Origin of the sequence: Streptomyces sp. NPDC058758 (genome assembly GCF_042746075.1) — a bacterium.
Lineage (GTDB): Bacteria > Actinomycetota > Actinomycetes > Streptomycetales > Streptomycetaceae > Streptomyces.
Map to the genome: position 1 here is coordinate 1 of NZ_JBHYPS010000015.1, position 54,145 is coordinate 54,145.

The 54,145-nt window shown below is 72.8% G+C and carries 58 protein-coding genes and 1 rRNA gene (1 of these 59 cut by a window edge); 27 read left to right on the forward strand and 32 right to left on the reverse strand.

Features of this window, described 5'->3' with window-relative positions; genetic code table 11:
• Nucleotides 1–135 precede the first annotated feature (135 nt).
• A 5S ribosomal RNA gene (rrf, locus tag ACFW6A_RS19420) occupies nt 136–252 on the forward strand.
• 91 nt (nt 253–343) lie between these two features.
• Here the strand turns inward: rrf and ACFW6A_RS19425 are convergent.
• From ACFW6A_RS19425 to ACFW6A_RS19440, 4 genes are read right to left on the reverse strand one after another with little or no spacing between them, the layout of a single operon-like run.
• Complete coding sequence (locus tag ACFW6A_RS19425; protein ID WP_386641615.1) at nt 344–1,018, reverse strand: response regulator; 675 nt, start codon at nt 1,016–1,018, stop codon at nt 344–346.
• A complete protein-coding gene (locus tag ACFW6A_RS19430) occupies nt 1,015–2,265 on the reverse strand; it encodes a sensor histidine kinase (RefSeq protein ID WP_386641618.1) in 1,251 nt (416 codons plus the stop codon). The genes ACFW6A_RS19425 and ACFW6A_RS19430 overlap by 4 nt, the downstream gene beginning before the upstream one ends.
• A gap of 13 nt (nt 2,266–2,278) precedes the next feature.
• The gene (locus tag ACFW6A_RS19435) at nt 2,279–3,061 is read right to left on the reverse strand and encodes an ABC transporter permease (protein ID WP_351844216.1); all 783 of its coding nucleotides are present in this window, start codon (nt 3,059–3,061) and stop codon (nt 2,279–2,281) included.
• Entirely contained in the window at nt 3,058–3,963 is a 906-nt protein-coding gene (locus ACFW6A_RS19440) for an ATP-binding cassette domain-containing protein (protein WP_386482492.1), read from the reverse strand. Before ACFW6A_RS19440 ends, ACFW6A_RS19435 begins: the two co-directional genes overlap by 4 nt.
• Nucleotides 3,964–4,108: 145 nt before the next feature.
• Between ACFW6A_RS19440 and ACFW6A_RS19445 the strand changes: the two genes are divergently transcribed.
• Entirely contained in the window at nt 4,109–4,669 is a 561-nt protein-coding gene (locus ACFW6A_RS19445; protein ID WP_351844212.1) for a GNAT family N-acetyltransferase, read from the forward strand.
• A 73-nt stretch (nt 4,670–4,742) separates the two neighbouring features.
• On the opposite strand, the gene ACFW6A_RS19450 is transcribed toward ACFW6A_RS19445, so the two are convergent.
• Genes ACFW6A_RS19450 through ACFW6A_RS19475 form a run of 6 tightly spaced genes read right to left on the reverse strand, consistent with a single transcriptional unit; the run spans nt 4,743 to nt 11,745 of the window.
• On the reverse strand, nt 4,743–6,236 hold the full coding sequence (locus ACFW6A_RS19450; protein WP_351844210.1) for a type VI secretion protein: 1,494 nt from the start codon (nt 6,234–6,236) through the stop codon (nt 4,743–4,745).
• 1 nt (nt 6,237) lies between these two features.
• Nucleotides 6,238–7,635 carry an ATP-binding protein gene (locus ACFW6A_RS19455; protein WP_351844208.1) on the reverse strand — a complete coding sequence of 466 codons (1,398 nt, stop codon included), beginning with the start codon at nt 7,633–7,635 and terminating at the stop codon, nt 6,238–6,240.
• Nucleotides 7,636–7,655: 20 nt separating this feature from the next.
• Nucleotides 7,656–9,209: an SCO6880 family protein gene (locus ACFW6A_RS19460; protein WP_351844206.1), complete on the reverse strand. Its 1,554-nt coding sequence runs from the start codon at nt 9,207–9,209 to the stop codon at nt 7,656–7,658.
• The gene (locus ACFW6A_RS19465) at nt 9,206–10,570 is read right to left on the reverse strand and encodes a hypothetical protein (RefSeq protein WP_386482498.1); all 1,365 of its coding nucleotides are present in this window, start codon (nt 10,568–10,570) and stop codon (nt 9,206–9,208) included. The genes ACFW6A_RS19460 and ACFW6A_RS19465 overlap by 4 nt, the downstream gene beginning before the upstream one ends.
• A complete protein-coding gene (locus ACFW6A_RS19470) occupies nt 10,560–11,384 on the reverse strand; it encodes a hypothetical protein (protein WP_386641623.1) in 825 nt (274 codons plus the stop codon). Before ACFW6A_RS19470 ends, ACFW6A_RS19465 begins: the two co-directional genes overlap by 11 nt.
• Before the next feature lie 52 nt (nt 11,385–11,436).
• Nucleotides 11,437–11,745 (reverse strand): hypothetical protein, encoded by a 309-nt coding sequence (locus ACFW6A_RS19475; protein ID WP_351844234.1) that lies wholly within the window; start codon nt 11,743–11,745, stop codon nt 11,437–11,439.
• A 339-nt stretch (nt 11,746–12,084) separates the two neighbouring features.
• Between ACFW6A_RS19475 and ACFW6A_RS19480 the strand changes: the two genes are divergently transcribed.
• On the forward strand, nt 12,085–13,125 hold the full coding sequence (locus tag ACFW6A_RS19480) for an NlpC/P60 family protein (RefSeq protein WP_386482504.1): 1,041 nt from the start codon (nt 12,085–12,087) through the stop codon (nt 13,123–13,125).
• Between the two features lie 203 nt (nt 13,126–13,328).
• The gene (locus ACFW6A_RS19485) at nt 13,329–14,057 is read left to right on the forward strand and encodes a phosphatase PAP2 family protein (RefSeq protein ID WP_351844198.1); all 729 of its coding nucleotides are present in this window, start codon (nt 13,329–13,331) and stop codon (nt 14,055–14,057) included.
• On the opposite strand, the gene ACFW6A_RS19490 is transcribed toward ACFW6A_RS19485, so the two are convergent.
• Nucleotides 14,054–14,239: a hypothetical protein gene (locus ACFW6A_RS19490; protein ID WP_351844196.1), complete on the reverse strand. Its 186-nt coding sequence runs from the start codon at nt 14,237–14,239 to the stop codon at nt 14,054–14,056. The genes ACFW6A_RS19485 and ACFW6A_RS19490 overlap by 4 nt on opposite strands.
• 86 nt (nt 14,240–14,325) lie before the next feature.
• On the opposite strand from ACFW6A_RS19490, the gene ACFW6A_RS19495 reads away from it, so the two are divergent.
• Complete coding sequence (locus ACFW6A_RS19495; RefSeq protein ID WP_386482519.1) at nt 14,326–15,150, forward strand: hypothetical protein; 825 nt, start codon at nt 14,326–14,328, stop codon at nt 15,148–15,150.
• 121 nt (nt 15,151–15,271) lie between these two features.
• Nucleotides 15,272–15,439: a hypothetical protein gene (locus ACFW6A_RS19500; RefSeq protein WP_190225799.1), complete on the forward strand. Its 168-nt coding sequence runs from the start codon at nt 15,272–15,274 to the stop codon at nt 15,437–15,439.
• A gap of 9 nt (nt 15,440–15,448) precedes the next feature.
• Here the strand turns inward: ACFW6A_RS19500 and ACFW6A_RS19505 are convergent, their stop codons facing one another.
• Complete coding sequence (locus ACFW6A_RS19505) at nt 15,449–15,802, reverse strand: metal-sensitive transcriptional regulator (RefSeq protein ID WP_229883913.1); 354 nt, start codon at nt 15,800–15,802, stop codon at nt 15,449–15,451.
• A gap of 196 nt (nt 15,803–15,998) precedes the next feature.
• Here ACFW6A_RS19505 and ACFW6A_RS19510 point away from each other — a divergent pair, with 196 nt between their 5' ends.
• A complete protein-coding gene (locus ACFW6A_RS19510; RefSeq protein WP_030495503.1) occupies nt 15,999–16,619 on the forward strand; it encodes a DUF47 domain-containing protein in 621 nt (206 codons plus the stop codon).
• Between the two features lie 6 nt (nt 16,620–16,625).
• Nucleotides 16,626–17,624 (forward strand): inorganic phosphate transporter, encoded by a 999-nt coding sequence (locus ACFW6A_RS19515; RefSeq protein ID WP_351844191.1) that lies wholly within the window; start codon nt 16,626–16,628, stop codon nt 17,622–17,624.
• Between the two features lie 229 nt (nt 17,625–17,853).
• Here the strand turns inward: ACFW6A_RS19515 and pstB are convergent, their stop codons facing one another.
• From pstB to mshD, 11 genes are all read right to left on the reverse strand, one after another.
• Nucleotides 17,854–18,630: a phosphate ABC transporter ATP-binding protein PstB gene (gene pstB / locus ACFW6A_RS19520; protein WP_043229752.1), complete on the reverse strand. Its 777-nt coding sequence runs from the start codon at nt 18,628–18,630 to the stop codon at nt 17,854–17,856.
• Nucleotides 18,631–18,655: 25 nt separating this feature from the next.
• On the reverse strand, nt 18,656–19,729 hold the full coding sequence (gene pstA / locus ACFW6A_RS19525) for a phosphate ABC transporter permease PstA (RefSeq protein ID WP_351844189.1): 1,074 nt from the start codon (nt 19,727–19,729) through the stop codon (nt 18,656–18,658).
• Nucleotides 19,726–20,709, reverse strand: a complete 984-nt coding sequence (pstC, locus tag ACFW6A_RS19530) for a phosphate ABC transporter permease subunit PstC (protein ID WP_351844187.1) — start codon at nt 20,707–20,709, stop codon at nt 19,726–19,728. Before pstC ends, pstA begins: the two co-directional genes overlap by 4 nt.
• Before the next feature lie 111 nt (nt 20,710–20,820).
• Nucleotides 20,821–21,957 (reverse strand): phosphate ABC transporter substrate-binding protein PstS, encoded by a 1,137-nt coding sequence (gene pstS / locus ACFW6A_RS19535; protein ID WP_351844185.1) that lies wholly within the window; start codon nt 21,955–21,957, stop codon nt 20,821–20,823.
• Between the two features lie 280 nt (nt 21,958–22,237).
• Nucleotides 22,238–22,678 carry an NUDIX hydrolase gene (locus ACFW6A_RS19540; RefSeq protein WP_386477704.1) on the reverse strand — a complete coding sequence of 147 codons (441 nt, stop codon included), beginning with the start codon at nt 22,676–22,678 and terminating at the stop codon, nt 22,238–22,240.
• Nucleotides 22,675–23,676 carry a CHAD domain-containing protein gene (locus ACFW6A_RS19545; protein WP_351844181.1) on the reverse strand — a complete coding sequence of 334 codons (1,002 nt, stop codon included), beginning with the start codon at nt 23,674–23,676 and terminating at the stop codon, nt 22,675–22,677. Before ACFW6A_RS19545 ends, ACFW6A_RS19540 begins: the two co-directional genes overlap by 4 nt.
• Nucleotides 23,663–25,906 (reverse strand): RNA degradosome polyphosphate kinase, encoded by a 2,244-nt coding sequence (locus ACFW6A_RS19550; protein WP_351844179.1) that lies wholly within the window; start codon nt 25,904–25,906, stop codon nt 23,663–23,665. The genes ACFW6A_RS19545 and ACFW6A_RS19550 overlap by 14 nt, the downstream gene beginning before the upstream one ends.
• A 257-nt stretch (nt 25,907–26,163) precedes the next feature.
• On the reverse strand, nt 26,164–27,147 hold the full coding sequence (locus ACFW6A_RS19555; protein WP_351844177.1) for an ABC transporter permease: 984 nt from the start codon (nt 27,145–27,147) through the stop codon (nt 26,164–26,166).
• The gene (locus ACFW6A_RS19560) at nt 27,144–27,986 is read right to left on the reverse strand and encodes an ATP-binding cassette domain-containing protein (protein WP_386641626.1); all 843 of its coding nucleotides are present in this window, start codon (nt 27,984–27,986) and stop codon (nt 27,144–27,146) included. Before ACFW6A_RS19560 ends, ACFW6A_RS19555 begins: the two co-directional genes overlap by 4 nt.
• Nucleotides 27,983–28,375: a GntR family transcriptional regulator gene (locus ACFW6A_RS19565; RefSeq protein WP_386477693.1), complete on the reverse strand. Its 393-nt coding sequence runs from the start codon at nt 28,373–28,375 to the stop codon at nt 27,983–27,985. The genes ACFW6A_RS19560 and ACFW6A_RS19565 overlap by 4 nt, the downstream gene beginning before the upstream one ends.
• A gap of 106 nt (nt 28,376–28,481) precedes the next feature.
• Nucleotides 28,482–29,411, reverse strand: coding sequence for a mycothiol synthase (gene mshD / locus ACFW6A_RS19570; RefSeq protein ID WP_351844171.1), 930 nt, complete (start codon nt 29,409–29,411; stop codon nt 28,482–28,484).
• A 161-nt stretch (nt 29,412–29,572) separates the two neighbouring features.
• On the opposite strand from mshD, the gene ACFW6A_RS19575 reads away from it, so the two are divergent.
• From ACFW6A_RS19575 to ACFW6A_RS19585, 3 genes are all read left to right on the forward strand, one after another.
• Nucleotides 29,573–31,390 (forward strand): bifunctional metallophosphatase/5'-nucleotidase, encoded by a 1,818-nt coding sequence (locus ACFW6A_RS19575; protein WP_386477689.1) that lies wholly within the window; start codon nt 29,573–29,575, stop codon nt 31,388–31,390.
• A 134-nt stretch (nt 31,391–31,524) separates the two neighbouring features.
• Nucleotides 31,525–32,385 (forward strand): phosphatidylinositol-specific phospholipase C, encoded by an 861-nt coding sequence (locus ACFW6A_RS19580; RefSeq protein WP_386641629.1) that lies wholly within the window; start codon nt 31,525–31,527, stop codon nt 32,383–32,385.
• A gap of 53 nt (nt 32,386–32,438) precedes the next feature.
• Nucleotides 32,439–33,008: a DUF664 domain-containing protein gene (locus tag ACFW6A_RS19585; protein ID WP_351844165.1), complete on the forward strand. Its 570-nt coding sequence runs from the start codon at nt 32,439–32,441 to the stop codon at nt 33,006–33,008.
• Nucleotides 33,009–33,026: 18 nt separating this feature from the next.
• On the opposite strand, the gene ACFW6A_RS19590 is transcribed toward ACFW6A_RS19585, so the two are convergent.
• From ACFW6A_RS19590 to ACFW6A_RS19610, 5 genes are all read right to left on the reverse strand, one after another.
• Nucleotides 33,027–34,433 (reverse strand): HAMP domain-containing sensor histidine kinase, encoded by a 1,407-nt coding sequence (locus ACFW6A_RS19590; protein ID WP_351844163.1) that lies wholly within the window; start codon nt 34,431–34,433, stop codon nt 33,027–33,029.
• Nucleotides 34,430–35,164 carry a response regulator transcription factor gene (locus ACFW6A_RS19595; RefSeq protein ID WP_351844161.1) on the reverse strand — a complete coding sequence of 245 codons (735 nt, stop codon included), beginning with the start codon at nt 35,162–35,164 and terminating at the stop codon, nt 34,430–34,432. Before ACFW6A_RS19595 ends, ACFW6A_RS19590 begins: the two co-directional genes overlap by 4 nt.
• 20 nt (nt 35,165–35,184) lie before the next feature.
• Nucleotides 35,185–36,273, reverse strand: coding sequence for a trypsin-like peptidase domain-containing protein (locus ACFW6A_RS19600; protein ID WP_351844159.1), 1,089 nt, complete (start codon nt 36,271–36,273; stop codon nt 35,185–35,187).
• A gap of 254 nt (nt 36,274–36,527) precedes the next feature.
• Nucleotides 36,528–37,550, reverse strand: coding sequence for a LacI family DNA-binding transcriptional regulator (locus tag ACFW6A_RS19605; protein ID WP_351844157.1), 1,023 nt, complete (start codon nt 37,548–37,550; stop codon nt 36,528–36,530).
• 72 nt (nt 37,551–37,622) lie between these two features.
• Complete coding sequence (locus tag ACFW6A_RS19610; protein ID WP_351844155.1) at nt 37,623–38,450, reverse strand: response regulator transcription factor; 828 nt, start codon at nt 38,448–38,450, stop codon at nt 37,623–37,625.
• A gap of 245 nt (nt 38,451–38,695) precedes the next feature.
• On the opposite strand from ACFW6A_RS19610, the gene ACFW6A_RS19615 reads away from it, so the two are divergent.
• The 7 genes from ACFW6A_RS19615 to ACFW6A_RS19645 all read left to right on the forward strand — a co-directional run bounded on the left by ACFW6A_RS19615 (nt 38,696) and on the right by ACFW6A_RS19645 (nt 43,913).
• The gene (locus tag ACFW6A_RS19615; protein WP_351844153.1) at nt 38,696–39,514 is read left to right on the forward strand and encodes an alpha/beta fold hydrolase; all 819 of its coding nucleotides are present in this window, start codon (nt 38,696–38,698) and stop codon (nt 39,512–39,514) included.
• A 45-nt stretch (nt 39,515–39,559) separates the two neighbouring features.
• On the forward strand, nt 39,560–39,814 hold the full coding sequence (locus ACFW6A_RS19620; RefSeq protein ID WP_169087723.1) for a MoaD/ThiS family protein: 255 nt from the start codon (nt 39,560–39,562) through the stop codon (nt 39,812–39,814).
• A gap of 10 nt (nt 39,815–39,824) precedes the next feature.
• Nucleotides 39,825–41,057, forward strand: coding sequence for a hypothetical protein (locus ACFW6A_RS19625; RefSeq protein ID WP_386641634.1), 1,233 nt, complete (start codon nt 39,825–39,827; stop codon nt 41,055–41,057).
• A 124-nt stretch (nt 41,058–41,181) separates the two neighbouring features.
• On the forward strand, nt 41,182–41,868 hold the full coding sequence (locus ACFW6A_RS19630) for a DUF2993 domain-containing protein (protein ID WP_351844149.1): 687 nt from the start codon (nt 41,182–41,184) through the stop codon (nt 41,866–41,868).
• Nucleotides 41,869–42,319: 451 nt separating this feature from the next.
• The gene (locus ACFW6A_RS19635) at nt 42,320–43,165 is read left to right on the forward strand and encodes a sulfurtransferase (RefSeq protein WP_351844147.1); all 846 of its coding nucleotides are present in this window, start codon (nt 42,320–42,322) and stop codon (nt 43,163–43,165) included.
• 32 nt (nt 43,166–43,197) lie between these two features.
• A complete protein-coding gene (locus tag ACFW6A_RS19640; protein WP_043226222.1) occupies nt 43,198–43,488 on the forward strand; it encodes a DUF1416 domain-containing protein in 291 nt (96 codons plus the stop codon).
• A gap of 158 nt (nt 43,489–43,646) precedes the next feature.
• Nucleotides 43,647–43,913, forward strand: a complete 267-nt coding sequence (locus ACFW6A_RS19645; RefSeq protein ID WP_043226221.1) for a DUF3099 domain-containing protein — start codon at nt 43,647–43,649, stop codon at nt 43,911–43,913.
• An 11-nt stretch (nt 43,914–43,924) separates the two neighbouring features.
• On the opposite strand, the gene ACFW6A_RS19650 is transcribed toward ACFW6A_RS19645, so the two are convergent.
• Nucleotides 43,925–44,287, reverse strand: coding sequence for a DsrE family protein (locus ACFW6A_RS19650; RefSeq protein ID WP_351844144.1), 363 nt, complete (start codon nt 44,285–44,287; stop codon nt 43,925–43,927).
• 123 nt (nt 44,288–44,410) lie between these two features.
• On the opposite strand from ACFW6A_RS19650, the gene ACFW6A_RS19655 reads away from it, so the two are divergent.
• From ACFW6A_RS19655 to ACFW6A_RS19680, 6 genes are all read left to right on the forward strand, one after another.
• Complete coding sequence (locus ACFW6A_RS19655) at nt 44,411–45,214, forward strand: hypothetical protein (RefSeq protein WP_351844142.1); 804 nt, start codon at nt 44,411–44,413, stop codon at nt 45,212–45,214.
• Nucleotides 45,215–45,231: 17 nt separating this feature from the next.
• Nucleotides 45,232–46,065: a hypothetical protein gene (locus ACFW6A_RS19660; protein WP_386641639.1), complete on the forward strand. Its 834-nt coding sequence runs from the start codon at nt 45,232–45,234 to the stop codon at nt 46,063–46,065.
• Nucleotides 46,062–47,042: a hypothetical protein gene (locus ACFW6A_RS19665; RefSeq protein ID WP_386641642.1), complete on the forward strand. Its 981-nt coding sequence runs from the start codon at nt 46,062–46,064 to the stop codon at nt 47,040–47,042. The genes ACFW6A_RS19660 and ACFW6A_RS19665 overlap by 4 nt, the downstream gene beginning before the upstream one ends.
• Nucleotides 47,043–47,327: 285 nt before the next feature.
• On the forward strand, nt 47,328–47,900 hold the full coding sequence (locus ACFW6A_RS19670) for an FABP family protein (RefSeq protein ID WP_351844136.1): 573 nt from the start codon (nt 47,328–47,330) through the stop codon (nt 47,898–47,900).
• Between the two features lie 39 nt (nt 47,901–47,939).
• Entirely contained in the window at nt 47,940–48,377 is a 438-nt protein-coding gene (locus tag ACFW6A_RS19675; protein ID WP_386641645.1) for a Fur family transcriptional regulator, read from the forward strand.
• A gap of 9 nt (nt 48,378–48,386) precedes the next feature.
• Entirely contained in the window at nt 48,387–49,352 is a 966-nt protein-coding gene (locus ACFW6A_RS19680; RefSeq protein ID WP_351844132.1) for a folate-binding protein, read from the forward strand.
• A gap of 38 nt (nt 49,353–49,390) precedes the next feature.
• Here the strand turns inward: ACFW6A_RS19680 and dtd are convergent, their stop codons facing one another.
• A complete protein-coding gene (gene dtd / locus ACFW6A_RS19685) occupies nt 49,391–49,816 on the reverse strand; it encodes a D-aminoacyl-tRNA deacylase (protein WP_386477656.1) in 426 nt (141 codons plus the stop codon).
• A gap of 128 nt (nt 49,817–49,944) precedes the next feature.
• Between dtd and ACFW6A_RS19690 the strand changes: the two genes are divergently transcribed.
• Both ACFW6A_RS19690 and ACFW6A_RS19695 read left to right on the forward strand, forming a co-directional pair.
• Complete coding sequence (locus tag ACFW6A_RS19690) at nt 49,945–50,556, forward strand: ABC transporter substrate-binding protein (protein WP_351844128.1); 612 nt, start codon at nt 49,945–49,947, stop codon at nt 50,554–50,556.
• A gap of 63 nt (nt 50,557–50,619) precedes the next feature.
• The gene (locus ACFW6A_RS19695; RefSeq protein ID WP_351844126.1) at nt 50,620–51,864 is read left to right on the forward strand and encodes a GNAT family N-acetyltransferase; all 1,245 of its coding nucleotides are present in this window, start codon (nt 50,620–50,622) and stop codon (nt 51,862–51,864) included.
• Nucleotides 51,865–51,938: 74 nt separating this feature from the next.
• Here the strand turns inward: ACFW6A_RS19695 and ACFW6A_RS19700 are convergent, their stop codons facing one another.
• Both ACFW6A_RS19700 and ACFW6A_RS19705 read right to left on the reverse strand, forming a co-directional pair.
• Nucleotides 51,939–52,709, reverse strand: a complete 771-nt coding sequence (locus tag ACFW6A_RS19700; protein ID WP_351844124.1) for an ABC transporter permease — start codon at nt 52,707–52,709, stop codon at nt 51,939–51,941.
• Complete coding sequence (locus ACFW6A_RS19705) at nt 52,702–53,643, reverse strand: ATP-binding cassette domain-containing protein (protein WP_351844122.1); 942 nt, start codon at nt 53,641–53,643, stop codon at nt 52,702–52,704. The genes ACFW6A_RS19700 and ACFW6A_RS19705 overlap by 8 nt, the downstream gene beginning before the upstream one ends.
• Nucleotides 53,644–53,758: 115 nt before the next feature.
• Between ACFW6A_RS19705 and ACFW6A_RS19710 the strand changes: the two genes are divergently transcribed.
• Nucleotides 53,759–54,145 carry the start of a TetR/AcrR family transcriptional regulator gene (locus ACFW6A_RS19710; protein WP_351844120.1) on the forward strand. It continues 393 nt past the right edge of the window, so the window shows 387 of its 780 coding nt (coding positions 1–387); the start codon lies at nt 53,759–53,761; its stop codon lies beyond the right edge, outside the window.

Sequence of the window (54,145 nt, forward strand, 5' to 3'; positions counted from 1 at the left end):
CGGATGTGGAAGCCCAGTAATGGGTGGAGCTGACCGGTACTAATAGGCCGAGGGCTTGTCCTCAGTTGCTCGCGTCCACTGTGTTAGTTCTGAAGTAACGAACTCCCATGCCGGTTGAGTTCAACTTCATAGTGTTTCGGTGGTCATAGCGTTAGGGAAACGCCCGGTTACATTCCGAACCCGGAAGCTAAGCCTTTCAGCGCCGATGGTACTGCAGGGGGGACCCTGTGGGAGAGTAGGACACCGCCGAACAATCATTGTGGGAAAGCCCCGCACCCTTGTGGTGCGGGGCTTTCCTGCGTTCCAGGGCATTTCCGTGCCGGGGAAATTCCCCGGGCGCCTTTTACGCCGGCTTCACCAGCTGGGCGTCGTAGGCCAGGATGACCGCCTGCACGCGGTCCCTCGCCCCCGTCTTCGCGAGGATGCGGCCCACGTGGGTCTTCACGGTGGATTCGGCGAGGTGGAGGCGTTCGGCGATCTCCGTGTTCGTCCAGCCCTGGCCGATGACCGTGAGGATCTCGCGCTCCCGCTCCGTCAGCGACGCCAGGCGGGGGTCGTCCCGCCGGACCGGGGCGGGGGCCGTGGGGCCGGCGGGCAGGTGGTGGACGTACGTGTCCAGGAGGCGGCGGGTCAGGCTCGGGGCCACCACCGCGTCGCCGGCCGCGACCGCGCGGACGCCCGCGAGGAGCTCCTCCGGCTGGGCGTCCTTCACCAGGAAGCCGCTCGCGCCCGCGCGCAGGCCGTCGTACGCGTACTCGTCCAGGTCGAACGTGGTGATGATGAGGACGCGGGTGCGGGCGCCCACCGCGATGATGCGGCGGGTCGCCTCGATGCCGTCCAGGCCCGGCATGCGGATGTCCATCAGGGCCACGTCCGGATGGAGTTCGGCGACCTGGCGGACGGCCTCGGCGCCGTTCGCCGCCTCCCCGACGACCGTCATGTCGTCCTGGCTCTCCAGGAGCATGCGGAAACCGAAGCGCTGCATCGGCTGGTCGTCGGCGATCAGAACCGTCGTCACGGGCGGGAATCCTCCGGAGCGGAAGCAGGTACGGAAGCCGTGGGGATGCGGAGGCGGACCTGCCAGCCGGCACCCGACGGCAGGGGGCCGCAGTCGAGTGTGCCGTCGTAGAGGGCCGCGCGCTCGCGCATTCCGGCGAGACCCTGCCCCTGCCCGGCGGGAACGGCGGCGGACGGCGTGCCCGTGTCGGTGACGGTGACCCGTACCGCGTCCTCCTCCGCCACCAGACGGACGGTGGCCGTGGCGCCGGGGCCCGCGTGCTTGAGCGTGTTCGTCAGGGACTCCTGGACCACCCGGTAGACCGTCAGCTGGGCGCCCGGCGGCAGTGGCGGCAGCGGCGCGGGCAGGTCCGACACGACCGGCAGGCCCGCCTCGCGCACGCCCGCCAGGAGGGAGCCCAGGTCCTCCAGGGTCGGCTGCGGAGCCCGCGCGGCGGCCGGGGCGTCGTCGGGGGCGGACAGGACGCCCAGGAGGCGGCGGAGCTCGTCCAGGGCCTGGCGGCTCGTCGTACCGATGGCGTCCAGGGCCTGCGCGGCCCGCTCGGGGCTCTTCGCCGCCGCGTACCGGCCGCCGTCCGCGAGGCCCGTGATGACCGACAGGTTGTGGCCGATGATGTCGTGCATCTCCCGCGCGATCCGGGCCCGTTCGGCCGCCGCGGCCAGCCGGACCTCCTGGTCGCGCTCGACCTCCAGGCGCCGGGCCCGCTCCACCAGACTCGCCGTGTGGTCGCGGCGGGAACGGACCGTGATGCCGGCCAGGGCGATGAAGACGTACGCCCACAGGGCCGAGGTGACGTGGATGTGCCACGACCCGCCGTCGAAGCGGAGCGCGCCCGTGACCACCGGGACCACCAGCAGGGCGAAGGCCCACAGCAGCCGGCGCGGCGGACGGGCCAGGGCGATGTGGAACAGCGGGAAGACCTGGAGGTACGCCGCCTGGAGGAACGCGCCGGACGCCTCGCTCACGAACGCCGCCACCGCCATCACGGCGAGGACCGTCGTCGGACGGCGGCGGCGCGCGTACAGGGGGAGCGAGAGGGCGAGGCTGAGGACGACCACCAGGCCGGTGGGGACGGACGGGTCCCGGGCCACGTTCCGCCAGCCGCCCGAGGCGTCCACCAGGGCCGCGACCGTCCAGAAGGACGTGAGCGCGCCGTCCCAGAGCCACGGGCGGGCCGCGTCGGCCGCCCGGACCCGGGTGAAGAGCTGGTGCGTCCACCGGCTGGGGGCCGTCGTCTCCGTCGTCATCCGGCCATCATCCTCATACGTCCCGGCGGCGGAGCAACACCGCGGGCACCGCGAGCGCCGCCGCGGCCCACAGGACCAGGGCCAGGAGCGCCGCCCCCGCCGAAGGGGCCCCGGGCAGCGGTGACGCGGAGCCGAGGACCCCGGCGGCCTGGGTGGGGAAGTACCGCAGCGCGGTGTCGACGGCGTCGTACGGGAGCATCCCGGCGACCTCCGGGAGGACGAGGACGCCGCCGATGAACGCGCCGAGCGCGCCGGGCACGGAGCGCAGGGCGGCGCCGAGCCCCAGGGCGAGCAGCGCGAGCAGGGCGAGGCCGGCGGCGTTCCCGGCGAGGGCCGCGAGGACGCCGTCGTCGGTGAGGGAGGCGGCCTGGTCGGTGTCGTCGAGGAAGACCTGGGCCGTGAGGAAGGCCGCCAGGTTGGTGAGGAGGCCCAGGACGAGGACGGTGGCGCCGAGGACCGCGGCCTTCGCCCCCAGCACCGGCAGCCGGGCGGGGACGGCGGTGAAGGTGGCGCGGGCGAGGCCGGAGGAGTACTCGCCGGCGGTGACGAGGATGCCGAGGACCGCGAGGCAGACGCCTCCCAACCGCGAGCCGTACAGCGTCAGCACGACGACGTCCACGTCGGAGTCCCCGCCGCCCGAGGTGTACGTGCCGCCCATCAGGAGCGCGACGCCGAGGACGAGCACGACCGCCGCCAGGACCGTGATCCAGGTGGAGCGGACCGTCCACAGCTTGTGCCACTCGGAGCGCAGCACGCCCGACGGCGTGACCCGGTGGGGGAAGGTCGCGGTGGTCATGCGGCTGCTCCCTGGTACTCGACGGAGTCGTGGGTGAGGTCCATGAACGCCTGCTCCAGGGACGCGGTCTCGGGGGTGAGGGCGTGGAGTTCGACGGCGTGGACGGCGGCGATCCGGCCGATCGCCGGGGCGTCCAGGCCGGTGACCCGGAGGGCGTCCGGGGCCTCGGCGGTGGCGCGGGCGTGCGCCGGGAGGAGGGTGCGCAGGCGGTCGGCGTCGGGGGTGACGACGAGGACGGAGGCCGCGCCGGCGTCCCGTACGAGCTCCGCGACGGTGGTGTCGGCGAGCAGCCGGCCCCGGCCGATGACGACGAGCCGGTCGGCGGTCAGCGCCATCTCGCCCATCAGGTGGGAGGAGACGAGGACCGTACGGCCTTCGGCGGCGAGGGAGGTGAGGAGGGTGCGGACCCAGCGGACGCCCTCCGGGTCCAGGCCGTTGACGGGCTCGTCGAGGACGACGGCGGCCGGGTCGCCGAGGAGGGCGGCGGCGATGCCGAGGCGCTGGCCCATGCCGAGGGAGAAGCCCTTCACCCGGCGGCCCGCGACGTCCGCGAGGCCCGTGACGCCGAGGACGTGCTCGACGCGGGACCGGGGGATGCCGTGGGTGTGCGCCAGTGCCATCAGGTGGTGGAAGGCGGTGCGGCCCGGGTGGAACGAGCGGGCGTCGAGGAGCGCGCCGACCTGGGTGAGGGGCGCCGGATGGGACGCGTAGGAGCGGCCGCCGACGGTGGCGGCGCCGCGGGTGGGGGCGTCGAGGCCGAGGATCATGCGCAGGGTGGTGGACTTGCCGGCGCCGTTGGGGCCGAGGAAGCCGGTGACGGTCCCCGGCCGGACGGTGAAGGAGAGGTCCCGGACGACGGTCCGCTCGCCGTACCGCTTGGTGAGTCGCTCTGCTCGGATCATGGCTCCGACGCTACGGAGCGGGCGGGGCGCGGGCGTCCGACCGTGGTCGGCAACGGGCCGGGCGGCGTCGTACCGGGGTACGACGGGGCGGCGCTGAGCTGGGAATTCCCTTGTGGCGCGGGGCGGTGGCGGGTGAGGATGCCGCATGAACTTCGAGATCCGCACCGTCCTGGCCGACGAGTGGGAGCAGGTGCGCGAGCTGCGGCTCGCCGCGCTGCTCGACCCCGTCGCGCACCTCGCCTTCCTGGAGACCCACGAGGACGCCGTCGCGCGTCCGGACGACTTCTGGAAGGAGCGGACGGCGAACGGTTCGACGACCGGCGGCGGGCGGGTGCGGCAGTTCGTCGCCGAGGCGCCGGACGGGCGCTGGCTGGGCAGCGTGACGGTGCTGGTCGAACGGCCCACGGACGAGGTGCGGTTCGGGAATCCGGCGAAGGTCGACCAGACCCACCTGGTGGGCGTCTACGTGCGGCCCGAGGCGCGGGGGACCGGTGTGATCGACGCGCTGTTCCGGGCGGCCGTGGAGTGGTCGTGGACCGTGGAGGGGATCGAGCGCGTCCGGCTGTACGTGCACGAGGAGAACGCCCGGGCCGCCGCCTTCTACCGGCGGTACGGCTTCGTCGCCTCGGGCGAGCGGGTGCCGGTGCCCGGTGGCACGGGCGCGTACGAGGACGAGTACGAGCTGCTGAGGCCGGCGGGGGCGTAGGGACCGTCCGGCCGCGGTACGCCGTCCGGCTGCGGTACGCGGGCGGGCCCGGGGTTCGGCGCCGGTGCCCCGCTCACGGGCTGAGGGAGTGGTCCGGCCAGCGGGCGCGGGACTGCTCGGGGGAGCGCATCAGGGCGAGGCCGGGGAGGCCCAGGCGGGGGCCGTCGGCGAGGAGGCGGGGGAGCTCCGGGATCGGGGCCACCGCGGCGACGTCGTCGAGCACCAGGGTGAGTGGTGGGTCGAGCCGACCGTCGGATGACCGTGCGGCCATGCGGCGGCCGTGCTCGACCACGTGCGACGCGAGCGCGGTGAGGAGGGGCATCGCGCCCGGGTGGGTGCGCGGATCCTCGATCGGTTCACCCACCACGTAGAGGGTGCCCCCTTCGGCGAGGAAAGATGCCAGGGCCAGCGAATCCGTTCGATTCGGGGTGCAGGCCTCGCGGATGTGGACCGAGGAGAATGCCGAGAAGGCACGGGCCGTCAGTTCCTGGGCCAGGCGCCTGGTGTCGGGGTGGGCGGTGAGCGCCGCTTCGAGCAGGCCGGCCAGTCCGGAGGCGGCCTTCGGGTGGCCGCGCAGGACGCGTACCGGCTCGTGGGCGTCGGTGCCCTGGGCCCAGCGGTGGACCTGGCGGAAGGGGCGGCCGTCCACGGCGGCGGCGTGCAGCCAGCAGCGCAGGAGCGTTTCCGCCGTGGTGGCGGTGGCCGCGTCGAGCCGGGCGTGCGGGCGGACCGGTGCGAGCAGGGCGGCGGCGCGGGCCTGGGCGGTGTCCGGGTCGGCGCAGCCTTCCGCGGGGGACCAGTGGAGGCGGGCCGGGGTGTCGCAGAGGTGGCCGGGGTCGTAGACGAGGACCGGGCCGAGCTTGCCGCGCACGTCCTTGGTGTCGGCCCAGACGGTGGGGTCGGAGGTGACGACCAGGACCGGTCCCTCGGCGTCGGCGATCGCCTGGACGGCCAGCGGGCGGCGGGTGTCCGGCGGGCCGTAGACGGTGCCGGGGGGCTGGGCGGGAACCGGGAGCGGGGCGGGGCCGGGGGCCGGGTCCGGCTGCCGCTGCGGTGCCGTGGGGGTGGTCTTCCGTATCGGTGCGGGGGCGGGCTCGGGGGCGGGCCCCTGTGCCGGAATCGGGGCCGGGTCGCGCACCGGCGTCGGTGTCGGCGTCGCAGCCGGCTCCGGGGCCGGTGCCGGCGCGGGCTCGGCGTACGCGCCCGCCCTGCGGTGGGCGCGGACCGCGCGCCAGCGGGCGAAGGTGCCGAGGAGGAAGACGGCGAGGACGGTGAGGACCATCGCCTGGCCGATCACCAGGCCCCAGAAGAGGCCGTAGCCGGACAGCTGGCCGGGCGGGGTGGCCGGCCAGGCGGCCGGCAGGTCGGTGGGCGCGGTCGCGAGGGCGCGGAGGGCCGGCGGGGTGCTGGTGAGCGTCACCCCGTCCGGCCAGGCGCCGTGCGCGAGGAACGCGGACAGTCCGGTCGCGGACCAGACGAGCAGGGCCAGGCCGAGGACCAGGGCGAAGAGCCCGACCAGGAACCCGTCCGAGACGCCGCCGCCCTGCCTCTGCCGTGCCTCCGTCACGTCACGCCACCGTCGACTGCGAGCTGTCGTCCAACTGGCGCTCCCTCAGCAGCGCCCGCTGCTCGGTCTCCCACTCCAGGTCCGGGTCGACGGAGCCCGAGGACTCGGTCATGGCGCGGTCGGTGTAGACGAGCGGGCGTTCGCGTTCGGTGATGAGGTGCTTGACCACCTGCACGTTGCCGTTGACGTCCCAGACGGCGATGCCGGGGGTGAGGGTCGGGATGATCTCGACGGCCCAGCGGGGCAGGCCGAGGACGCTCCCGGTGTGGCGGGCCTCGTCGGCCTTCTGGGCGTAGACGGTCCGGGTGGAGGCCATCTTGAGGATCGCGGCGGCCTCCTTGGCGGCCGCGCCGTCGACGACGTCGGAGAGGTGGTGGACGACCGCGACGAAGGACAGGCCGAGGCGGCGGCCGAACTTGAGCAGGCGCTGGAACAGCTGGGCCACGAAGGGGCTGTTGATGATGTGCCAGGCCTCCTCGACGAGGAAGATGCGCTTCTTCCGGTCGGGGCGGATCCAGGTGTGCTCCAGCCACACGCCGACGATCGCCATGAGGATGGGCATGGCGATGGAGTTGCGGTCGATGTGGGAGAGGTCGAAGACGATCAGGGGCGCGTCGAGGTCGATGCCGACGGTGGTCGGGCCGTCGAACATGCCGCGCAGGTCGCCGTCGACGAGCCGGTCGAGCACCAGGGCGACGTCCAGGCCCCAGGCCCGTACGTCGTCTATGTCGACGTTCATCGCCTCCGCCGACTCGGCCTCCGGGTGGCGCAGCCGCTCGACGATGTCGGTGAGGATCGGCTGGCGTGCGGTGACGTGCTCGTTGACGTGGGCGTGGGCGACCTTGAGGGCGAAGCCGGAGCGCTCGTCGAGGCCGTGGCCCATCGCCACCTCGATGATGGTGCGCAGCAGGGCGAGCTGGCCGGTGGTGGTGATGGCGGGGTCGAGCGGGTTGAGGCGGATCCCGGCGTCGTTGGCGACCATGGGGTCCAGGCGGATGGGGGTTATCCCCAGCTCCTGGGCGATGAGGTTCCACTCGCCGACGCCGTCCTCGCCCTGGGCGTCGAGGACGACGACCTGCCGGTCGCGGAAGCGGAGCTGGCGGAGCACGTACGTCTTCTCCAGCGCCGACTTGCCGTTGCCGGACTCGCCGAGGACGAGCCAGTGGGGGGCGGGGAGCTGCTGTCCGTACAGCTGGAAGGGGTCGTAGACGTAGCCCTTGCCGCTGTAGACCTCGCGGCCGATGATCACGCCGGAGTCGCCCAGACCGGGGGCGGCGGTCGGCAGGTAGACGGCCTGGGCCTGGCCGGTGGAGGTGCGCACGGGCAGGCGGGTGGTCTCCACCCTGCCGAGGACGAAGGAGGTGAAGGCTTCGGTGAGGACGGACAGCGGATCTCGCATCGGTCGGTGCCCCTTCGGCCCTAGCGGCGGATGCCGGTCGCGAACGGCAGGGTGTTCACAAAGGCCCGGTGGTGCTCGCGGTCGCACCACTCCAGCTTGAGGTACGACTTGCCGGCGGAGGCCCTGATCGTGCGCTTGTCCCGGGCGAGGGCCTCGGGCGAGCGCGCCGATACGGTGATGTACCCGACGAGGTTGACGCCTGCCGCGCCGCTGGCGAGATCTTCACCCCGCTGGTCGAGCCGGCCGTGGGCGGCGATGTCGCGGGGGTCGACGGTGCGGTTCATCTTGGCCTGGCGGGAGGCCTCGGCCTCGTCGTTGGTCTTCTCGGTGAGCATGCGCTCGATCGCGACCTCGGTGGGCTCCAGGTCCATGGTGACGGCCACGGTGCGGATGACGTCGGGGGTGTGGACGAGGAGCGGGGCGAGGAAGTTCACGCCGACCGGGGTCATCGGCCACTCCTTGACCCAGGCGGTGGCGTGGCACCAGGGGGCGCGGGTGGAGGACTCGCGGGTCTTGGCCTGGAGGTAGGTGGCCTCCATGGCGTCGAGTTCGGCGGGCCAAGCGTTTCGTTTCGTCATGGCCTGGATGTGGTCGATCGGGTGGTCCGGGTCGTACATGGAGTGGACCAGGGAGGCGAGCCGGGACTGGCCGAGGGGCTGGCGGACCCGGATGTCGGCCTCGGTGAGGCGGGCGCAGATGTCGGTGAGCTCGCGGGCCATGACGACGGCGAGGCCGCCGTCGCGGTCGAGGCGGCGGGCGCCGGTGGCGTGCTTGGTGGCGTGGGCCATGGCGTTGGCCTCGGCGGCGAGGTCGCGGGTGTAGTGCATGCAGGCGACGAGGTAGGCGCGGTGCTGCTCGCTGGAGGTGGAGACCATCGACTGGAGCTGGTCGTAGGACTCCTGGAGCCAGGCGGGGGCCTGCGGGTCGCCGCGCTGGGCGACGTCCTTGGCGTGTGCGTCGGGGTCGGCGGGGAGGGTGCGGGCGAGCATCTGGAGGCGGGTGACGAAGCCGTCACCGTTGGCCACGTGCTTGAGGAGGGTGCCGAACCGGTCGACGAGGGCCTCCTGGTCCTCGGAGTCGCGCAGGCCGACGCCGGGGCCCTCGATCTCGATGGCGGCGGTGACGGTGCGGCGGTCGGCGTGCAGCAGGACGGCGATCTCGTCGGGGCCGAAGGGGGCGGCGAGCCAGCTGACGCGGCCGATGCCGGGGGGCGGGCCGACCTCGACCTCGCGGCCGTCGAGGCGGGTGCCGGCCTCGACGGCGGTGGAGCGGTAGGCGGTGCCGCGCTTGAGCATCCGCTTGTAGCTGCGGTTGATCTCGAACCACTTGTAGAACGTGCGCTGCTTGTACGGGAGGTACACGGCGGCGATCGCGAGCATGGGCAGGCCGGCGAGGAGCGCGATCCGCAGGGGGAGGAGGGGGACGAGGAGTCCGCTCATCATGCCGAGGAAGGCGCCGACGACGATCAGGGCGATCTCGCCGGTCTCGCGGTTCTTGCCGACGATCGCGTTCGGCCGGGCGCGGCCGATGAGATACGTGCGGCGGGGCGTGACCGGCTGGGACTGGGTCGTCAACGCCCTGCACCTCCTGCTCCTGTGTTCTTGCGGTTGCTGTGCGGGGTGCCCGCGGTGGGGCTGCTGTTGCGGGGCGGGGGCGTGGCGCCGCCGCCCTGGGGGGTGCGGCTGCTGTGGGCGGCGACGCCGCCGGAGAGCTGGTTCGCGGGGCGGGGGGCGGCGGAGGAGGACGGGCCGCCGCCGGAGCCGCTGTCGCGGGTGCTGTGGGTCTTGATGCCCTGGGAGACGAGGGAGGCGGGGGAGGAGATGACGGCGGCGGCCGCGTTCTCGCCGGCGCGGTGGAGGCGGTTGTTGCGGGAGGCGGCGATCTCGTCGCCGAAGCCGGGGACGAAGCGGTAGATCATCGCGGAGGAGAAGATGGCGAGCAGGATGATCGCGAGGCCGGAGACGACGGCCGAGAAGGAGTCGGGGCCGGTGCCGGAGGAGAGGGCGCCGGCGAGACCGAGGACGATCACGATGATCGGCTTGACCAGGATGACGGCGATCATGATGCCGGCCCAGCGGCGGACGTGGCCCCACATGTTCTTGTCGACGAGGCCGGAGTAGACGACGACGCCGAGGAGGGCGCCGACGTAGAGGAGCACGGCGCGGAGGAAGAGCTCCAGGTAGAGGACGCCGGCGGCGAGGACGGTGACCAGGCTGACGATGATCAGCATGATCGGTCCGCCGCTGATCGAGTCGCCCTTCTGGAGGGCCTCCTTGAAGGCGCCGAAGAACACGTCGGTCTGCTGGCCGGTGCCGGAGGCGATGACCTCGGTGATGGCGTCGGTGGCGTTGACGACGGTGTAGAGGATCAGCGGGGTGAAGGCGGAGGCGAGGACGGTCAGCCAGAGGAAGCCGACGGCCTCGGAGAGCGCGGTGGTGAGCGGCACGCCGCGCATGGCGCGCTTGGCGACGGCGAGCAGCCAGAGGAGGACGGTGAGGAAGGTGGCGGCGGCGAACACGACGGCGTAGCGGCCGAGGAACTCGGTGTTCGTGAAGTCGACCTCGGCGGTCTCCTTCACCGCCTTGGAGAGGTAGTCGATGACGGCCACGGCGGCGTCGGCGCAGCCACGGGCGAGGGAGGTGAGGGGGTCGAGGGCGGAGGCGGGGTCGTTGACCGTCCCGGACGGGGAGCCTCCGCCACCGGTGCCACCGGTGCCCTGGCCTTCGCAGTAGTCCCGGGCGGTGTCACTGAGCAGCTCGCACGGGTTGGAGCTGTTGCTCGGCGCGGGAGTGGCGGTGCCCGAGGGGCCGGTGGGAGGTGTGGGCGTGGGCGTGGGGTCGGCGAGGGCACGGCCCGCGAGGAGGACGACGGCCACCTGGGCGGAGCCCAGTACGGCGGCGGCGCGGGTGAGGAGGGCGGCGGGCCTACCGGGCATAGGTGAAGCCTCCGAACTGTTCGACGGCGTCTGCCATGTCCTGGGCCGAGGAGGCCCGCTGGTCGCGGCCGACCGGGACCGGGCCGTCCTTCTGGCGGAAGTCGGCGATCTTCCAGTCGCCGCCGGTCCAGAGGAGTTCGTACGTCTTGGTGTACCAGGCTTCGGAGACAGGGTTCTTCGACTGCTCCCCGGCGAGGCCGAACAGGTACGAGTGCCAGACGGACACCGTCGCCCGTTCCGGCGTGTACGTCTCCACCTTGGTCCCCACGGGGACGGTTCGGGCGACGAAGGTGAGGCCCTGGGGGGCGGTGCCGTTCTCCTGGAGGCCGATGCGGCCCAGGAGCGCCTTGTCGCCGTACCCCTTGTCGAGGTCGGCGACGCGGGCGTCGGCCACCTCGGGGGCGTACACCGCGCGTACCAGTGCCTCGCGGGGGCCCCGCTGGTACATGTCCGTGGAGCCCAGGGCCACCGCGTAGTTGGCGGCGGCGGACTGGGCGCCTTGTTCGTCGTGGGCGTAGCCGGTGGGGACGGTGCCGTTGGTGCCGGTGACCGGGCGGGTGCCGGTGGGGGCGGTGGCGGCGGACTTGCCGGGGGAGGTGGTGGAGGGGGAGGCGTCCGACGGGTCGCCGCCGCGGTTGGCGAGGGCGATGGCGGCGACGAGCAGCACGACGACGCCCACGCCCATGAGCAGGGAGCGGGAGCCGCGGGCGGGGCGTCGGGTGCCGCCGTGGACGTCACCGGTGTTGCCCTCGGGCAGGCGGGTACGGGTCTGGCCCGAGCCGCCGTAGCCGTCGTGCTCGTCGCCGGGACTCATGCCGGGTACGCCCCCTCGTTCGTTCGTGGATGGGACCGCGGGTGACGCGCGGTCAGATCGCCATTCCGTAGACGATGGTGAAGAGCGTCCCGAGGGATCCGATGATGAAGACGCCGGTGAGGCCGGCGACGATCAGGCCCTTGCCCTGTTCCGCGCTGAAGGTGTCGCGGAGCGCGGTCGCGCCGATGCGCTGTTTGGCCGCGCCCCAGATGGCGATGCCGAGGCAGAGCAGGATGGCAATGGCCATCACGACCTCGATCATGATCTTGGCTTCGGCGCCGAGGCTCCCGAAAGGACCCCAGTTCGGGGCGATTCCACCGATGATGGTGGTGATGTCGCCCTTCTCGGCCGCCAGGTACATATAACTCACCGCCCCTGTCGGGTCGTTGGTCACCCCTGCCGGACGGCATGGGGCATCACCACTATCTTCGCTGATGAAACCGCCCGCGTGTGACGGCTTGGCGGCTCTCTTTACCCGATTCCCGCACACGTGACCGGTCCGACCGTCTTGACCTGCGGTGGTACGGCCGGATTCCATGCGAAGAAGCGTATGGTCACTCTGTGTATCACGGAGGGTGACTCCGGGCAATGATTGTCGTTGTTGCACTCTTGGGGCCGCGTCGGGCGCGCGCCGTTTCCGGGCGGGGGCACCCCGCCTAGACTGGCGCTCCGGGGCGTACTGCCAGGAACCGAGGGGTGGTTGACGGTGCGTAGGGCGGGCAAGGCGTGGCTGCTGACCGGCGGGGCCTTCGGGCTCTGTGCCGGCTTCCTGGCCCTGCTCCTGGTCGGCACGTACGCGGCGGCGGCCGGCTTCCTCGGCGGCGCGGGTTCCGCGGCGACCGGGACGGTGGCGTTGGCCAAGGGTTCGGTGCCGACGATGTACCAGGGGCTCGTGCAGCGCTGGGGCAACCTCTGCCCGGCCATCAACCCGGCGCTCCTGGCGGCGCAGCTGTACCAGGAGAGCGGCTGGAACCCGCGGGCGGTGTCGCCGGCGAACGCCCGGGGCATCGCGCAGTTCATCCCGGGCACCTGGGCGAGCCACGGCGTCGACGGGGACGGGGACGGCGACCGGGACATCTGGGACCCGCAGGACGCGATCCCGTCCGCCGCCTCGTACGACTGCGCGCTGGCGGGGTACGTGAAGGACGTCCCGGGCGATCCGGCGAGCAACATGCTGGCCGCGTACAACGCCGGGGCCTACGCGGTCATCAAGTACCGGGGCGTCCCGCCGTACAGCGAGACGCGGAACTACGTGCGGATCATCCGGTCGCTGGAGAAGAGCTTCGCCCGGCCGCAGGGCCGGCTCGCCCCCTCGCAGCAGGCGGCGGGCGCCATCCACTACGCGCAGGGCAAGCTGGGCACCCCGTACCTGTGGGGCGGCACCGGCACGGCGGCGCAGGGCGGGCGGTTCGACTGCTCGGGGCTGACGCAGGCCGCGTACGACGCGGTGGGGATCGAGCTGCCGCGCGTGGCCAACGACCAGTACAACGCGGGGCCGCACCCGAGCCGGGACGAGCTGCTCCCCGGCGACCTGGTCTTCTTCTCCGACGACCTGACGAACTCGCGGGCGATCCGTCACGTCGGCATCTACGTGGGCGGCGGCTACATGATCGACGCGCCGCGGACCGGGGCGGTGATCCGCTTCGACCGGATCGACACACCGGACTACTTCGGGGCGACCCGGGTCACCGAGGACGGCGCCGCCGCCCTCCCGACCCGCCCGCCGGGAACGAGGGCGTGAACGGACGGTCCGTCCGGCCGGAACTCTCCGTCAGGCGTGGGCCCTGAGCTGCGGGGGCGCGTCACTCTTCGGTAACGTCGTCATGATCCACCGGAGACGGCGGAACGAGTGCCTCAGGAGGTTCGTTCCCCCCTCCGACGACTCTGACCACGTCTGAACCACGGGGGTTGGAAACCAGACACGAGAGCAAGGGGCCGCGGCAGATGGCTGAACTCGCATCGGACGGTTCGAGTCCCGATGTCGGCCTGCTGTACGACATCAACGGGCTGGCGAAGGACGCTCCCCCGTGGTTCGACCGGGTCATGGAGTTCACCGGCGAGTACGGGATCATGCTCGCGATGGTCCTCGTGGTGCTCTGGTGCTGGTGGAGCGTCCGCCGGCGCGGCACCCCGGAGGACTCCGTCTCGGCCGTCGCCGGGATCGTCTGGGCCCCGCTCGCCGCGGGCCTCGCCCTCCTCGTCAACATCCCCATCCGGGGCTTCGTCGAGCGGCCCCGCCCCTTCGAGGACCACGAGGGCCTGGAGGTCCTGGTCGAGGGGAAGACGGACTACTCCTTCGTCAGCGACCACGCCACGATGGCGATGGCCGTCGCCGTCGCCCTCTTCGTCGCCCACCGCCGCTTCGGCCTGCTCGCCATCGGGCTCGCCCTCGCCGAGGGCTTCGCCCGGGTCTACATGGGCGTCCACTACCCCACCGACGTCATCGGCGGCCTCGCCCTCGGCACCGCCGTGGCCCTGCTCCTCGCCCCGCTGACGCTGGCGCTGCTCACCCCGCTGGTCTCCGCCGTCGCCCGCTCGCGCCGCGGCGGGCGGCTGGTCCGCTCCCGCCGGGCCGAGCGCTCCGCCGGCCGCCCGGAGGCGGTCGGCATCCCCGAACCCCGCCTCGGCGGCTCCGCCGAGGACCCCCACGGCGAGAAGGGCCTCGCCGCCTAGGGCTGCGGTTCGCGGGTCTCCGCGGTGTCCGCGGCGGTCAGGTGGTCGCTGGCGTCGGTGCGGGCGCGGTCGCGGGAGCGGCGGGCCGGGCCGGTCCAGCCGCAGCTGCAGCGGGCCAGGGCGAAGGAGCCGCGCTCCGTCGTCGTCGTGTGGTGCGGGCCGGTCGCGCTCTGCTCATGCACGCCCCCACCGTACTGCGCGTGACGGCTCGCCCGTGCCGTCGTTATCCGCATCGGGAATCCAGTCTTCTGGGGGTTGGCGGGTGAGGGTGGTGCAGCGGTACGGGCGTCCGGGCGGACTCGGCGGCGGGGCGCTCGCCGTCACCGCGTCCCTGGTCGCCGCGGCGGTCACCGGGTGTGCCGCCGCCGAGGAGCCGGTCCCGCCGCCGGACCCGGCAGGCGCGGTGCGGGGCGCCGCCGACGCCCTGGTCAGGGCGGGGAGTTCCAAGGCGTCGACCGCGATGGAGATGGCCGCGGGCGGGACCCGGGTGACCATCCGGGGCGAGGGCGGCTACGACTTCCGCCGCCGCACCGGCCACCTCCAGGTGGTGCTCCCCAAGGACGCGGCCGGCACCAGCGAGCACCGGCCGATCACCGAACTCCTCACCCCCGGTGCCCTCTACATGAAGAACCGCGGCGCCGGCGTCCCCGCCGACAAGTGGGTGCGGGTCGACACCACCGCCCTCGACGACGGCAACCTGGTCACCGGCGGGGCCACCGACCCGGGGGCGGCGGCCGAGCTGCTGCGCGGGGCGCGGGACGTGACGTACGTGGGGGAGACCGAGCTGGCGGGCGTGAAGGTGCGGCACTACCGGGGCGTCGCCGACATCGGCGCGGCGGCGAAGGTCGCCGCGCCGCAGCTGCGGGGCTCGCTCGCCGCGGCGGCGAAAGGGTTCACCACCGACGCCGTGCCCTTCGACGCGTACCTCGACGGGGACGGCCGGCTGCGGAAGGTCCGTCACCAGTTCAGCTTCAGCAACCAGGGGCGCGCGGTCGCCGTCGCCTCGACGACGCTGCTGTACGGCTTCGGGGAGCGGGTCCGGGTGGCGCTGCCGGACGGGCGGGACATCTACGCGGGCAAGGTCGAGGTCTGAGGCGTCCGGCCGGGCCGCGCGGGGTTCGGACCATCGCCAAATGGTCCGTCCGTGTCATGCGCGGTCCGTGGCCCGATCCCTACGCTGGGACACCGACTCCGGCAGGAAGAGGTGAAGGCGCGTGGCTCCGCCCGGTACCGCAACCGCGACCGCTGACCCCGACGGCGTCGCCCTCGCCGAGATAGAGCTGTGCGGCGAGCTGATGATCGCCGCCTCGGCCGCGGACGGGGAACGGCTCAGCGCCGACCTGATCGACGAGGTGCTCCGGGTCGAACCGGCCGGGCGCTGATCCGCGGGCTCAGGTGCGGAGCATCCGGCCGATCGCCTTGGTGGCCTCCTCGACCTTGGCGTCGAGGTCGCCGCCGTGGGCCGCGGCGTCCGCCACGCAGTGCCGCAGGTGTTCCTCCAGGAGCTGGAGGGCGAAGGACTGCAGCGCCTTCGTGGAGGCCGAGACCTGGGTGAGTATGTCGATGCAGTAGACGTCCTCGTCGACCATCCGCTGCAGACCGCGGATCTGGCCCTCGATCCGTCGCAGCCGCTTGAGGTGCTCGTCCTTCTGCTTGTGGTAGCCGTGCACCCCGTGGGCGTGGTCGGCCGGCTCGACGGACTCGACGGCCTCGGGGGTGACCTGGTCCGCCTCGGTGGTCGTCATCGCGTCCTCCCGTTGTCCAGATAAGAGGGTGTATACCCCTCGTGGGTATATGGTACCGATCCCCGCCGATAGGGGACGGGGGTCTCGTGCAGATCACTGTGCCTGATGGGCGACACTGAGAGGACGCCGGTTAGCCGTGGCCGGATGATGCGCCTAGCATCAGCCTGACCGAAACCCAGCACCCCGAGGACCTCACGTGCGATTTCGTCTGACCCCCAGGGAGACGAGCTTCTACGACATGTTCGCCGCGTCCGCGGACAACATCGTCACGGGCTCGAAGCTCCTGATGGAACTGCTCGGAGCGGAGCCTTCCGCCCGGGCCGAGATCGCGGAGCGGATGCGGGCGGCGGAGCACGCAGGCGACGACGCCACCCATGCGATCTTCCACCAGCTGAACTCCTCGTTCATCACGCCGTTCGACCGTGAGGACATCTACTCCCTCGCCTCGTCCCTCGACGACATCATGGACTTCATGGAGGAGGCCGTCGACCTGGTCGTCCTCTACAACATCGAGGAACTGCCCAAGGGCGTCGAGCAGCAGATCGAGGTCCTCGCCCGGGCGGCGGAGCTGACCGCCGAGGCGATGCCGAACCTGCGGACGATGGACAACCTCACGGAGTACTGGATCGAGGTCAACCGTCTGGAGAACCAGGCCGACCAGATCCACCGCAAGCTGCTCGCCCACCTCTTCAACGGCAAGTACGACGCCATCGAGGTGCTCAAGCTGAAGCAGGTCGTGGATGTGCTGGAAGAGGCGGCCGACGCCTTCGAGCACGTGGCGAACACCGTGGAGACCATCGCGGTCAAGGAGTCCTGAGGCTTCGTGGACACCTTCGCCCTGATCGTGACCATCGGCGTCGCGCTCGGTTTCACGTATACGAACGGCTTCCACGACTCGGCCAACGCGATCGCCACCTCGGTGTCGACGCGGGCGCTGACCCCGCGGGCGGCCCTCGCGATGGCGGCGGTCATGAACCTCGCCGGTGCCTTCATGGGCAGCGGCGTCGCCAAGACGGTCAGCGAGGGCCTGATCGAGACGCCGCACGGCGACAAGGGGATGGGCATCCTCTTCGCCGCGCTGGTCGGAGCGATCATCTGGAACCTCGTCACCTGGTATTTCGGTCTTCCGTCGTCCTCCTCGCACGCCCTGTTCGGCGGCATGGTGGGCGCGGCGCTGGCCGGCGGCACCGAGGTGATCTGGGGCGGCGTCCTCGACAAGGTCGTCATCCCGATGTTCATCTCGCCGGTCGTCGGCCTCGTCGCCGGTTACCTGGTGATGTGCGCGATCCTGTGGATGTTCCGCCGGGCCAACCCGCACAAGGCCAAGCGCGGCTTCCGCATCGCGCAGACCGTGTCGGCGGCCGGCATGGCGCTCGGCCACGGCCTCCAGGACGCGCAGAAGACCATGGGCATCGTGGTGATGGCCCTGGTCATCGCCGACGTGCAGCAGCAGGGCGACGAGATCCCGGTCTGGGTCAAGATCGCCTGTGCCGTGATGCTCTCGCTCGGTACGTACGCGGGCGGCTGGCGCATCATGCGGACCCTCGGCCGCAAGATCATCGAGCTGGACCCGCCGCAGGGCTTCGCGGCGGAGACCACCGGCGCGTCGATCATGTTCGGCTCGGCGTTCCTGTTCCACGCGCCGATCTCCACCACCCACGTCATCACCTCGGCGATCATGGGCGTCGGCGCGACGAAGCGGGTGAACGCGGTCCGCTGGGGCGTCGCGAAGAACATCATCCTGGGCTGGTTCATCACGATGCCAGCGGCGGCGATCGTCGCGGCGCTGAGCTTCTACGTGGTGCAGCTCTTCTTCGGCTGACGGCCGCCTCCACCCCGGTCCCGCCGGGGGTCCGGGGGTCGTCCCCCGGGGGATGCGGTATCACGATGCCGGCGGCGGCGATCGTCGCGGCGCTGAGCTTCTACGTGGTGCAGCTCTTCTTCGGCTGACGGCCGGCGGTCGCGGGAAAGTGGTCGGGCCCGGCTCCCCTGGGGGGGAGCCGGGCCCTTCGTCTTGCGGTGGCACCGCCATGCAGCACCGCAGACGTTCTTTATCCGAAGCGGCCGGAGATGTAGTCCTCGGTCGCCTGGACGCTCGGGTTGGAGAAGATGCGCTCGGTGTCGTCCAGCTCGATGAGCTTGCCGGGCTGGCCGACCGCCGCCAGGTTGAAGAAGGCGGTGCGGTCCGAGACGCGGGCGGCCTGCTGCATGTTGTGCGTCACGATGACGATCGTGAAGCGCTCCTTCAGCTCGCCGATCAGGTCCTCGATCGCGAGGGTGGAGATCGGGTCGAGGGCCGAGCAGGGCTCGTCCATGAGCAGCACGTCCGGCTCGACCGCGATGGCGCGGGCGATGCACAGGCGCTGCTGCTGGCCGCCGGAGAGGCCGGAGCCCGGCTTGTTGAGGCGGTCCTTGACCTCGTTCCACAGGTTGGCGCCCTTGAGGGAGCGCTCCACGATCTCGGCCAGCTCGGCCTTCTTGTACGAGCCGTTCAGCCGCAGGCCCGCCGCCACGTTGTCGAAGATCGACATGGTGGGGAAGGGGTTGGGGCGCTGGAAGACCATGCCGACGGTGCGGCGGACGGCGACCGGGTCGACGCCGGAGCCGTACAGGTTCTCGTCGTCCAGCATCACCTTGCCCTCGACGCGGCCGCCGGGGGTGACCTCGTGCATGCGGTTCAGGGTGCGCAGGAAGGTGGACTTGCCGCAGCCGGAGGGGCCGATGAAGGCCGTCACCGAGCGGGGCTCGACGGTCATCGAGATGTCGTCGATCGCCTTGTGGTTGCCGTAGTAGGCGGAGAGGCCGCTGACGTCGATTCGCTTGGCCATATCAATTCACTTCCAGTCGCCGCGGTCAGCGGCCGGTCTTCGGGGCCTTCCAGCGGGCGATGCCGCGGGCCACCAGGTTGAGGATCATGACGAAGGCGATCAGGACGAGCGCGGCGGCCCAGGCGCGGGCCACGGCGGCGTCGGTGCCGACCGCGTACTGCTCGTACACGTAGAGCGGCAGGGAGGACTGGGCGCCTTCGAAGGGGTTCGGGTTGATGAGCTTCGTACCGAACACGAGGAGCAGCACGGGGGCCGTCTCACCGGTGATGCGGGCGACCGCGAGCATGACGCCCGTGGTGATGCCGCCGATCGCGGTGGGGAGGACCACCTTCAGGATCGTGCGCCACTTGGGGACGCCGAGGGCGAGGGAGGCCTCGCGGAGCTCGTTCGGGACGAGCTTGAGCATCTCCTCGGTGGAGCGGACGACGACCGGCATCATCAGGATGGCGAGGGCCATCGCGCCCGCGAAACCGGAGGGGCCGAAGCCCAGCATCAGGGTCCACGTGGAGAGGATGAAGAGGCCGGCGACGATCGACGGGATGCCCGTCATCACGTCGACGAAGAAGGTGACCGCCTTGGCGAGCTTCCCGGTGCCGTACTCGACCAGGTAGACCGCGGTGAGCAGGCCGATCGGGGCGGCGATCAGGGTCGCGATGCCGACCTGCTCGAGGGTGCCGAGGAGGGCGTGGTAGACGCCGCCGCCGGCCTCGGCGTCGAGGACGCCGTTCATCGAGTGGGTGAGGAAGTACCCGTCGAGCACTTCCAGGCCCTTGCTCACCGTGACCCAGGCCAGGGAGACCAGCGGGATCACGGCGAGGACGAAGCAGACCCAGACGAGGCTGGTGGCGACGCGGTCCTTGGCCTGGCGGGCGCCCTCCACCTTGGTGGTGACGGCGAAGGTGATCAGGACGAAGAGGAGCGCGGAGACCAGGCCCCACTGCACCTTGCTGTGCCAGCCGGCGGCGAGGCCGATGCCGACGCCGGCGGCGACGGAGCCGGCCGCGACGGCGAGCGGGCTCCAGCGCGGGAGGCGGGCGTGGGAGAGGGGGCCGCGGGGCTTGGTGAACGCGACCGGGCGTTCCTGGACGGCGTGGCTCATGCGTTGGCCCCCGAGTACTCCTTGCGGCGGGCGATGATCCACCGGGCCGCGCCGTTGACCAGCAGGGTGATGACGAAGAGGACGAGGCCGGAGGCGATCAGCGCGTCGCGGCCGAACTCGTCGGCCTCGTTGAACTTGGCGGCGATGTTCTGGGCGAAGGTGCCGCCGCCCGGGTCGAGCAGGTGGCCCGAGAGGACGAAGCTCGGCGAGAGGACGACCGCTACGGCCATGGTCTCACCGAGTGCGCGGCCGAGGCCCAGCATGGAGGCGGAGATGATGCCGGAGCGGCCGAAGGGCAGGACGGCCATGCGGATGACCTCCCAGCGCGTGGCGCCGAGGGCGAGGGCGGCCTCCTCGTGCATCTTCGGGGCCTGGAGGAAGACCTCGCGGGTCACGTTGGTGATGATCGGGAGGATCATGATCGCCAGCAGGATGCCCACGGTGAAGAGGTTGCGGGCGACGCCGTCGGCGGACTTGTCGAAGATGTACGTCCAGCCGAGGTACTGGTCGAGCCACTGGTTGAGGCCGTCCAGGTACGGGACGAGGAAGATCGCGCCCCAGAGGCCGTAGATGATGCTGGGCACGGCGGCGAGCAGGTCGACGACGTAGGCGAGCGGCTTGGCCAGCTTGCGCGGCGCGTAGTGCGAGATGAAGAGCGCGATGCCGATCGCGACCGGCACGGCGATGACCATGGCGATGACCGAGGAGACGATCGTGCCGAAGGCCAGGACGGCGATGCCGAAGACCGGCGGGCTGCCGGCCGGGTTCCACTCGAAGGTGGTGAAGAAGTTGGCCTCGTCCTTCGAGACGGCGAGGACGGTCCGGTAGGTCAGGAAGACCGCGATCGCGGCCATGATGACGAGCAGGGTGATGCCGGAGCCCTTGGAGAGGCCGCTGAAGATGCGGTCCCCGGGGCGGGCAGCGCTCCGGGCGCGCCTGCTCCTGTTCTTCTCTACGGCGGGTGGTGTGGTGGTAACCATCGGTTTCTCCGGTCTGCGGAGCCGTACGGCCGTACGGCTCCTGGCGGCGGTGCACCGGATGCCGGGGGCGGCCTCCTCCACGGGAGGTGGGGGGCCGCCCCCGGCCGGGGGTCAGGACAGGGTCGGGACGATCGCGCGGACCTTGGCCGCGATCTCGGCCGGGAGCGGGGCGTAGCCGGCGTCGGCGAGGACCTTCTGGCCCTCGTCGCTGACGGTGTAGTTGAGGAACGCCTTCAGGGTCGGCAGGGTCTCCGCCTTGTTGCCCTTGTCGCAGGCGATCTCGTAGGTGACGAGGGTGAGCGGGTAGGCGCCCTCGGCCTTGGTGGCGTAGTCGAGGGAGAGGGCCACGTCGTTGCCGGTGCCCTTGACCTTGGCGGCGGCGATGGCCTTGGAGGCGTTCTCCGAGGTGGCGGCGACCGGGGCGGAGGCGCCGGTGTTGAGGCTGACCGTGGAGATCTTGTTGGAGGTGGCGTACGAGAGCTCGAAGTAGCCGATGGAGCCCTCGGCGCCCTTGACGGCCTGGGCGACGCCGGAGGAGCCGTTGGCGGCCTGGCCGTCGGGGGCGGGCCACGACTTGCTCTTCGGGTCGTACTTCCAGTCGGCCGGGGCGGCGGTCGAGAGGTACTTGCCCAGGTTCTGGGTGGTGCCGGACTCGTCCGAGCGGTGGAAGGCCTGGATGGTGGAGTCGGGAAGCTTGGCGCCCGGGTTCAGCTTGGCGATCGCCGGGTCGTTCCACTTGGTGATCTTGACGTCGAAGATCTTGGCGAGGGTGGGGGCGTCCAGGACCAGGTTGTCCACGCCCTCCAGCTTGTAGCCGATGGCGATGGGGCCGCCGACCATGGGCAGGTTGATGCCCGTGCCGCCCTTGCAGATCTTCTTCGACTCGGCGACCTCTTCGTCCTTCAGGGCGGAGTCGGAGCCCGCGAAGGCGACCTGGCCCTGGTTGAACTTGGTGATGCCGCCGCCGGAGCCGATGGCCTGGTAGTTGACCTCGACGCCCTCACACGCGGCCTGGAAGTTCTTGACCCACAGGTCCATCGCGCCCTTCTGCGCGCTGGAGCCCGCGGCGAGCAGCTGGCCCTTGGCGCCGTCGCACTTGATGTTCGACGCGGCGGCCGACGTCTTCTCGCCGCCCTTGGTGGGCTCGTTGTTGTCGTCGGAGCCACACGCCGACAGGACGAGCGCACCGGAGACGACGAGGGCACCGATCGCGGAGGCGCGAAGCCCGTTCTTGCGCGAAAGCTTCACTTTCGGGGGTTCCTTCCAGAGGCCGCCGTGTTTCGGACCGGGTGTCCGTCGCTTCGAGGGCGGCGCGTGTCGGGTTGTCGGGTGCATCGTCAGGCTCCGTGCACCGCGTAAGGCCGAAATTAGGCAGATCAGGTGAAGCCGCCAGCCGTGGAGAGTGAACGCGAGGTGAACCGTGCCGTAAGCCACGGTGCGGCCCGGCACGGGGTGCCGTCACGGAGCGTCGCACCGTGCCCGGACGTCACCCGCCGGCCGGCGCCCGGGGGCACGGCCGGGTCGGGGCCTAGGAGGCGTCGCGCGGCCGTCGGGACGGGGGCGGGGCGGTCGCCAGGAAGTCGTCGAGCAGCTCGCGGTCGCGCGGCCGGGTCAGGCGGGTGCGGGCCGCCGCCGGCGGCAGCCAGAGGAGCCGGTCGATCTCCCGGCCGGGCACGAAGGTCCCGCCGAGGGCGCGGGCCGCCCAGTAGTCGACCTCCTTGGGGCGGCCCTCGACCTGATAGCGCACGGTGGGCAGCCGGGCCCCCAGCTCGCAGCGCTGCCCGGTCTCCTCCCTGACCTCGCGCAGCGCGCACGCCTCGGCGCCCTCGCCGCGCTTCCGCTTCCCCTTCGGGTGCGACCAGTCGTCCCATTTCGGCCGGTGGACCAGCGCGATCTCGATGCCGTGGCCGGACGGCGACGGGCGCCACAGGACGCAGCCCGCCGCCAGCACCGGTTCCGGGGAGCTCATGGGACGGGGACGGCGGCCGTGTGCCAGGCGCGCTGGAAGGCGAAGCGGGCGGCTTCGACCTCGTGGCGCTGGTCGGCGTGGAGGACGCCGAGGGCGTAGGCGGTGGCCGGCGCGATGCGGGGGGTGCGGGCCGCGCCCGCGGCGGCCGCGGCGGCCTCCGCGGCGTCGCGGTGGCGGTCGAGGGCCCGGGCCGCCTCGTACAGCGACGGGTCGGGGGCGGCGCCGAGGGCGGTCACCTCGGTGGCGTACCGGTGCAGCCGCAGCAGCAGCCGGGTGTGGTGCCAGGGGGCGTCCTGGTTCTCGCCGGCGGCCAGGGCCAGCGCCTCCGCGTTGTACGGGTGCGCGGCCCGGGTCAGCGGCAGCGCCTCGACCGCGTCGAGGAGGCGGCGGCGGGCGACCGAGGCGGAGGCGTCGAGGACCTCCGGGGCGGGGGCCGCGCCCGCTGGCCCGAGCGGCACCTCGGAGGCGAGCAGGGCGACCGAGTCGGCCAGCGCGTGGAAGCGCGAGGAGCCGAGGGCCTGGAGGGCGGCGGAGTGGGCGCGGGTCCTGGCGAGGGTGAGCTGCCGTTCCAGGAGGGCGCCGGCCCGGGCGGCGCCGACGGCGAGGCCGGCGCCCTCCGAGCCGCGGGCGGCCGGCACCGGGCCGCTGCCGCCGGCCAGCCGGTTCAGCGCGTCCATGAGCCGGACGAGCCGCGAGGTGCACGCCTGCTCCAGGGCGAGGGTGCCGGAGAGCCAGGCCAGCTCGGTCCTGAGCTGGTCGGCCCAGGCGGCGTCGAGCAGCGGCCGGTAGGTGTGCAGGCTTCCGCTGATGCGGCGGGCGGCGGCCCGCAGCGTGCCGGCGGCCTCCTCCGCTCCGGCCGTGTCCGCGCCGCTCTCGCCGTGCTGCCGCAGGCCGCGGAGGAAGTCCGCGGCCCGTGCGTGCAGGTAGGGGGCCAGCACCTCGCCCGCGGTCGCGTCCTCGGGGGAGCGGGGGGACTGCGTGGGGTCAGGGTTGTGCACGCCGGCGCCTCCGCGCGTCGATGAGCATCTCCTGCACGTGCCGCAGCGGCTTGCCCTCGGGATCGGTCGCGTGGCGCGTCCAGTTCCCGTCCGGGCCGAGGTGCCAGGAGGAGGTGGTGTCGGACATCCCGGTCTCCAGGAGCCGGGTGAGGGCCGCCCGGTGGGCGGGGTCGGAGACCCGGACCAGGGCCTCGATGCGGCGGTCCAGGTTGCGGTGCATCATGTCGGCGCTGCCGAACCAGACCTCGGGCTCGCCGCCGTTGCCGAAGGCGAAGACCCGGGAGTGCTCCAGGAAGCGGCCGAGGACCGAGCGGACCCGGATGTTCTCGGAGAGGCCGGGGACGCCGGGCCGCACGGCGCAGATGCCGCGGACCCAGATGTCGACCGGGACGCCCGCCCGGGAGGCCCGGTAGCAGGCGTCGATGACGGCCTCGTCGACCATCGAGTTGACCTTGATCTTCACGTACGCGGGCCGGCCCGCCCGGTGGTGGGCGATCTCCTTGGTGATCCGCGAGACCAGCCCGTCGCGCAGCGACTTCGGGGCCGTGAGCAGCCGCCGGTAGGTCTCGCGGCGGGAGTAGCCGGAGAGCCGGTTGAAGAGGTCGGAGAGGTCCGCGCCGACCTGGGGGTCGGCGGTGAGCAGGCCGAGGTCCTCGTAGAGCCGGGCCGTCTTCGGGTGGTAGTTGCCGGTGCCGACGTGTGAGTACCGGCGCAGCAGCTCGCCCTCCTGACGCACCACCAGCGACAGCTTGCAGTGCGTCTTGAGGCCGACCAGGCCGTAGACGACGTGGCAGCCGGCCTCCTCCAGCTTCCGCGCCCACTTGATGTTGGCCTGCTCGTCGAAGCGGGCCTTGATCTCGACGAGGACGAGGACCTGCTTGCCGGACTCGGCCGCGTCGATCAGCGCGTCGACGATCGGGGAGTCGCCGGAGGTCCGGTACAGCGTCTGCTTGATCGCCAGGACGTCCGGGTCGGCCGCCGCCTGCTCCAGGAACGCCTGGACGGAGGTGGAGAAGGAGTCGTACGGGTGGTGCAGGAGCACGTCCCGCTCGCGCATCGCCGCGAAGACGTCGGGCGCGGACGCGGACTCCACCTCGGCGAGGTCCCGGTGGGTGCCGGCGACGAACTTCGGGTACTTGAGCTCGGGCCGGTCCTGCGAGGCGATCCCGAACAGTCCGGTGAGGTCGAGCGGGCCGGGCAGCGGGTAGACCTCGGCGTCGGAGACCTTCAGCTCGCGGACCAGCAGGTCGAGCACGTACGGGTCGATGGACTCCTCGACCTCCAGGCGGACCGGCGGGCCGAAGCGGCGCCGCATGAGCTCCTTCTCCAGGGCCTGGAGCAGGTTCTCGGCGTCGTCCTCCTCGACCTCCAGGTCCTCGTTCCTGGTCACCCGGAACATGTGGTGCGCCAGCACCTCCATGCCCGGGAACAGCTCCTCCAGGTGCGCCGCGATGACGTCCTCCAGCGGCACGTACCGCTGCGGGGAGGCCTCCAGGAAGCGGGAGAGCAGCGGCGGCACCTTGACGCGCGCGAAGTGGCGGTGGCCGCTGACCGGATTGCGCACGACCACGGCCAGGTTGAGGCTGAGGCCGGAGATGTACGGGAAGGGGTGCGCGGGGTCCACGGCGAGCGGCGTCAGCACCGGGAAGACCTGCTGCCGGAAGAGCGTGAAGAGCCGGGCCTGCTCCTTCTCGGTCAGCTCCGGCCAGCGGATGAGGTGGATGCCCTCGTCGGCCAGGGCCGGGGCGACGTCCTGCTGGTAGCAGGCGGCGTGCCGGGCCATCAGCTCGCGCGAACGGGTCCAGATCAGGTCGAGGACCTCGCGGGGCTGGAGGCCGGAGGCGGAGCGGGTGGCGACGCCGGTGGCGATGCGGCGCTTGAGGCCGGCGACCCGGACCATGAAGAACTCGTCCAGGTTCGACGCGAAGATCGCGAGGAAGTTCGCCCGTTCGAGGAGGGGGGTCGTGGGGTCCTCGGCGAGTTCCAGGACCCGCTCGTTGAAGGCGAGCCAGCTGCGCTCGCGGTCCAGGAAGCGGCCCTGCGGCAGCTCTCCGGAGGAGTCGTCGTCGCCGTCGTACGCGTCGATCTCGGCGTCGAGGCCGGCGTCGAAGGCGCCGCCCTCGGCCTCGGGGGCGGTGTGCGGGCGGTGCGCCGCTATGGAACCCAGGGACGGCTGCGGGGACGCGGTGGCGGAGGTCTGGACCGGGACCTCGGCGGGCTGCTGGCTCATGGACCCATTCTTCCGCGCGAAGGGGTCCTCGGGCGCGTCGGAGCGGGCCGTGGGGGAGGGCAGTCTCCCCTTGGGAAGTCTTCCGGCGGGGAACCCCCCGCCGGACGTGATCACGGATCGCTTCATTGCGTGAGCGTCGCAAGCGCGTCTGAATGCCCGGTAACGACGACATGTCGTACGGGAATCGGGGGCGGGGCCTGTCACGGCCCCCGCCCCCCATTTTCACCCGTCCGGGTGAGGCCCGGCGACGGGGGCCGTCACCGGGGGTGCCGGGCCCGCAGGACGCGGAAGGCGGCGAGGGCCGCGAGGGCGGCGAGGGCGAGGACGATGCCGGTCTCGATGAGCTGGGTGGGCCAGAAGTGGGCGTAGGGGTGGAAGTCGGTGTACTGGGTGGTGACGTCGTGCTGCGCGTAGCACTGTTGCTCCACCTTTTCCCACAGTTTCGCGTCGGTGTCGGTACCGGGCGTCTCGTTCACCTGACTCCAGCAGATCAGCGGGCTGAAGGGGGCGCCCGAGGAGGTGAGCAGGCCGCTGTCCATGTGGAGGTGATCGATGCCGAGCCCGGGGTGTGAGCCGAGGGGGCTGGTGACCCTCTCCGTCGGCAGGATCGACCAGCGGTACGAGTTGAAGGCGACCAGCACCGAGCCCATGACGAGCCCGGCGGCGGCCATGGCGGGCAGGGTCCGGCGGACGAGCTGGCCGACGAGGGCGCCGACGGCGACGGCGGCGAGGACGTAGGCGAAGGCGGTGATGCCGGTCGCCGTGTAGGTCGTCTGGTGGCCCCAGTGGTAGTCCCAGCCCTCCCGCACGCCGAGCCGGCCGAACCAGAAGATGCCCATCACGGCGAGCGTGGCGAGCACCCCGACGGTCACCGAGACCGTGAGCTTGGAGCGGAGCCATGTGGCCGGGGTGACCGACTGGGTGAGGGAGAGCTGGTACGTCCCCGACTCGTACTCGCGCGCCACCATCGGGCCCGCGACCACGGCGGCGACGAAGCCCGGAAGTACGATCGCGGCGAAGCCGACGTACTCGAGGGTCGAGCGGAGCTTCAGGTACGCGTCGTTCTCGCCGGAACCGATCCAGGTGCCGTTCTGGACGGGGAGCGGGTACTGCGCGACCCAGATCCGCATCCCGGCGATCACGGCGAAGGCCAGCACCGCCAGTGCGCCCGCCAGCCACAGCGTCCGCCGGTACTGACGGACGGTCACCCACGCGGGGCCCTTGAGTGCGGGGGTGCTCACGCGGCGGCTCCTTCGGGGTGGCGGAGGTGGGCGAGGAGGAGTTCCTCCAGGGAGGGTGCCGCGGTTTCCCAGGGGCCTTCGACGGGGCCCTCCCTCCGTATCAGCGCGGTGAGCTGACGCCCCGTCGTGCGGGAGTCGACCACCGTGTGCGGGGCGAGGTCGGCGACGGGGCCGCGCAGCAGGGTGTGCGCGGAGAGCAGGTCGTCGACGGCGCCGTCGAGGCGGACGCGGCCGCCGGCGAGCAGCATCAGGTGGTCGCAGGAGCCTTCCAGCTCGGTGAGGATGTGCGACGACATCACGACCGTGGTGCCGCGCTCGGCCGCGTCCGACATCAGCAGGCCCATGAGCTGGTGGCGGGCGAGCGGGTCGAGGTCGGCCATCGGCTCGTCCAGGAGCAGGAGTTCCGCGCGCTTGCCGAGGGCGAGCGCGAGGGCGACGCGGGTGCGCTGGCCGCCGGAGAGGTGGTGGACGAGGGTGTCGGAGGAGAAGCCCCCGCCCTCGACGACCCGGAGCGCGGCGGCCTCGTCCCAGCGGCCGGGGTTGAGCTCGCGGCCCATGCGGAGGGTGTCGGCGACGGTGAGCCGGGGGTGGAGCGGCTTGGCCTGGGCGACGTAGGCGAGGTCCTCGCGGGCGGGGGCGGTGATCGTGCCCTCGGTGGGGCGCAGCAGCCCGGCGGCGAGGGCGAGCAGGGTGGACTTGCCGGCGCCGTTGGGGCCGACGAGGGCGCAGATCCGGCCGGCGGGGAGGGAGAACGCGCATTCCCGCAGGGCCCAGCCGCCCCTCCGGCCGCCGTACTTCTTGCCCAGGAGCTCGGCTCCCAAGGCGGTGGTCGTGCTCACTTTTCGTCGTCCCCCTCGAAGTGCTGCGTCAGTACGGCGGTGAAGAGTGCCTGCACGTCCTCGCGGTCCAGTCCTTCGGCGCGTGCGCGGCGGGCCCAGGCGTCGAGTTCGCCCCGGAGGGGGGAGTCGGCGGGGGCGGTGGTGCCGAGGGTGGCGCGGACGAAGGTGCCGAGGCCGCGGCGGGCCTCGACGAGGCCCTCGCGTTCGAGCTCGCGGTAGGCCTTGAGGACCGTGTTTGGGTTGATGGCCGTCGCCTCGACGACCTCGCGTGCGGTGGGCAGTCGGTCGCCCGGTTCCAGGAGGCCCATCCGGAGGGCCTGCTTCGTCTGCTGGACGATCTGGAGGTAGGTGGCGACGCCGCTGCGCCGGTCGATGCGGTACTCGACCACGTCCCTTCCACCACCCTTTCACTAATCAAGTAGTGAAAGGATGGTGGAAAGGAGGGGGCGGTGTCAACCGCCCCCTGGGGAACAGCCGTTGCCGGCGCCTCCGGTGTTACGACTCCGAGCGGTACATCAGGTCCACCTCGTGGGTCCGGAAGCCCAGGCCCTCGTAGACCCGCACCGCCGCCGTGTTGTCGGCGTCGACGTACAGCATCGCCGTCGGCAGCCCCTCCGCCGCCAGGTGCCGCAGGCCCGTCGCGGTGAGGGCCTTGCCGAGGCCGCCGCCCTGCGCCTGCGGCAGGATCCCGACCACGTACACCTCGCCGAGCCGTTCCTCGGCGTGGGTCTTGGTCCAGTGGAAGCCGACCAGGCGGCCGTCGGCGTCCTCGGCGAGGAAGAAGCCCTTGGGGTCGAACCACGGCTCCGCGATCCGGTCGTCCAGGTCCCGCTGGGTCAGCGAGCCCTGCTCCGGGTGGTGGGCGAAGGCGGCGGCGTTGACCGCGAGCCAGGCCGCGTCGTCCTGCCCGGGGACGAAGGTGCGGATCGTGACGCCCTCGGGGAGGACCGGCTCGGGGATGTCCAGGGGCGCCAGCGGGCGGCGCAGCTGGCGCAGTTCGCGGAAGAGGGTGAGGCCGAGGACCTGCGCGAGGTGCCGGGCGGAGGGCTTGCCGCCGTGCGCCCAGACCCGCAGCCGCTTGCCGGAGGCGGCGAGCAGCGCGGTGCCGAGGGCCCGGCCGTGGCCGCGGCCGCGCTGGTCGGGGTGGACGAGCAGCTCGGCGGCCGGGGCCTCGACGGGGTCGGTCTCCTCCAGCTGGGCGTAGCCGTAGAGGCGCGGGCCGACGGTGAGGAGGAAGTGCCGCACTCCCTCGCGCCGGCCGTGCCGGAGGTAGAGCCGGCCCTGTTCGGACACGGCGTGCACGCCGTCGGCGCGGTCCGCGGCCGCGAGCAGGTCCATGACCTCCTGGACCTGCGCGGGGCTGAGCTCGTCGTACGTCTGGATCTGCCGTCCCGGTTCGAGGGCCGGCGCCGCGTCGGAAGTCATGCACCGAGCCTACGGCGAACCCTCCGTCAGCCGGAGGCAACTGTCTTGTAACCAGCCACCCCCTGTTGCGCTACGCGCGTTGACTCTAGGCTGCGAGCGCAACACGGGGGAACGATCAAAGCCGCGAATCGGGGCAAGGGGAAAAGGGGACCACGGGAGAGATGGCAGTGAAGCGCAGCAAGAGCAAGGCCGGACGGCGCATTCTGGCCGCCGGCGCGGGGCTGGCGACGGTCGGGGCGCTCGTCGCCGCGATGCCGGCGGGTGCCTCGCCGGACGCGGCCGACGCCGCCGCGGGCGGGACGAACGGCAAGGGCTGGGGCCGGATGGTCGACGTCCAGCTGCTCTCCTTCAACGACCTGCACGGCAATCTGGAGCCGCCGGCCGGGTCCTCGGCGCGGCTCACCCGCCTCAAGCCGGACGGCTCGACCGAGACGATCAACAACGTCGGCGGCGCCGAGTACCTGGCCACGCACCTGGAGCAGGCCCGCGCGGGGCACCGGTACTCCATCACGGCCGCGGCCGGCGACATGATCGGCGCCTCGCCGCTGCTCTCCGGCCTCTTCCACGACGAGCCGACCGTCGAGGCGCTCAACGAGATGAAGCTCGACGTGAGCTCGGTGGGCAACCACGAGTTCGACGAGGGCGCGCGCGAGCTGAGCCGCATGCAGAACGGCGGCTGCCACCCGGTCGAGGGCTGTTTCGAGGAGGGCAAGACCTTCGAGGGGGCGAACTTCCCCTACCTCGCGGCCAACGTGACGGACGAGAAGAGCGGCAAGCCGCTGCTCGACCCGTACTTCATCTGGGAGAAGGACGGCGTCCGGATCGGCTTCATCGGCGTCACGCTGGAGGGCACGGCGAACATCGTCTCCGCCGAGGGCATCAAGGGCCTGAAGTTCGGCGACGAGGTCGAGACGATCAACAAGTACGCCAAGGTGCTGGAGCGCAAGGGCGTGAAGTCGATCGTCGCCCTGCTCCACGAGGGCGGCATGCCCGCCTCGGGCGCGTACAACTACGACTGCGACACCCCGGGGGCCGGCGCCGGCATCTCCGGTCCGATCGTCGACATCGCGAAGAACGTCACCCCGCAGGTCGACGCCCTGGTCACCGGCCACACCCACCAGGCGTACGCGTGCACGATCCCGGACCCGGCGGGCAAGCCGCGCACGGTGACGTCGGCGGCCTCCTTCGGCCGGCTCTACACCGACACGACGCTCACCTACGACCGCCGGACGAAGGACATCGTCCGCACCGCCGTCGCCTCCGCCAACCACGTCGTCACCCGTGACGTGGAGGAGCACGGGGCGATCCACGACCTGATCGAGCGCTGGAACGTCCTGGCGGCGCCGATCGCGAACCGTCCCGTCGGCCACATCGCCACCACCATCGAGAACCCCACCGACGCGGGCGTGTACGAGAAGCCGCTGGGCAACCTGATCGCCGACGCCCAGCTGGCGGGCATGGCGCCGGCCGACAAGGGCGGCGCCCAGCTCGCGCTGATGAACCCGGGTGGCGTCCGCGCGCCGCTGACCAAGCGGGACGACGGCGTGGTCACCTACCGCGACGCGTACACCGTCCAGCCGTTCACCAACATGATGACGGTGGTCGACCTGACCGGCGCCCAGCTCGTCACGGCGCTCCAGCAGCAGGTCAGCGGTGCCAACCTGGCGTCCCCGAAGATCCTCCAGGTGTCGGGGAACTTCACCTACACCCTGGACCTGACGAAGGCGGGCGCCGACCGGATCGTGGTCGACTCGGTGCGGCTGAACGGTGAGCCGATCGACCCGTCGAAGAGCTACCGGGTCGCGATGAACGAGTTCCTCACGGGCGGCGGCGACGGCTTCCCGGTCCTCGCCGCCGGCGCGAACAAGCTGGTCGGCGCGTCGGACCTCGACGTCTTCATCGCCTACCTGACGGCCAACTCCTCGGCCGCCGAGCCGCTCAAGGCCCCGGCGACCGACCGCATCAAGATCGTCAAGTAACACCGGCGGTCCCCCGAGGGGGCCGTCCCTCCGCCGCCCCTCCACCGGCCTTCCGGCCGGTGGAGGGGCGGCCCCTCTTCCGCTTCGGGCGGCCCCCTGGCGCGCTTTGACGCGGACCTGTCATTATCCGGCCCATGGAGCGACGACGCTTTCTCACCGGGGCCCTCGGGGCCGGAGCCGCACTGCTCGCGGGGGCGCCCGCGGCGCGGGCCGCGGCCGTGGACACGCGCGCGTGGATGGCCGCCCACGGGGACGGGACCGCGCTCGCGCGGCTCACGATCCCCGGGACGCACGACTCCGGGGCCCGGTTCGGCGGTCCCTGGAGCGAGTGCCAGAACACCACCGTCGCCCAGCAGCTCGACAGCGGGGTCCGGTTCCTGGACGTGCGGTGCCGGGTCACCGGCGGGTCCTTCGCGATCCACCACGGGGCCTCGTACCAGAACGCGATGTTCGGCGACATCCTCGTCGCCTGCCGCGACTTCCTCGCCGCCCACCCCTCCGAGACCGTCCTCATGCGGGTCAAGCAGGAGTACTCCGAGGAGTCCGACGCCACCTTCCGCGCCGTCTTCGACGACTACCTCGACCGGCGCGGCTGGCGCTCCCTCTTCCGGATCGGGGACGCCCTCCCGCTCCTCGGCGAGGCGCGGGGCCGGGTCGTCCTGCTCGCCGACAACGGCGGCCTGCCCGGGCTGCGCTGGGCCGACTCCCGGCACTTCGCCGTCCAGGACGACTGGAACGCGCTCCCCGACGCCAAGTACCCCAAGATCCAGGCCCACTTCCGCGCGGCCGTCGACCGGCCCGGCCCGCTGTACGTGAACTTCGTCAGCACCTCCGCCTACCTGCCGCCCCGCTGGAACTCCGACCGGCTCAACCCCTGGGTCCACGGCTTCCTCGACGGTGCCGAGCTGGCCGGCCGCACCGGACTCGGCATCGTCCCCCTCGACTTCCCCGCCACCCGCGCCGGGCTCGTCGAGGCGCTGCTGCGGCACAACTGAGCCGGCCCGGCAATTCGCCTGCGCCCCCGCCGCCCCCGTACGACCATGTCCGCATGGAGACCAGCGACACGGACGTGCGGCGGTGGACGACCTCCACCGTCCACACCGACATGTGGGCCGACCCCGACGACGACCCCCGCGAGGGCGGCGGCCCGCCGGTGACCGACGAGCGCGGCGCGCTCCTCGACGCCCTGCGCCACTTCCGGCTCACCCTGCGGATGAAGTGCGAGGGCCTGGACGCCGGGCAGCTGGCCCGGCGCTCCGTCCCGCCCTCCACCATGTCCCTCCTCGGTCTGATCCGGCACATGGCCGAGGACGAACGCCACTTCCGCCGCCTCGCCGGCGAGGACTCCCCCCGGATCTACCGGACCCCGGACGACCGCGAGGCCGACTGGACCGGCGCCGTCGCCGACCCGGCCGTCGTCGAGGAGGCGTGGGCACGCTGGAAGGAGGAGGCCGGACTCACCGACCGGTTCCTCGCCGCCGCCCCCGACCTCGGCGCCCGCACGCCCGACGGCGGGCAGCTGCGCGAGCTGCTGACCATGCAGATCACCGAGTACGCCCGCCACTGCGGCCACGCCGACCTGCTCCGCGAGCGCGTCGACGGCCGCGTGGGCCAGTAGCGGCGGCTCCCCGGCACCTCAGCCCGCCGGCTCCGGCGGCGGGGTCGGGGCGCCCGGGAAGCGGAGGGTCGCGCGCGTGCCGCCGCCCGGCGCCGGGGAGAGCGTCGCCGAGCCGCCCGCCTGCTTCACCGTGCGGGCCACGATCGACAGCCCCAGGCCGGAGCCGGGCAGGCTGCGGGCCGAGGGGGAGCGCCAGAAGCGGTCGAAGACGTGGGGGAGTTCGTCGGGGGCGATGCCGGGGCCGTGGTCCCGCACCGTCAGCTCGCCGCGCATCAGCGTGACCTCGACCGTGCCGCGCGGGGGCGAGAACTTCACCGCGTTGTCGAGGACGTTGACCAGGGCCCGCTCCAGGGCCGCCGGTTCGGCGCGTACGTACCAGGGGGCCAGGTCCGTCGTGAAGGTCAGCTCCGGGCCGCGCAGCCGGGCGCGGTCCAGGGCGGCGCGCAGGACGGTGTGGAGCCCGACCACCTCCAGCGGCCCCGGGCGCACCGCGTCCGGGCGGGCCAGCTCCTGGAGGTCCCCGATGAGCGCGGCCAGCTCCGTCATCTGGGCCTTCACCGACGCCATCAGGGCCCGGCGGTCCTCCGGGGGGATCGCGCGGCCGGTCTCGTCGCTGCGGGCGAGGAGCTCGATGTTGGTGCGCAGGGAGGTGAGCGGGGTGCGCAGCTCGTGCCCGGCGTCCGCGATGAGCCGGGCCTGCCGGTCCCGGGAGCTCTCCAGCGCGGCCGTCATCTGGTTGAAGGCGCGCGACAGGCGGGCGATCTCGTCCTCGCCCTCGTCCGGGATCCGCACCGTCAGGTCCTCGGTCGCCGCCATGTGCTCGACCGCTCCGGTCAGCCGGTTCACCGGTTCGAGGCCGGTCCTGGCCACCCACAGGCCGGCGGCGCCGGCACCGACCACCCCGATGCCGGAGACCAGCAGCAGCACCCAGCCGAGGGTGGAGAGCGCGTTGTCGATCTCGGCGAGCGGGCGGGCCACGGACACGGCGAGGCCGGGCGGCCCCCCCTGCTGCGGGTAGGTGGAGACGCGCATCTCGCGCCCGTCGGCGTCCTTCACCGTGTGCAGGGCGTACGCGAGCGTGCCCCGGGCCACCGCCAGGTCGGCCGTCCCGGCGGGGAGCGCCGCCTCGCCGGAGGTGCAGACGCTGCCGGCCGCGTCGACGAGCTGGACGGTGTACCCGCCGACCGGCGGCGGGTCCTCGCCCTGCTGGCACATCCTGAGCATGCTCGCCACCGCCCCCCGGTCCAGCCGGGTGTTCCGCAGCGCGGAGTCCATCTCGCCCTCCAGCTGCGCCCGCGTGACGAACCAGCAGGCGGCGGAGACGGCGGCGACGGCGACGGCGACCGCGAAGGCGGTGAGCAGCGCGAGGCGCGAGCGCAGCGGCCGGGAGCGGAACCAGGCCAGGGGGGTGCGGGGCCGCGTCACTCGGTGCCGCCTCCGCCGCGGAGCACGTACCCGACGCCGCGCACCGTGTGGACGAGGCGCGGTTCGCCGCCGGCCTCCGTCTTGCGCCGCAGGTACATCACGTACACGTCGAGCGAGTTCGAGCTGGGCTCGAAGTCGAAGCCCCAGACGGCCTTGAGGATCTGCTCGCGGGTGAGGACCTGCCGGGGGTGGGCGAGGAACATCTCCAGGAGGGTGTACTCGGTGCGGGTCAGCTCGACGGGCCGCCCGGCGCGGGTCACCTCGCGGGTCGCCAGGTCCATCCGCAGGTCCTCGAAGGAGAGCACGTCCTCCGGCTCGGCGGCGGCCGCGGTCGGGGCCGCGTAGGAGCTGCGGCGCAGCAGGGCGCGGATGCGGGCGAAGAGCTCGTCCAGCTCGAAGGGCTTCACGAGGTAGTCGTCGGCGCCCGCGTCGAGGCCGGTGACGCGGTCGCCGACGGTGTCGCGGGCGGTGAGCATCAGGATGGGCACGGTCGAGCCGGCGGCCCGGATCCGGCGGGCCGCCGTGAGGCCGTCCATGCGGGGCATCTGCACGTCGAGGACGACGAGGTCGGGGGCGTACGCCTCCATGGCGGCGAGCGCGTCGACGCCGTCGACGGCCTCCCGCGTCGCGTACCCCTCGAAGGCGAGGGAGCGGCGCAGGGCCTCCCGGACGGCGGGTTCGTCGTCGACGATGAGGATGCGTTCGGATGTGTCGGGCTGCCCGCTGCTCATGGGGTCAGCGTCCCATGCGTTCAGCTCCGGCCGCCGGAGCGGAGGGCGTCCAGGTCGGCCTTGAGGGTGTTCACCGGGATGGCGAATCCGAGGCCGACGCTGCCGGCGGTGGAACCGCTCGAAGAACTGGGCGAATACATGGCCGAATTGATCCCGATGATCTCGCCGTTCATATTGATCAGCGCGCCGCCGGAATTCCCGGGGTTGAGCGAGGCGTCGGTCTGGAGCGCCTTGTACGTGGTCTTCGAGGAGCCGGTGTCGCCGTTGAACTGCTGCCCGCCGAATTCGAACGGCCAGCCCTGTCGCGGGTCCCACTGCTGCCGGCCCTGGTCGTTCCCGGTGCCCTCGTCGTCCTTGGCGACCGTGACGTCCCGGTCGAGGGCGGAGACGATGCCGCTGGTGACGGTGCCGGTGAGGCCCTCGGGGGAGCCGATGGCGACGACCTCGTCGCCGACCCTCACCTTGGACGAGTCGCCGAGGGTGGCGGCCTTGAGGCCCGAGGCGTCCGCGAGCTTGATGAGGGCGAGGTCCTTGTCGGGGTCCTTGCCGACGACCTCGGCCCGGTAGGTCTTGCCGTCGCTGGTCCGCACGGTGATCTCGGAGGCGCCGGAGATCACGTGGTTGTTGGTGACGATCTCGCCGTCGCCGGTGATGATCACGCCGGAGCCGGTGGACCCGCCGGAGGCGGAGCTCGCGGAGATCTCCACGATGGAGGGGGAGACGGCCGCGGCGACCCCGGCGACGGTGCCGGTGCTGCTCGCGGAGACGTTGGTGCCGCTCACCGCGGAGGAGGCGGTGGTGGTGGCGGCAGGGGAGTCCGCGGTCAGCTGCTGCACCAGGGTCGCGGTGCCGCCGCCGATGGCCGCCGCCGCGATGGCCACGGCCGCCATCAGGCCGACGCCGCGCTTGGCGCGCCGCCGGGAGGCGGGCCCGGCGGACACCGGGCCGGCCGCCGCGTACGCCGGCTCGGCCGGCGGAGGGGTGAAGCCGCCGCCACCGGACCCGGACGGCCACACGGTGGTGCCCGGCTCGGTGGTGATCGGCCGCGTCGGCTCGTAGGGCGGGCGCGGCGGGTAGTACGGCTGCTGGGGCTGCGTGTGGTCCGTCATGCCGATGACTCTCGGCCCGGGAGATGAGAACCGTCTGAGGACCGGCTGAGAAGCCCGACAGAACCCTGTATGCCCGAAATAAAGAGCCCGGGGGCGGGGGCTCGGGGCAGGGGTCCGGGCTGGGGCACGGGCAGGGGCCCGGGGCAAAGACCCGAGACGGAGAGCCCGGACGAAGAGCCCGGACGAAGAGCCCGAGACGGAGACCGGCCGTCGCCGGCCCGTCCCGGGGTGCCCGGGCGGGCCCGCGCGGGGGGTCAGCGGCAGCCGCAGGAGCGGCGGACGACCAGGGCCGAGGGGAACTGCTTGACCCGCTCGCGGCGGGAGCCGTTGACGCGGACCGCGTCGTCGAGGACGAGGTCGACGGCGGCCCGGGCCATCGCCGGACGGTCGGAGAAGACGGTGGTCAGCGGCGGGTCGGTGAGCGCCGCCTCCTTCACGTCGTCGAAGCCCGCCACCGCCAGCTCGGTCGGCACGTCGATGCGCAGCTCGCGGGCGGCCCGCAGCACGCCGAAGGCCTGGTCGTCGGTGGAGCAGAAGATGGCCGGCGGCCGGTCCGGGCCGGCCAGCAGCTTCAGGGCCACCTGGTAGGCGTCGTAGCGGTTGTACGGGGCCTCGAAGAGCCGGCCCTCGGTCGACCGGCCGGCCTCCTGCATGGCGCGCCGCCAGCCCTCGACGTGGTCCGCGACGGGGTCGCCGACGGCCGGGGTGTTGGGGACGCCGCCGAGGCAGGCCACGTACGGGTGGCCGTGTTCCAGGAGGTGGCGGGTGGCGAGCTGGGCGCCGCCGATGTCGTCGGTGACGACGGCGACGTCGTCGATCGCCTCGGGCCGCTCGTGCAGCAGCACCACGCGCGCGTCCCAGGCCTCGATCTCGCTCGCGGCCTGCTCGCTCATGCCCTGGCTGACCAGGATCAGCCCGGAGACCCGCATGCCGAGGAAGGCCCGCAGGTAGTGGATCTCGCGCTCGGTGCGGTAGTCGGAGTTGCCGACCAGGACCATCTTCCCGCGCTCGGCGGCGGCCTGCTCGACCGCGTGCGCCATCTCCGCGAAGAAGGGCTGGCGCGCGTCCGGGACGATCATGCCTATGAGGTCGGTGCGGCGGGACGCCATCGCCTGGGCCACCCGGTCGGGCCGGTAGCCCAGCTCCTTGATGGCGGCGAGGACACGCTCGCGCGTGGCCGGGGCGACCGGCCGGGGTCCGTTGTTGATGACGTAACTCACGACCGCGGTCGAAGTACCCGCCAGTCGCGCTACGTCATCCCGCGTCACCTTGGCCACGCGCGGAAGTCTACGCGGGGTGACCTACCTACCGGCAGGTCGCGTTGTGGCGTACGCCACGTTACCGTCCCCCTAACGGGTGGTGTCGGCCGTGGCGCCCTTGACTCCGGCGCCGGAACGGGCCCCTCCACGGGCGTCCTGTCCCGCTTCCTCCCCGTTCGTCCCGCCGGGCTCCTCGGCCGCCGTCTTCGCCTCCTTGGCACGGGCCTCCTCGGCGGCCCGCTCCACCTTCTCGGGCGTGACGAAGCGGTATCCCACGTTGCGGACGGTGCCGATCAGCGACTCGTGCTCCGGGCCCAGCTTCGCGCGCAGCCGCCGCACGTGGACGTCGACCGTGCGGGTGCCGCCGAAGTAGTCGTACCCCCACACCTCCTGGAGCAGCTGCGCCCGCGTGAAGACCCTGCCCGGGTGCTGCGCGAGGTACTTCAGGAGCTCGAACTCCTTGAAGGTCAGGTCCAGGACCCGGCCCTTCAGCTTGGCGCTGTACGTCGCCTCGTCCACCGACAGGTCGCCGTTGCGGATCTCCATCGGGGAGTCGTCCGCGACGATCTGCTGACGGCCCAGGGCGAGCCGCAGCCGCGCCTCGACCTCGGCCGGACCGGCCGTGTCGAGCAGGACGTCGTCGATGCCCCAGTCCGCCGTGACGGCCGCCAGGCCGCCCTCCGTCACCACCAGGACCAGCGGACAGCCGGGACCGGTGGAGCGCAGCAGCTGGCAGAGCGAGCGGACCTGCGGCAGGTCGCGCCGGCCGTCGACGAGGATCACGTCCGCGCCGGGGGTGTCCACCAGGGCCGGGCCCTCGGCCGGCGCCACCCGCACGTTGTGCAGCAGCAGCCCGAGGGCGGGCAGCACCTCGGTGGACGGCTGGAGGGCGTTCGTGAGGAGCAGCAGAGAACTCATCGGGCCTCTCCCCCTGCCAGGGTCGGCCGGCTCGTCGGTCGGTCGTGCTTCGTACGCTCGTCCATGACGTCGGTTCCTCCTCGGTCCCTGCGAGGACAGCTGCGGTACTGCTCGGGTACTGCGCATCTCACACGCGGCTCTCGCGCCCTGAGAGCTTTTGTTCATCCGTCCGTAACAACGGCCGGAAAACGCAAAAGGACCCGGTGGCGGCGTCGCCCGGATCCCTTCCCAGGAGAATAACCCACATGAGTTCCGAGGCGGAGGGCCGATTTCACATGTTGGATGTCTTCTCGCTCACTTCCGGATCCCGCCGCGCAAACCTCCGGACGGAGGACGGCGTCCGCGTCGAGGCCCTGTACGAGCCCTTCCCCGCCCCCGCCACGGACACGGCCGTGGTCGTCGCGCACGGCTTCACCGGCTCCCTCGGACGGCCCGCCGTCCGGCGCGCCGCCGCCGCCCTCGGCCGCCACGCCGCCGCCGTCGTCACCTTCTCCTTCCGCGGCCACGGCGGCTCCGGCGGCCTCTCCACCCTCGGTGACCGCGAGGTCCTCGACCTCGCCGCCGCCGTCCGCTGGGCCCGTGAGCAGGGCCACGCGCGCGTGGCGACCGTCGGCTTCTCCATGGGCGGTTCCGTCGTCCTGCGGCAGGCCGCCCTGGACCGCGCCACGCCCGCCGGTCCCGACGCGGTCGCCGCCGTCTCCGCCCCCGCCCGCTGGTACTACCGGGGGACGGCCCCGATGCGCCGCCTCCACTGGATGGTCACCAGCCCCGCCGGCCGGCTCGTCGGCCGCTACGGGCTCCGCACCCGCGTCGACGCCCGCCCCTGGGACCCCGTCCCGCTGCCGCCCTTCGCGGCCGTGCCGCTGATCGCCCCCGTCCCGCTGCTCCTCGTCCACGGCGACCGGGACGCCTACTTCCCCCTCGACCACCCGCGGATGCTCGCCGCGGCCGTCCCCGACGGCGCCCCGGCGGAGCTGTGGCTGGAGCCGGGCATGGGCCACGCCGAGAACGCCGCCGGCGAGGAGCTGCTCGACCGGCTCGGCGCCTGGCTCGTCCGCCGATAGCCCATCATGGTGAGCGGCGCGCACACGAACGAAGGGAGCGCCGCTATGGCAGCGGGAACCATCCGCTACTGGGCCGCGGCCAAGGCCGCCGCCGGGGTCGCCGAGGAGCCGTACACCGCCGAGACCCTCGCCGAGGCCCTGGACGCCGCCCGCGCGGACCACCCGGGCGAACTCGTCCGGGTCCTCCAGCGGTGCTCGTTCCTCGTCGACGGCGACCCGGTCGGCACCCGGAGCCATGAGACCGTACGGCTTGCCGAGGGCGGCACGGTCGAGGTGCTCCCCCCGTTCGCAGGAGGGTGAACCCCACAGCATGAGCAACGACCAGCCGTACGGCGGCCCGCCGCACGACCCGAACGCGTACGACCCCTCGGTCACCCAGACCTGGGAGGGCCAGACCTGGGACACCACGTACCAGCCCGCGGTCCGCCCGGAGGACGCCCACGGGCACGCGGCCCGGCAGCAGGCCCCGCAGCAGCCGTACGCGTACGGGCAGGAGGCGTACCCGCAGGCGTACCCCCACCCGCAGGCGTACGCGCAGCCGGAGCCGGAGGCGTACGCCCGGCCGGAGGCGTACCCGCAGGCCTACGGGCAGTCGCAGTCGCAGCCCCAGCCGTACCCGCACCACCAGCCGGAGCCGTACGCGCAGGCCTACGCCCAGCACCCGCCCGAGGCCCACGCGTCCGGGCCGGTCCCCGCGGCCGCGCCGGCTCCCGCCCCCGCGCCCGCCGCAGGGGAGGCCCCCGACGGCCCCGCGTACTCCTCGCCGACCACCTCGGGGAACACCCGCGTCACCGACGCCCAGCGCGCGCGGGCCGAGGGCCGGTCGCCGATCATCGAGCCCGGCATGCAGCCCGCCGCGCTGACCGCCCTCCTCGGGCTGCTGCTCGCCGGCGGCGCCGCGCTCGGCGACTACGGCCTCCTGCTGCCGCTGGTCGCGCTCCAGGGGCTCACCGCCGCCGGCTGGTTCCGGCTCAACGGCATGTGGCCCGCCCGGCAGGGCATCGCCCTCGCCTTCCTCGGCGGGCTCGTCGCCGACGCCGCCCTCCTCGCGGCCGGCCGCGAGCACGCCGCCCCCGCGATCCTCGGCACCCTCGGCGTCTGGGTCCTGCTCAGCCTGGTCCTCCAGCTGCGCAGCCACGCCGACCCCGACGAGCGGATGTACGGCCTCATGGCCACCATCGCCTCCGCGGCCCTGACCGTCCTCGCCGCCGGGCACCTCGGCGCCGAACCGGACGCCGTGGTGGCCGGCTCGGCCGCGGTCGCCGCGACCGTCCTCGCCCGCGCGCTCCCGCTGCCCGGCCCCGTCTCGCTCGTCGTCTCGCTGCTCGCCGGCGCGGGCGCGGGCATCGCCGCCGGGGCCCTCGGCGGCCTGGGCGCCTCCGGGGCGCTCCTGGGCCTCGCCACCGGCGTCTGCGCGCTCGTCGGCCTGCGGGTCGCCAGCTACGACTACCCGTCCCGCTTCGTGCACATGACGGCCGGCGTGGCCCTGCCGCTGACGGCCGCCGCGCCCGCCGTGTACCTTCTCGGCCGCGCCCTGGTCTGAGCGGACCCCGCCCCGGCCGGAAGCGCCCGGGAACCGTCCGGCCCCCCGACACGTCGATCTCGTGTCGGGGGGCCGGCATGCATCACCGGAACACCGAGAACTGGCGACGGGGGAAGAGAAAGCCATGCGAGCACTGCGGATCCTGCTGGTCGTGGCCGTGGTCCTGGGCGGACTCCTGCTGGGCGCCGACCGGCTCGCCGCCACCTGGGCCGAGTCCGAGGTCGCAGGCCGCGCCTCGCTCGCCGGCGGCAGGACCGATTCCGTCGAGGTCGACATCAAGGGCTTCCCCTTCCTCACCCAGGCCGCCGACAAGCGCTTCGACGAGGTCGAGGTGGTCGCGAAGGGCGTCCACACCCAGGCCGGCGGCAAGCCCGTCCGGATCGGCGAACTCACCCTCGCCCTGCGCCGGGTGACCGTCACCGGCGACTGGGACGGCTTCCGGGCCGGCGCGGCGGACGGGACGGCGCTCATCTCGTACGCGGACCTCGTCGCCGCCTCCGAGCGGGCGACCGCCATGGAGTACGGCGGGCCCGGCAAGGTGAAGGTGACGGGCAGCGTCACGGTCCTGGGCCGCAAGGTGACCCGTACGGTCGTCTCCTCGGTCACGCTGGTGGACGGCGGCACGGTCAAGGTGCGCGCCGACGAGGTGCCCGGCGAGGGCATCCCCTTCCTGGAGGACCTGATCCGCGAGCGCACCGACTTCGAGCGCCCGCTCGGCCGCGTCGCCGGCATGCGGGTCGTGAAGGTGGAGCCGCGCCCGGAGGGCCTGGCGGTGACGGTGACCGGCCGGGACGTCGCCGTCGCGGGCTGACCCGGCCGGCTCTCCCCGGCCCGGAGCGGCCGTTTTTCACATGCTGAGACGACCCCGTCCGATCCGCAGAAGCGCGGGGCGGGCGGCGGTGGGGCGAGGGCCGGGGGCGCCTCACCACCCCTCTCGCATCCCACATCTCGGACGATCGCGTCTCACGATACGACACGCCGGTGACACGGTCGCCTGTCCGTCCCTACGATCGACGGCATGAAGCGACAGGCGGAACTCACGAAGCGGCGGGCAGTAGACCTGTGCCGCATCGCCGCCATGCTCTGTCGCTCCGTCTGAGCGGGACGCGCTCCGCGCCCGTATTCCCCCGGCCCTTCCGACCCGCGCGGTCGGGGCCGAACCGCGCAGCACCACGCCGTCGGGCGCCTGCCACGACGCGTACCCGCACATGCAGCCCCACCCCGCACCGCCCCGCCGCACACTGCCCCGGAGGAGAAACAGCATGGCTCGCAGCGACGTACTGGTCGACGCCGACTGGGTCGAGGCCAACCTCGACAACCCGGCCGTCGCGATCGTCGAGGTCGACGAGGACACCGCCGCCTACGACAAGAACCACATCAAGAACGCGATCCGGATCGACTGGACCAAGGACCTCCAGGACCCGGTCCGCCGCGACTTCATCGACCAGGAGGGCTTCGAGAAGCTCCTCTCGGCCAAGGGCATCGCCAACGACACCACGGTCGTCCTCTACGGCGGCAACAACAACTGGTTCGCCTCCTACGCCTACTGGTACTTCAAGCTCTACGGCCACCAGGACGTCAAGCTCCTCGACGGCGGCCGCAAGAAGTGGGAGCTCGACTCCCGCGACCTGGTCGACGGCTCCGAGGTCCCCAGCCGCCCGGCCACCCAGTACAAGGCCCAGCCCCAGGACGTCTCGATCCGCGCCTTCCGCGACGACGTCGTGGCCGCGATCGGCACCCAGAACCTCGTCGACGTCCGCTCGCCCGACGAGTTCTCCGGCAAGCTGCTCGCCCCCGCGCACCTCCCGCAGGAGCAGTCGCAGCGTCCGGGCCACGTCCCGTCCGCCCGCAACATCCCGTGGTCGAAGAACGCCAACGACGACGGCACCTTCAAGTCCGACGACGACCTCAAGGCCCTCTACGAGGCCGAGCAGGTCGACCTGGCGAAGGACACCGTCGCCTACTGCCGCATCGGCGAGCGCTCCGCCCTCACCTGGTTCGTCCTGCACGAGCTGCTCGAGGTCCCGAACGTCAAGAACTACGACGGCTCCTGGACCGAGTACGGCTCCCTCGTGGGCGTGCCGATCGAGCTCGGCGCCAACAAGTAAGACTCCCCCCGCGACAGGACAGGACAGAGAACATGTGTGGAGCACAGGTCGGCGGCCCCGACGTCAGCACGCTCAAGCCCGGTGAGACGGCCATCCAGGGCCAGGTGACCAAGGACGGCGAGCCCGTCACCGGTTACGTCCGCCTCCTGGACTCCTCCGGCGAGTTCACCGCCGAGGTCCCCACCTCCGCCACCGGCCAGTTCCGCTTCTACGCGGCCACCGGCGAGTGGACCCTGCGCGCCCTCGTCCCCGGCGCCCAGGCCGACCGCAAGGTCGTCGTCACCGAAACGGGCAGCCTGACGGACGTCGCCATCGCGGTCTGATCCGTCACGGCCGCGCGAGCGGCACCCGAACGGCCGGAGGGCCGTGCCTCCTGGGGGGTTGGACGCCATCACCAGGACTCGAGGCACGGCCCTCCGGTCCGTCCGCCGTCGCCCCGCGCCGTCTGTCCGCCGGCCCGGTGCGGTCGTACGCTGGAGGTGTGTACGCGCGGCGTCGGCACGTCTACTTCTGGATGATGGGTGCCTGCCTGGTGCTTTTCGTGGGCGCCTGGGCCGTCGTGCGGCTCTTCTCCATGCCGGTGGCCATCGGGATGTGCGTGGTGGCCATGGTGATTCCGCCGGTGGCCGCGATGGTCGCGAACCGGCGGGGGCCCGAGGACCGGTGGTGGGACGACCCCTCGGGCGATCCGCAGTCGGACGAGTGGTGGGACGAGCTCGACGGCAAGAAGCGCAGGCCGCGGGAGTAGTCCGGCCGGGATCAGTAGACGAGGGCCTGGGTGTCCTCGGCGAGGGCCTCCTGCACGAAGACCTGGGCGCCGGCGATGCGCACGCCCTCCAGCACGTCCTGCTCGGTGATCTCGCGGCGGGCGGCGCACTGGGTGCAGAGGGTGACGCGGCCGGCCGCCAGGATCGCGTCGATCAGGTCGGGCAGCGGGGCCGCGTGCGGGAGGTCGAACTCGGCGGCCCGGCCCGGGAGGGCGAACCACGCGGACTCGCCGGTCAGCCACAGGGACACCTCGACGCCGCTCGCGACGGCGACGGCGGCCACGGTGAAGGCCTGGGAGCAGCGTTCCGGGGCGTCGGCCCCGGCGGTCACCTTGATCACGAGCTTCTTCGCCATATACCGAACTGTAATGCGATGCCGTGCAACTTCATGCACGCCTCACGGGTCAGGTGGATACGCGGATCGCGGAATCCGTCCTTCTAGTCTCGTGGGGGGACTGTCTTGGAAGCCTCGGAAGCGGTGGAAACCGCTCAGAACACCCCGGCGCCCGCGCCGGATCCCGGTCCGGAGCCGCCCGCACGGTCGGTTCCGGGGCGCGGGCGCAGGCTGGCGCGTACGGCCGGGCTGATCGCCGTCGCCGCCGTCATCGGCCTCGTCGGCGGCACCGCCGTCGGCTACGGCATCCAGGCCGAGCGGGAGCCGACGCCGCTCCCGCCGCTGAACCAGCCGGGGCTCGCCTACCCGGCGGAGCCGCTGCCGAAGGGGCAGGGGACCACGCGGCTGCCGGCCTCCGAGGACCGCCAGGCCAAGGCCCAGGGCGACCTGCGGAAGCTGCTGGTGCCGAAGCCCGCCGGTGCGAAGGAGGACCGGTACGCCGACCACGTCGACGGCTGGATGTCGGCGGCCGCGTACGCCTCGGACTTCGACCACCCCGGCCGCGCCCTCGGCTACCAGCTGGAGATCGGCCTCCGGCGGATCGCCGCGACCTCCTGGGCGTCGGGCGAGCACCGCCGGACCGAGGTCCGGCTGGTGCAGTACCGCGCGGGCAGCGAACTCGGCGCGCGGGACCACACCCTGGACCAGCAGGACTACATGCCCGAGGAGGACTACGCCCGCAACGACGGCGTGGAACTCGAGGGCTCCACCAACGGCCGCTACTACGTCTTCCCCGTGGAGCGGAAGGCCGGGTACCTGGACTCCTACCAGGCCCGGGCCTACTTCCACCGGGGCGACATCGCGGTCGAGATCTTCGTCTTCGACACGAAGAAGATCTCCGAGAAGGACATCCGTTCGCTGGCCGAGCGACAGCTGGGGCGCCTGTGAGTGAGGACCGGAACGACGTGACCGAAGCGGCGGAGCCGACCACGGAGCCGACCGCGGGGCCCACCCCGGTGGAACCGGCCGGGAAGAAGAGGGGCCCCGGGCGGGTGCTGCTGCGGGTGGTGCTGCCCTCCGTGCTCGTCCTCGGACTGATCGGCGGCGGCGTCACGTACACCGTCCTGACCGCCGGCTCCGCCGACCGCACCGCGCCCACCCGGGTCTGGGGTCCGACGGAGAAGACCGCACAGGACCGCGACCCGGCCGCCGGTCTGGCGCGCGGCAGGACCGCGACGCCGCTGGGCCGGCTGCTGCTGCCGCTGCCGGAGGGCTACGAGTTCGGCCCCGACCAGGAGCTGTACGGGAACGACGGGGAGCTCGGCGCCGCCGAGGCCACGGCGCTGATGAAGCAGGCGGGCGCGGGGCTCTCCGGGAAGAAGCGCCGCACCTTCGAGAAGGAGATCGACAAGCTCGGGCTCCAGGGCGTCGGGGTCCGCTCCTTCGCCGACCCGGACAACAGCCTGGAGGTCTCGTTCACGATCACGAGCATGAAGGACAAGAAGCAGGTCCGGAACAGCTACCGGATCCGCAAGGACATCCTGGAGTTCCTGGAGTTCCCGAAGGGGCCCAAGGTCCAGGGCCACAAGAACGCCGTCTGCCACATGACGCCCGAGGACACGTCGCTCGACAAGAAGCAGCGGGCCGAGGAACTGGACCGGATGGTCTGCCTCGCGTACGACTCCGAGGTCCTCGTCACCATGATGGCGTCGGGCGCCAAGCCGTTCGACAAGGCGCGCGTGGCGAAGCTGATGACGCGGCAGCTCGACCACATCGCATCCCCGGGGGAGTACGTATGACCGAGCAGGTCCAGACCGAGGCCGTGGCCGTGAGCGAGCCGCCGGCCGGGGACGACGGGAGTCCGGCTCGGGCCCCGGTTCCCGCGCAGGCCGGTCCCGTGGACGTGGACGCCCCCTCCGTCCCCGTCGACGCCCCCGCCCCCGAGGCCCCCGACGCCGCCGGTACCGATGCCGTCGGTACCGGTGCCGGTCCCGATGCCGTCGCCGCCGCCGTGCCCAAGAAGTCCCGGCGGGTGCTGTGGGGCGTCCTCCGGTGGACCGCCGCCGTGCTCGTCTGCGGTGGGGTCGGCGCCGGGGCGGCCATGGGGATCACCGCCGCGGAGCGCACCGACGTGCCGGGGCTCGCGACCGAGTCCGACGGGCGCTGGGAGTACCCGGAGCTCGGGCTCCCGGCGCTGCCCGAAGGCGTCCAGCGGCCGTTCACCGACGGCAACGAGGCCGAGATCCACCACGCCGACCTGCGGAAGCTGCTGCTTCCCGCGCCGGCCGGGGCGACCGTCGACCCGAAGCTGAAGGGCGGCTGGGCGGGGGTCGACTCCTACCTGGCGGAGCTGGCCGAGGAGGGCCGGGGCGAGGTGAAGGCGTACCTGGCCGACTCGGCGCTCCGGCACGTCGCCGCGCGCGGCTGGACCACGCCGGACGGCACCGCCACCAGGATCCACCTGCTGCGGTTCTCGTCGGTGGCCTTCGCGGAGGACTTCAAGGACGAGACGGCGCGCCGGCTCGTCAGGGACGAGTGGCTGCCCGCCGGCGTCGAGGCGCAGGAGGCCGACGCGGGCACCACCCAGGACGTCGACGTGCCGTACCTCTCCGTCTACTCCTACAAGGAGGCGGAGCCGTCCGGCCCGCGGCACACCCGGTGGTCCCTCATCCAGGCCGGCGACACCCTCGGGGTGGTCACCCAGACGCGGGAGGGCGGCACGCTGACCGTGCCCTTCCAGCAGACCGTCGCGCTCCAGGCCCAGCTGCTGGGCTGACGGCCGCGTCCGCCCCGGTGCCTGATCACCGGGGAGACCCACCTCACCGAGTGGGCCGGGCCCCCGCCCACTAAGCTGGGGTCCGGCCCGTTCCGCCTTCACCCTCAGCCGAGGAGCACCCCGTGATCGTTTTCTTCGAGACTCTGCTGGTCCTGGTCGCCGTCGGCGTGCTCGCCTTCGCCGGTCTGACCGTGAAGAAGCTGTACCAGGGCCAGCGCTGACCCTCCGGTCCCCCTCCTCACCGATTCCTTCACCGGTCCCCTTCACAGATCGCCCGAGTCGCTCATGATCCAGATTCCGTCCGACCTCAATCCGGCCCTCGTCCCGCTCGCGTTCCTGCTGGGGACCTGGGAGGGCGCCGGCGTGTCCGACTTCCCCGGCGCCGAGAAGTGCAACTTCGGTCAGTCCGTGACCTTCAGCCACGACGGCCGGGACTTCCTGGAGTACCACTCGCACTCCTGGGTCCTCGACAACGAGGGGAACAAGGTCCGCCCGCTGGAGAGCGAGAGCGGCTTCTGGCGGATCGACGGGGACCGCAAGGTCGAGGTCGTCATGGTCCGTGACGACGGCGTCGTGGAGGTCTGGTACGGCGAGCTCGCCGACCAGAAGCCGCAGATCGACCTGGCGACCGACGCCGTGGCCCGCACCGCGGCCTCCGGCCCGTACAGCGGCGGCAAGCGGCTCTACGGCTACGTGAAGAGCGACCTCATGTGGGTCGGCGAGAAGGCGACCCCCGAGGTCCCGCTCCGCCCCTACATGTCGGCGCACCTGAAGAAGGTCGTCACCCCCGAGGAGGTCGCCGAGATGGCGCGCAACCTCCCGGACATGCCGGACGACGGCATCGCCTTCTTCAAGTAGGACCTCCGGTGTCGCGCCGCGCCCTCCTACACTGGGGGCGTGGTGAGCACCGACTGGAAGAGCGACCTGCGGCAGCGCGGTTACCGGCTGACGCCGCAGCGCCAGCTTGTCCTGGAGGCGGTGGACGTGCTGGAGCACGCCACGCCGGACGACATCCTCGTCGAGGTGCGGAAGACCGCCTCCGGGGTGAACATCTCCACCGTGTACCGGACCCTGGAGCTCCTGGAGGAGCTCGGGCTCGTCAGTCACGCGCACCTGGGGCACGGGGCGCCGACGTACCACCTGGCCGACCGGCACCACCACCTGCACCTGGTGTGCCGGGACTGCTCGGAGGTCATCGAGGCGGACGTGGAGGTGGCCGCGGAGTTCACCGGGAAGCTGCGCGAGACCTTCGGGTTCGACACGGACATGAAGCACTTCGCGATCTTCGGCCGGTGCGCCGACTGCTCCCGCAGGGCGGCGGCCGCGGAGTCGTAGGCTTTTCCCATGAAGAGCCCTTTGCTGTCCCTGCCCGGCGCCGTCGCGGCCGAAGGCCCTGACGAAGGCGTCGCCGCCCACTACGGCGACCTGTTCCGTGAGCAGCGCGCCCTCGCCGACGGCACCGGTTTCGTCGACCTCTCGCACCGGGGGGTCGTCACCGTCACCGGTGACGACCGGCTGAGCTGGCTGCACCTGCTGCTCACCCAGCACGTCAGCGACCTGCCGGCCGGCCGGGCCACCGAGGCGCTGATCCTCTCCGCGAACGGTCACATCGAGCACGCGCTCTCCCTCGTCGACGACGGCGAGACGGTCTGGGCGCACGTCGAGCCGGGTACGCGGGACGCGCTGGTCGCCTACCTGGAGTCGATGAAGTTCTTCTACCGGGTCGAGGTCGCCGACCGGACGGACGAGTTCGCCGTCGTGCACCTGCCGGCCGGGTCGACCGCGGAGACGCCCGAGGGCGTCGTCGTACGGGAGACGGCGTACGGACGCGACCTGTTCCTGCCGCGCGAGGGGCTGGAGTCCTTCGCCGCCGCGCACGGGCCGGCCGCCGGCGTCCTCGCGTACGAGGCGCTGCGGGTGGAGGGGCACCGGCCGCGGCTCGGCTTCGAGACCGACCACCGGACGATTCCGCACGAGGTCGGGCTGATCGGCACCGCCGTGCACCTCCAGAAGGGCTGCTACCGGGGGCAGGAGACGGTCGCGCGGGTGCAGAACCTGGGCAAGCCGCCGCGCCGGCTGGTCTTCCTGCACCTGGACGGCAGCGAGGTCACGCTGCCCGCGCACGGCACGCCGCTGCGGCTGGCCGCGGACGGGCCGGACGGGCGCCGGCTCGGTTTCGTGACCACGGCGGTCCGCCACCACGAGCTGGGGCCGATCGCCCTGGCCCTGGTGAAGCGGAACGTGCCGGTGGACGCGCCGCTGGTGGCGGGGACGACGGCCGCCGCGCAGGAGACCGTCGTCGAGCCTTAGCCGGTGGCCGGTGGCCGGTGGCCGGTGGCCGTGGGTCGTCAGACGTCGACGATGACCGTGAACGGGCCGTGGTTCGTGAGGCTGACGCGCATGTCGGCCCCGAAGCGGCCCGTCTCCACGTGGGCGCCGAGCTTCCGCAGCTGCGCGACGACCTCGTCGACGAGGGGTTCGGCGACGGGGCCGGGGGCGGCGGCGTTCCAGGTGGGGCGGCGGCCCTTGCGGGCGTCGCCGTACAGCGTGAACTGGGAGATGACCAGGAGCGGGGCGTTCACGTCGGAGCAGGAGCGTTCCTCCTCCAGTACCCGGACGGACCAGAGCTTTCTGGCCAATTGGGCCGCCTTCTCCGGGGTGTCGTCGTGGGTGACGCCCACCAGGACGCACAGTCCCTCGCCGGTGATCTCGCCGACCGTCTCCCCTGCGACGACGACCTTCGCGCCGTCCACCCTCTGCACCACAGCTCGCATGGGTCCCAACCTACCGATCGGGGATTTCTGGGGGCCGAACGGGTGCAGAGCGCCTGCACGCGCGCGTGCGGGAGTGGCACCATGCCAGGAGGCGGTGCGGCTCCGCACCGGTCGAGGGGACGATTCTCATGAGTGCATCCAGCACCGGGCCGACGCCGTCCGGCCCCGTACCGCTGATCCGCTCCGCCGGCGCGGTGCCCGGCGGGCCGGTCGCGCGGCCGCCCGTGCAGCGGACGGCCGAGCCGGCGCCGTCCGGCCGCCCCGGGCGCGAGCTGAGCGGGCTGCGCCTCGCCGAGCTGCGGGCGCTGCGCCGGGACGCGCAGAGCGACGAGGCCGATCTCAGCTACGTGCGGCGGATGCTCCAGGGCCGGATCGACATCCTGCGGGCCGAGCTGGCCCGGCGGACCGACCCGGAGGCGCCGGTGCTCGACCGGCTCTCCGAGATCCTGGCGGACGTGCCCTCGCGGCACCGGACCTCGGCCCGGCACGTGACGCTCTCCACGCCGCGCGGGGAGGAGTACCGGAGGCTCGCGGCCGAGATGCTGTCGGAGGTCGAGCTGTCGGACCTGACGGCCCGCACCGACGAGGAGCTGCACACCGCGATGGGGCGGCTCGCGGGCTACGAGCAGCAGGTCTCGCAGCGCCGTCAGTCCCTCCAGCGCACGGCCGACGACTGCGGGGCGGAGATCGCCCGCCGCTACCGCGAGGGCGAGGCCCAGGTCGACGACCTGCTGGCCTGACCGGCCGGGAGCGGCGGAAAAAAATTCGGTGGCGGGGCCGCGGGGCGTGCGTAGGGTCGGGGGATGTCTGTCGAACTGCGTGCGGTGACCGAGTCCGAGTTCCCCGACTGGCTGAGGGCGTTGCGCACCGGGTTCCTGAACGAGCCCGTGGTTTCCGACGCGCTGGTGGCCGACCGGCTGGCGCACGTCGACCTCGACCGGACGCTCGGCGCCGTGGAGGGCGGCCGGGTGGTCGCCACCTTCCGTTCCTTCCGGCAGGAGCTGAGCACCGTCGGCGGCGGCTCCCTCGTCGCGGACGCGGTCACGCAGGTGACGGTCGCGCCGACGCACAGGCGGCGCGGGCTGCTGAGCCGGCTGATGGCGAGGGACCTGGCCGCCGCCAGGGAGCGGGGTGACGCGGTCGCGACCCTGATCGCCGCCGAGTACCCGATCTACGGCCGGTTCGGCTTCGGGCCGGCGAGCTGGACCACCGAGTGGAGCGTGGACCTGCGCCGGGCCGGTCTCGATCCGCGCCGGGGCGGCGGGCCGGAGGACGGCGGCCGGATCGACCTCACCGACGCGGCGGAGATCCGCCTGATCGGGCCCGGGCTGCACCGGCGCTTCGCCGGCCTGCGGGCGGGCGTGACCGACCGGTCGCCGCGCGCCTGGGACGTGGGCACGGGACTCGGGCACCGGCTGGAGCCGTGGACGGAGCCGTACTACGCGGTCTACCGCTCGGCCTCGGGCGAGGCCGAGGGGTACGTGGCGTACCGCTGCGACGACCGGTGGAGCGACGGGAAGCAGCCGGAGAACACGCTGACCGTGGCGGACCTGATGGCGGTGACGCCGGCCGCCGAGCACGCCCTGTGGCGGTTCGTCTGCTCGGTCGACTGGGTGACGGCCGTCCGCAGCGGGCACCGGCCGCCGGACGGTCCGCTGCCGCTGCTGCTGCCGGACCCGCGCGCGGCGCGGACGGTGAGCCACACGGACATGCTGTGGCTGCGGGTCCTCGACGTGGTGAGGGTGCTGGAGGAGCGGACGTATCCGGTGGAGGACGGGCTGGTCCTCGACGTGCGGGACGGGGACGGCCTCGCGGGCGGACGCTACCGGCTGGACGCCTCCCCGAAGGGCGCGGAGTGCGCCCCGACGACGGCCTCCCCGGACCTCGTCCTCGACGTGGCCGAACTGTCGCGGCTGGTCCTCGGGGACGAGTCGGCGGTGCGGCTGGCCATGCTGGGCCGGATCGAGGAGGCGGTGCCGGGCGCGGCGGCCCGGGCCGATCTCCTCTTCCGCACCCCGCTGCGGCCGTTCTCGCCGGACATCTTCTGATCCGCTTCCGGTCCGCTTCCGGTGCGTTCCCGATCCGCTCCCGGCCCGGCCCTTTCCGGCGTGCTCGCGGTCCGTCAGCGGGTGCGCAGGCGGAAGAGCGCGCCGGAGACGGCGACGGCCAGGGCCAGCAGGCCGCCGCACCAGGCGAGCGCGGTCCAGGGGGCGGAGCCGACGGGCTGGTCGAGGAGCAGGCCGCGGATGGACTCGATGAGCGGGGTGACGGGCTGGTTCTCGGCGAAGCCGTGCAGCCAGCCGGGCATGGTGTCGATGGGCACGAAGGCGCTGCTCGGGTAGGGCAGGAACATCATGAGGAAGGTGACGGTGTTGGCCGCCTCGGGGGTGCGGGCGACGAGTCCGGCCGCCGCGGAGAGCCAGGAGACGGCCGTGATGTAGGCGAGCAGCAGGCCGGTCGCGGCGAGCCAGCCGGCCGGGGTGGCGCCGGGCCGGAAGCCGATGAGGAAGGCGACGCCGAAGACCAGCGTGGTGGCCAGCAGATTGCGGGCGACGGTGGCGACGACGTGTCCGGTGAGGAAGGGGACGGCGCCGACGTCGAGGGTGCGGAGCCGGTCGACGGTGCCGCCGCGCATGTCCTCGCTGACGGAGACGGCGGTGCCGGCGGCGCCGAAGCCGGCGCACAGGACGATGACGCCGGGGACGACGTAGGTGACGTAGCGGGTGTCGCCGGTGTCGATGGCACCGCCGAAGAAGTAGACGAAGACCAGCATCAGCATCACGGGCATCACCAGCGCGCTGACGACGGCGTCGGGGTTGCGCCGGCCGAGGAGGACGCCGCGGCCGGCGAGGGCGGTGGCGGCGGCGAGGGGGCGGGCGGTCGCGTCAGACATGGCTCGGCTCCTTCGGGGCGCCGGTCAGGTGGAGGAAGACGTCGTCGAGGGTCGCGCCGTGCAGGGTGAAGCGCTCGATGTCGGTGCGGTGCGGGTCGAGCGTGTCGAGCAGGGCGCGGACGTGGGCGGCGGTGCCGTCGGTGGGGACGCCGAGGGTGAGGGTCTCGGGGGTGTGGGCGGTGGCGTGCGGGGTGAGGCGCAGGTAGGCGTCCCGGTCGCGGGCGACGAGGTCGAGGCGGTGGCCCGCGTAACGGTTCTTCAGTTCCTCGGGGCTGCCTTCGGCGAGGGTGCGGCCGCCGCCGAGGACGGCGATGCGGTGGGCGAGCCGGTCGGCCTCCTCCAGGTACTGGGTGGTGAGGAAGACGGTGGTGCCGTGGCCGGGCAGTTCGCGGACGACGTCCCAGAGTTCCTGCCGGCTGCGCGGGTCGAGGCCGGTGGTGGGTTCGTCGAGGAAGACGACCCGGGTGGTGCCGGGGTCGCGGACGAGGCCGGCGGCGAGGTCGAGGCGGCGGCGCATGCCTCCGGAGTACGTCCTGGCCTGCCGGTCGCGGGCGTCGGCGAGCCGGAAGCGTTCGAGGAGCTCGTCGGCGCGGCGGGCGGCGGCCGCGCGGGAGAGGCCGGAGAGGCGGGCGGCGAGGCGGAGGTTCTCGGCGCCGGTCAGGGTCTCGTCGACGGCCGCGTACTGGCCGGTGAGGCTGATCGCGCGGCGGACCGCGCGCCGCTCGGTGACGACGTCGTGGCCGGCCACGCGGGCCCGGCCGGCGTCGGGGGCGGTGAGGGTGGTGAGGACGCGGACGGTGGTGGTCTTGCCGGCGCCGTTGGGCCCGAGGAGGGCGAAGACGGTGCCGGCCTCGACGCGGAGGTCGAGGGCGTCGAGGACGCGGACGGAGCCGTAGGCCTTGGTGAGTCCGGCGGTCTCGATGGCGGGAGGCATGGGTGTCCCCTTCTGCTGCGCTCGGCTGGTACTGCGTATGCCATACGCGTTACTGTGTAAGGGTTACGCATTACTAGGATGGGCGTCAAGCGAGCGAGCTCAGGAGGCGACGCGCATGGCGGGCGAGAAGGACGGAAAGGCGTCCCCGGACGGGGGCGGCACGTTTCTGCCGGCCTCCATCGAGGCCGCCTGGGGGCTGCGCGAGCGCCCCACCAAGGGGCCGAAGCCCGGCCTGAGCCTGGACCGGATCGTCGCCGCGGCGGTGGACCTCGCCTCGGCGGAGGGGCTCGCCGCCGTCTCGATGGGGCGGGTCGCCAAGGAGCTGGGCGTCTCGACGATGTCCCTCTACCGGTACGTCTCCGCCAAGAACGAGCTGTACGTGCTCATGCAGGAGGTCGCGACCGGCGCGCCGCCCGAGCCGTCCGACCCCGGGGCCGGCTGGCGCGAGGGGCTGGAGCGCTGGGCCTGGGACCTGCGGGAGGTCTACCTGCGCCACCTGTGG

What these genes read in the sequence shown, in the direction of transcription:
- ACFW6A_RS19430 (WP_386641618.1), bottom strand. Translation starts at nt 2,265, where the DNA reads ATGACGACGGAGACGACGGCCCCCAGCCGGTGGACGCACCAGCTCTTC.
- ACFW6A_RS19435 (WP_351844216.1), bottom strand. Translation starts at nt 3,061, where the DNA reads ATGACCACCGCGACCTTCCCCCACCGGGTCACGCCGTCGGGCGTGCTG.
- ACFW6A_RS19440 (WP_386482492.1), bottom strand. Translation starts at nt 3,963, where the DNA reads ATGATCCGAGCAGAGCGACTCACCAAGCGGTACGGCGAGCGGACCGTC.
- ACFW6A_RS19445 (WP_351844212.1), top strand. Translation starts at nt 4,109, where the DNA reads ATGAACTTCGAGATCCGCACCGTCCTGGCCGACGAGTGGGAGCAGGTG.
- ACFW6A_RS19455 (WP_351844208.1), bottom strand. Translation starts at nt 7,635, where the DNA reads ATGCGAGATCCGCTGTCCGTCCTCACCGAAGCCTTCACCTCCTTCGTC.
- ACFW6A_RS19465 (WP_386482498.1), bottom strand. Translation starts at nt 10,570, where the DNA reads ATGCCCGGTAGGCCCGCCGCCCTCCTCACCCGCGCCGCCGCCGTACTG.
- ACFW6A_RS19470 (WP_386641623.1), bottom strand. Translation starts at nt 11,384, where the DNA reads ATGAGTCCCGGCGACGAGCACGACGGCTACGGCGGCTCGGGCCAGACC.
- ACFW6A_RS19475 (WP_351844234.1), bottom strand. Translation starts at nt 11,745, where the DNA reads ATGTACCTGGCGGCCGAGAAGGGCGACATCACCACCATCATCGGTGGA.
- ACFW6A_RS19485 (WP_351844198.1), top strand. Translation starts at nt 13,329, where the DNA reads ATGGCTGAACTCGCATCGGACGGTTCGAGTCCCGATGTCGGCCTGCTG.
- ACFW6A_RS19505 (WP_229883913.1), bottom strand. Translation starts at nt 15,802, where the DNA reads ATGACGACCACCGAGGCGGACCAGGTCACCCCCGAGGCCGTCGAGTCC.
- pstB (WP_043229752.1), bottom strand. Translation starts at nt 18,630, where the DNA reads ATGGCCAAGCGAATCGACGTCAGCGGCCTCTCCGCCTACTACGGCAAC.
- pstA (WP_351844189.1), bottom strand. Translation starts at nt 19,729, where the DNA reads ATGAGCCACGCCGTCCAGGAACGCCCGGTCGCGTTCACCAAGCCCCGC.
- pstC (WP_351844187.1), bottom strand. Translation starts at nt 20,709, where the DNA reads ATGGTTACCACCACACCACCCGCCGTAGAGAAGAACAGGAGCAGGCGC.
- ACFW6A_RS19540 (WP_386477704.1), bottom strand. Translation starts at nt 22,678, where the DNA reads ATGAGCTCCCCGGAACCGGTGCTGGCGGCGGGCTGCGTCCTGTGGCGC.
- ACFW6A_RS19550 (WP_351844179.1), bottom strand. Translation starts at nt 25,906, where the DNA reads ATGAGCCAGCAGCCCGCCGAGGTCCCGGTCCAGACCTCCGCCACCGCG.
- mshD (WP_351844171.1), bottom strand. Translation starts at nt 29,411, where the DNA reads ATGACTTCCGACGCGGCGCCGGCCCTCGAACCGGGACGGCAGATCCAG.
- ACFW6A_RS19575 (WP_386477689.1), top strand. Translation starts at nt 29,573, where the DNA reads ATGGCAGTGAAGCGCAGCAAGAGCAAGGCCGGACGGCGCATTCTGGCC.
- ACFW6A_RS19580 (WP_386641629.1), top strand. Translation starts at nt 31,525, where the DNA reads ATGGAGCGACGACGCTTTCTCACCGGGGCCCTCGGGGCCGGAGCCGCA.
- ACFW6A_RS19585 (WP_351844165.1), top strand. Translation starts at nt 32,439, where the DNA reads ATGGAGACCAGCGACACGGACGTGCGGCGGTGGACGACCTCCACCGTC.
- ACFW6A_RS19595 (WP_351844161.1), bottom strand. Translation starts at nt 35,164, where the DNA reads ATGAGCAGCGGGCAGCCCGACACATCCGAACGCATCCTCATCGTCGAC.
- ACFW6A_RS19600 (WP_351844159.1), bottom strand. Translation starts at nt 36,273, where the DNA reads ATGACGGACCACACGCAGCCCCAGCAGCCGTACTACCCGCCGCGCCCG.
- ACFW6A_RS19610 (WP_351844155.1), bottom strand. Translation starts at nt 38,450, where the DNA reads ATGAGTTCTCTGCTGCTCCTCACGAACGCCCTCCAGCCGTCCACCGAG.
- ACFW6A_RS19615 (WP_351844153.1), top strand. Translation starts at nt 38,696, where the DNA reads ATGAGTTCCGAGGCGGAGGGCCGATTTCACATGTTGGATGTCTTCTCG.
- ACFW6A_RS19620 (WP_169087723.1), top strand. Translation starts at nt 39,560, where the DNA reads ATGGCAGCGGGAACCATCCGCTACTGGGCCGCGGCCAAGGCCGCCGCC.
- ACFW6A_RS19625 (WP_386641634.1), top strand. Translation starts at nt 39,825, where the DNA reads ATGAGCAACGACCAGCCGTACGGCGGCCCGCCGCACGACCCGAACGCG.
- ACFW6A_RS19630 (WP_351844149.1), top strand. Translation starts at nt 41,182, where the DNA reads ATGCGAGCACTGCGGATCCTGCTGGTCGTGGCCGTGGTCCTGGGCGGA.
- ACFW6A_RS19635 (WP_351844147.1), top strand. Translation starts at nt 42,320, where the DNA reads ATGGCTCGCAGCGACGTACTGGTCGACGCCGACTGGGTCGAGGCCAAC.
- ACFW6A_RS19640 (WP_043226222.1), top strand. Translation starts at nt 43,198, where the DNA reads ATGTGTGGAGCACAGGTCGGCGGCCCCGACGTCAGCACGCTCAAGCCC.
- ACFW6A_RS19650 (WP_351844144.1), bottom strand. Translation starts at nt 44,287, where the DNA reads ATGGCGAAGAAGCTCGTGATCAAGGTGACCGCCGGGGCCGACGCCCCG.
- ACFW6A_RS19665 (WP_386641642.1), top strand. Translation starts at nt 46,062, where the DNA reads ATGACCGAGCAGGTCCAGACCGAGGCCGTGGCCGTGAGCGAGCCGCCG.
- ACFW6A_RS19670 (WP_351844136.1), top strand. Translation starts at nt 47,328, where the DNA reads ATGATCCAGATTCCGTCCGACCTCAATCCGGCCCTCGTCCCGCTCGCG.
- ACFW6A_RS19680 (WP_351844132.1), top strand. Translation starts at nt 48,387, where the DNA reads ATGAAGAGCCCTTTGCTGTCCCTGCCCGGCGCCGTCGCGGCCGAAGGC.
- dtd (WP_386477656.1), bottom strand. Translation starts at nt 49,816, where the DNA reads ATGCGAGCTGTGGTGCAGAGGGTGGACGGCGCGAAGGTCGTCGTCGCA.
- ACFW6A_RS19690 (WP_351844128.1), top strand. Translation starts at nt 49,945, where the DNA reads ATGAGTGCATCCAGCACCGGGCCGACGCCGTCCGGCCCCGTACCGCTG.
- ACFW6A_RS19695 (WP_351844126.1), top strand. Translation starts at nt 50,620, where the DNA reads ATGTCTGTCGAACTGCGTGCGGTGACCGAGTCCGAGTTCCCCGACTGG.
- ACFW6A_RS19700 (WP_351844124.1), bottom strand. Translation starts at nt 52,709, where the DNA reads ATGTCTGACGCGACCGCCCGCCCCCTCGCCGCCGCCACCGCCCTCGCC.
- ACFW6A_RS19705 (WP_351844122.1), bottom strand. Translation starts at nt 53,643, where the DNA reads ATGCCTCCCGCCATCGAGACCGCCGGACTCACCAAGGCCTACGGCTCC.